General features: G+C 66.4%; 50 protein-coding genes and 2 pseudogenes (1 of these 52 only partly in view). 24 read left to right on the top strand and 28 right to left on the bottom strand.

All coding sequences use genetic code 11. The features are described from left to right. Together AC07FN_RS34355 and AC07FN_RS34350 are read left to right on the top strand one after the other, a co-directional pair. A protein-coding gene (locus AC07FN_RS34355) for a helix-turn-helix transcriptional regulator (protein ID WP_478399382.1) crosses the window boundary here: on the top strand, positions 1-226 show its 3' portion. The gene continues 392 nt to the left of window position 1, outside the view; only the last 226 of its 618 coding nucleotides appear in the window; its start codon lies off the left edge, out of view; its stop codon occupies positions 224-226. Next, entirely contained in the window at positions 226-546 is a 321-nt protein-coding gene (locus AC07FN_RS34350) for a hypothetical protein (RefSeq protein ID WP_478399372.1), read from the top strand. Before AC07FN_RS34355 ends, AC07FN_RS34350 begins: the two co-directional genes overlap by 1 nt. Here the strand turns inward: AC07FN_RS34350 and AC07FN_RS34345 are convergent. Beyond that, entirely contained in the window at positions 537-4,235 is a 3,699-nt protein-coding gene (locus tag AC07FN_RS34345; protein ID WP_478399381.1) for a BTAD domain-containing putative transcriptional regulator, read from the bottom strand. The two genes, AC07FN_RS34350 and AC07FN_RS34345, sit on opposite strands and share 10 nt — an antisense overlap. Positions 4,236-4,540: 305 nt before the next feature. On the opposite strand from AC07FN_RS34345, the gene AC07FN_RS34340 reads away from it, so the two are divergent. After that, positions 4,541-5,011: an SsgA family sporulation/cell division regulator gene (locus AC07FN_RS34340; RefSeq protein WP_478399380.1), complete on the top strand. Its 471-nt coding sequence runs from the start codon at positions 4,541-4,543 to the stop codon at positions 5,009-5,011. Between the two features lie 171 nt (positions 5,012-5,182). Here AC07FN_RS34340 and AC07FN_RS34335 read toward each other — a convergent pair whose 3' ends face one another. Beyond that, positions 5,183-5,527, bottom strand: coding sequence for a hypothetical protein (locus tag AC07FN_RS34335; RefSeq protein WP_478399371.1), 345 nt, complete (start codon positions 5,525-5,527; stop codon positions 5,183-5,185). A 765-nt stretch (positions 5,528-6,292) separates the two neighbouring features. Here AC07FN_RS34335 and AC07FN_RS34330 point away from each other — a divergent pair. Together AC07FN_RS34330 and AC07FN_RS34325 are read left to right on the top strand one after the other, a co-directional pair. Beyond that, a complete protein-coding gene (locus tag AC07FN_RS34330; protein WP_478399370.1) occupies positions 6,293-7,120 on the top strand; it encodes a class I SAM-dependent methyltransferase in 828 nt (275 codons plus the stop codon). Positions 7,121-7,257: 137 nt separating this feature from the next. After that, entirely contained in the window at positions 7,258-8,040 is a 783-nt protein-coding gene (locus tag AC07FN_RS34325; protein ID WP_478399369.1) for an SDR family NAD(P)-dependent oxidoreductase, read from the top strand. A gap of 847 nt (positions 8,041-8,887) precedes the next feature. Here the strand turns inward: AC07FN_RS34325 and AC07FN_RS34320 are convergent. Genes AC07FN_RS34320 through AC07FN_RS34310 form a run of 3 tightly spaced genes read right to left on the bottom strand, consistent with a single transcriptional unit; the run spans position 8,888 to position 10,455 of the window. Beyond that, positions 8,888-9,250 carry an ISL3 family transposase gene (locus AC07FN_RS34320; protein ID WP_478399368.1) on the bottom strand — a complete coding sequence of 121 codons (363 nt, stop codon included), beginning with the start codon at positions 9,248-9,250 and terminating at the stop codon, positions 8,888-8,890. 34 nt (positions 9,251-9,284) lie between these two features. Continuing rightward, positions 9,285-10,157: an ISL3 family transposase gene (locus AC07FN_RS34315; RefSeq protein ID WP_478399367.1), complete on the bottom strand. Its 873-nt coding sequence runs from the start codon at positions 10,155-10,157 to the stop codon at positions 9,285-9,287. Then, positions 10,063-10,455 (bottom strand): transposase family protein, encoded by a 393-nt coding sequence (locus AC07FN_RS34310; RefSeq protein ID WP_478399379.1) that lies wholly within the window; start codon positions 10,453-10,455, stop codon positions 10,063-10,065. The genes AC07FN_RS34315 and AC07FN_RS34310 overlap by 95 nt, the downstream gene beginning before the upstream one ends. Positions 10,456-10,893: 438 nt before the next feature. Here AC07FN_RS34310 and AC07FN_RS34305 point away from each other — a divergent pair, with 438 nt between their 5' ends. From AC07FN_RS34305 to AC07FN_RS34290, 4 genes are all read left to right on the top strand, one after another. After that, positions 10,894-12,360, top strand: coding sequence for an AMP-binding protein (locus AC07FN_RS34305; RefSeq protein ID WP_478399366.1), 1,467 nt, complete (start codon positions 10,894-10,896; stop codon positions 12,358-12,360). Between the two features lie 93 nt (positions 12,361-12,453). Next, the gene (locus tag AC07FN_RS34300) at positions 12,454-13,890 is read left to right on the top strand and encodes a protoporphyrinogen/coproporphyrinogen oxidase (RefSeq protein ID WP_478399365.1); all 1,437 of its coding nucleotides are present in this window, start codon (positions 12,454-12,456) and stop codon (positions 13,888-13,890) included. A 6-nt stretch (positions 13,891-13,896) separates the two neighbouring features. Then, positions 13,897-14,811, top strand: coding sequence for a thioesterase domain-containing protein (locus tag AC07FN_RS34295; protein WP_478399364.1), 915 nt, complete (start codon positions 13,897-13,899; stop codon positions 14,809-14,811). Positions 14,812-15,054: 243 nt separating this feature from the next. Beyond that, positions 15,055-16,215, top strand: coding sequence for a hypothetical protein (locus tag AC07FN_RS34290; protein WP_478399363.1), 1,161 nt, complete (start codon positions 15,055-15,057; stop codon positions 16,213-16,215). A gap of 219 nt (positions 16,216-16,434) precedes the next feature. Here AC07FN_RS34290 and AC07FN_RS34285 read toward each other — a convergent pair whose 3' ends face one another. Then, entirely contained in the window at positions 16,435-16,677 is a 243-nt protein-coding gene (locus tag AC07FN_RS34285; protein WP_478399362.1) for an HC3 family zinc finger protein, read from the bottom strand. Between the two features lie 640 nt (positions 16,678-17,317). Between AC07FN_RS34285 and AC07FN_RS34280 the strand changes: the two genes are divergently transcribed. Continuing rightward, entirely contained in the window at positions 17,318-18,667 is a 1,350-nt protein-coding gene (locus tag AC07FN_RS34280; RefSeq protein WP_478399378.1) for an amino acid permease, read from the top strand. 86 nt (positions 18,668-18,753) lie between these two features. Further along, positions 18,754-19,308 (top strand): cold-shock protein, encoded by a 555-nt coding sequence (locus AC07FN_RS34275; protein WP_478399361.1) that lies wholly within the window; start codon positions 18,754-18,756, stop codon positions 19,306-19,308. 141 nt (positions 19,309-19,449) lie between these two features. Here AC07FN_RS34275 and AC07FN_RS34270 read toward each other — a convergent pair whose 3' ends face one another. The 10 genes from AC07FN_RS34270 to AC07FN_RS34225 form a co-directional block, all read right to left on the bottom strand. Next, positions 19,450-20,307 carry a thioesterase II family protein gene (locus tag AC07FN_RS34270; RefSeq protein WP_478399360.1) on the bottom strand — a complete coding sequence of 286 codons (858 nt, stop codon included), beginning with the start codon at positions 20,305-20,307 and terminating at the stop codon, positions 19,450-19,452. Next, positions 20,307-20,750, bottom strand: a complete 444-nt coding sequence (locus AC07FN_RS34265) for an SDR family NAD(P)-dependent oxidoreductase (protein WP_478399359.1) — start codon at positions 20,748-20,750, stop codon at positions 20,307-20,309. Before AC07FN_RS34265 ends, AC07FN_RS34270 begins: the two co-directional genes overlap by 1 nt. Continuing rightward, positions 20,677-20,979, bottom strand: coding sequence for an SDR family NAD(P)-dependent oxidoreductase (locus AC07FN_RS34260; RefSeq protein WP_478399358.1), 303 nt, complete (start codon positions 20,977-20,979; stop codon positions 20,677-20,679). Before AC07FN_RS34260 ends, AC07FN_RS34265 begins: the two co-directional genes overlap by 74 nt. A gap of 76 nt (positions 20,980-21,055) precedes the next feature. Then, entirely contained in the window at positions 21,056-22,270 is a 1,215-nt protein-coding gene (locus AC07FN_RS34255; RefSeq protein ID WP_478399357.1) for an AMP-binding protein, read from the bottom strand. Then, positions 22,267-22,542 carry an acyl carrier protein gene (locus AC07FN_RS34250; RefSeq protein ID WP_478399356.1) on the bottom strand — a complete coding sequence of 92 codons (276 nt, stop codon included), beginning with the start codon at positions 22,540-22,542 and terminating at the stop codon, positions 22,267-22,269. The genes AC07FN_RS34255 and AC07FN_RS34250 overlap by 4 nt, the downstream gene beginning before the upstream one ends. A 1,342-nt stretch (positions 22,543-23,884) precedes the next feature. After that, complete coding sequence (panB, locus tag AC07FN_RS34245; protein WP_478399355.1) at positions 23,885-24,847, bottom strand: 3-methyl-2-oxobutanoate hydroxymethyltransferase; 963 nt, start codon at positions 24,845-24,847, stop codon at positions 23,885-23,887. Between the two features lie 43 nt (positions 24,848-24,890). Next, on the bottom strand, positions 24,891-25,637 hold the full coding sequence (locus AC07FN_RS34240) for a DUF2520 domain-containing protein (protein WP_478399354.1): 747 nt from the start codon (positions 25,635-25,637) through the stop codon (positions 24,891-24,893). Positions 25,638-26,082: 445 nt separating this feature from the next. Next, the gene (locus tag AC07FN_RS34235; protein ID WP_478399353.1) at positions 26,083-27,084 is read right to left on the bottom strand and encodes a zinc-dependent alcohol dehydrogenase; all 1,002 of its coding nucleotides are present in this window, start codon (positions 27,082-27,084) and stop codon (positions 26,083-26,085) included. After that, a complete protein-coding gene (locus AC07FN_RS34230; protein WP_177226983.1) occupies positions 27,081-27,956 on the bottom strand; it encodes an alpha/beta fold hydrolase in 876 nt (291 codons plus the stop codon). The genes AC07FN_RS34235 and AC07FN_RS34230 overlap by 4 nt, the downstream gene beginning before the upstream one ends. Positions 27,957-27,968: 12 nt before the next feature. Then, entirely contained in the window at positions 27,969-29,831 is a 1,863-nt protein-coding gene (locus AC07FN_RS34225; RefSeq protein WP_478399352.1) for an acyl-CoA dehydrogenase family protein, read from the bottom strand. Positions 29,832-30,212: 381 nt separating this feature from the next. Here AC07FN_RS34225 and AC07FN_RS34220 point away from each other — a divergent pair, with 381 nt between their 5' ends. The 6 genes from AC07FN_RS34220 to AC07FN_RS34195 all read left to right on the top strand — a co-directional run bounded on the left by AC07FN_RS34220 (position 30,213) and on the right by AC07FN_RS34195 (position 42,391). Then, positions 30,213-31,160, top strand: a complete 948-nt coding sequence (locus AC07FN_RS34220; RefSeq protein WP_478399351.1) for an SMP-30/gluconolactonase/LRE family protein — start codon at positions 30,213-30,215, stop codon at positions 31,158-31,160. Between the two features lie 172 nt (positions 31,161-31,332). Next, positions 31,333-31,953 carry an SGNH/GDSL hydrolase family protein gene (locus AC07FN_RS34215; protein WP_478399350.1) on the top strand — a complete coding sequence of 207 codons (621 nt, stop codon included), beginning with the start codon at positions 31,333-31,335 and terminating at the stop codon, positions 31,951-31,953. Positions 31,954-32,092: 139 nt separating this feature from the next. Beyond that, on the top strand, positions 32,093-36,148 hold the full coding sequence (locus tag AC07FN_RS34210) for a beta-ketoacyl synthase N-terminal-like domain-containing protein (RefSeq protein ID WP_478399349.1): 4,056 nt from the start codon (positions 32,093-32,095) through the stop codon (positions 36,146-36,148). A gap of 29 nt (positions 36,149-36,177) precedes the next feature. Next, positions 36,178-38,604, top strand: a complete 2,427-nt coding sequence (locus AC07FN_RS34205; protein ID WP_478399348.1) for an SDR family NAD(P)-dependent oxidoreductase — start codon at positions 36,178-36,180, stop codon at positions 38,602-38,604. Between the two features lie 62 nt (positions 38,605-38,666). Next, a complete protein-coding gene (locus tag AC07FN_RS34200; RefSeq protein WP_478399347.1) occupies positions 38,667-40,799 on the top strand; it encodes a beta-ketoacyl synthase in 2,133 nt (710 codons plus the stop codon). Next, the gene (locus tag AC07FN_RS34195; RefSeq protein WP_478399346.1) at positions 40,796-42,391 is read left to right on the top strand and encodes a PfaD family polyunsaturated fatty acid/polyketide biosynthesis protein; all 1,596 of its coding nucleotides are present in this window, start codon (positions 40,796-40,798) and stop codon (positions 42,389-42,391) included. Before AC07FN_RS34200 ends, AC07FN_RS34195 begins: the two co-directional genes overlap by 4 nt. Positions 42,392-42,647: 256 nt before the next feature. Here AC07FN_RS34195 and AC07FN_RS34190 read toward each other — a convergent pair whose 3' ends face one another. The 3 genes from AC07FN_RS34190 to AC07FN_RS34180 are packed head-to-tail and all read right to left on the bottom strand — an operon-like array spanning position 42,648 to position 43,940. Next, complete coding sequence (locus AC07FN_RS34190; RefSeq protein WP_478399345.1) at positions 42,648-42,860, bottom strand: hypothetical protein; 213 nt, start codon at positions 42,858-42,860, stop codon at positions 42,648-42,650. 2 nt (positions 42,861-42,862) lie between these two features. Further along, entirely contained in the window at positions 42,863-43,696 is an 834-nt protein-coding gene (locus AC07FN_RS34185; RefSeq protein WP_478399344.1) for a caspase family protein, read from the bottom strand. Next, complete coding sequence (locus AC07FN_RS34180; protein ID WP_478399343.1) at positions 43,674-43,940, bottom strand: effector-associated constant component EACC1; 267 nt, start codon at positions 43,938-43,940, stop codon at positions 43,674-43,676. Before AC07FN_RS34180 ends, AC07FN_RS34185 begins: the two co-directional genes overlap by 23 nt. 121 nt (positions 43,941-44,061) lie before the next feature. Between AC07FN_RS34180 and AC07FN_RS34175 the strand changes: the two genes are divergently transcribed. Together AC07FN_RS34175 and AC07FN_RS34170 are read left to right on the top strand one after the other, a co-directional pair. After that, positions 44,062-44,229 carry a hypothetical protein gene (locus AC07FN_RS34175; RefSeq protein WP_363823583.1) on the top strand — a complete coding sequence of 56 codons (168 nt, stop codon included), beginning with the start codon at positions 44,062-44,064 and terminating at the stop codon, positions 44,227-44,229. A 71-nt stretch (positions 44,230-44,300) separates the two neighbouring features. After that, positions 44,301-44,816 (top strand): GNAT family N-acetyltransferase, encoded by a 516-nt coding sequence (locus AC07FN_RS34170; protein WP_478399342.1) that lies wholly within the window; start codon positions 44,301-44,303, stop codon positions 44,814-44,816. A 9-nt stretch (positions 44,817-44,825) separates the two neighbouring features. Here the strand turns inward: AC07FN_RS34170 and AC07FN_RS34165 are convergent, their stop codons facing one another. Further along, positions 44,826-44,975, bottom strand: a complete 150-nt coding sequence (locus AC07FN_RS34165) for a hypothetical protein (protein WP_478399341.1) — start codon at positions 44,973-44,975, stop codon at positions 44,826-44,828. 646 nt (positions 44,976-45,621) lie between these two features. On the opposite strand from AC07FN_RS34165, the gene AC07FN_RS34160 reads away from it, so the two are divergent. Next, on the top strand, positions 45,622-46,305 hold the full coding sequence (locus tag AC07FN_RS34160) for an FAD binding domain-containing protein (protein ID WP_478399340.1): 684 nt from the start codon (positions 45,622-45,624) through the stop codon (positions 46,303-46,305). A 68-nt stretch (positions 46,306-46,373) separates the two neighbouring features. Here AC07FN_RS34160 and AC07FN_RS34155 read toward each other — a convergent pair whose 3' ends face one another. The 4 genes from AC07FN_RS34155 to AC07FN_RS34140 form a co-directional block, all read right to left on the bottom strand. Next, on the bottom strand, positions 46,374-47,645 hold the full coding sequence (locus AC07FN_RS34155) for an MFS transporter (protein ID WP_478399339.1): 1,272 nt from the start codon (positions 47,643-47,645) through the stop codon (positions 46,374-46,376). Positions 47,646-47,674: 29 nt separating this feature from the next. Then, positions 47,675-49,381: an alpha/beta fold hydrolase gene (locus AC07FN_RS34150; protein ID WP_478399338.1), complete on the bottom strand. Its 1,707-nt coding sequence runs from the start codon at positions 49,379-49,381 to the stop codon at positions 47,675-47,677. A 110-nt stretch (positions 49,382-49,491) separates the two neighbouring features. Then, positions 49,492-49,788, bottom strand: a complete 297-nt coding sequence (locus AC07FN_RS34145; protein WP_478399337.1) for a hypothetical protein — start codon at positions 49,786-49,788, stop codon at positions 49,492-49,494. 140 nt (positions 49,789-49,928) lie between these two features. After that, positions 49,929-50,498, bottom strand: coding sequence for a TetR/AcrR family transcriptional regulator (locus AC07FN_RS34140; protein WP_478399336.1), 570 nt, complete (start codon positions 50,496-50,498; stop codon positions 49,929-49,931). 383 nt (positions 50,499-50,881) lie between these two features. Between AC07FN_RS34140 and AC07FN_RS34135 the strand changes: the two genes are divergently transcribed. The 3 genes from AC07FN_RS34135 to AC07FN_RS34125 are packed head-to-tail and all read left to right on the top strand — an operon-like array spanning position 50,882 to position 54,172. Continuing rightward, positions 50,882-52,072: a glycoside hydrolase family 1 protein gene (locus AC07FN_RS34135; protein WP_478399335.1), complete on the top strand. Its 1,191-nt coding sequence runs from the start codon at positions 50,882-50,884 to the stop codon at positions 52,070-52,072. A gap of 2 nt (positions 52,073-52,074) precedes the next feature. Continuing rightward, positions 52,075-53,622: a family 20 glycosylhydrolase gene (locus tag AC07FN_RS34130; RefSeq protein ID WP_478399334.1), complete on the top strand. Its 1,548-nt coding sequence runs from the start codon at positions 52,075-52,077 to the stop codon at positions 53,620-53,622. Between the two features lie 22 nt (positions 53,623-53,644). Then, a complete protein-coding gene (locus tag AC07FN_RS34125) occupies positions 53,645-54,172 on the top strand; it encodes a hypothetical protein (RefSeq protein ID WP_478399333.1) in 528 nt (175 codons plus the stop codon). Positions 54,173-54,575: 403 nt separating this feature from the next. Here the strand turns inward: AC07FN_RS34125 and AC07FN_RS34120 are convergent, their stop codons facing one another. From AC07FN_RS34120 to AC07FN_RS34105, 4 genes and pseudogenes are all read right to left on the bottom strand, one after another. Beyond that, a complete protein-coding gene (locus AC07FN_RS34120) occupies positions 54,576-54,818 on the bottom strand; it encodes a hypothetical protein (protein ID WP_478399332.1) in 243 nt (80 codons plus the stop codon). Positions 54,819-54,864: 46 nt separating this feature from the next. Next, positions 54,865-55,101, bottom strand: a pseudogene (locus AC07FN_RS34115) (hypothetical protein); the annotation flags it as partial. Positions 55,102-55,118: 17 nt separating this feature from the next. Then, on the bottom strand, positions 55,119-55,589 hold the full coding sequence (locus tag AC07FN_RS34110; RefSeq protein WP_478399331.1) for a hypothetical protein: 471 nt from the start codon (positions 55,587-55,589) through the stop codon (positions 55,119-55,121). 48 nt (positions 55,590-55,637) lie between these two features. Beyond that, positions 55,638-56,373, bottom strand: a pseudogene (locus AC07FN_RS34105) (transposase); the annotation flags it as partial. Positions 56,374-56,409: 36 nt separating this feature from the next. Here AC07FN_RS34105 and AC07FN_RS34100 point away from each other — a divergent pair. Further along, entirely contained in the window at positions 56,410-56,781 is a 372-nt protein-coding gene (locus AC07FN_RS34100) for a hypothetical protein (protein WP_478399330.1), read from the top strand. Positions 56,782-56,988 lie beyond the last annotated feature (207 nt).

The following is a 56,988-nucleotide window of genomic DNA, read 5'->3' as shown; positions in this document are numbered from 1 at the left end:
GCGTGAGGTGCTGGCGCCGCGGGGTTTGAACGCGGCCGGGCTGACCAGCCGTGAGGTTGACGTGCTGCGGTTGATGGCCGATGGGCTGGACACCGTGGAGATCGCGGAGAAGCTGTGTTATTCGGAGCGGACGGTGAAGAACGTCATCTTCGGGGTGACCAATCGCCTGAACCTGCGTAACCGGCCGCACGCGGTGGCTTTTGCGATGAGAGCCGGAGCGATCTGATGGGTGTGCGGATCAGGGCAACGGCCGGTTGCGTCCCCGCCGCGGTAGGCCGCGAAAACCGCAGCCACGGCAACGCCATGACGCAGAAGAACTCGAGGTCCACTCGGGACACCCTTGCGGCGAGAACGACTCGCCGTGTGCTGCCCTGCAGTGACGAGCAAGGCCACGACCGCGAACTCACCCTCACATTCACCGGCCGCCAGCTGGTGCTGACCGCACCGGACGGCACCGCTGCGGTCCTCACTCCCTTGCAGAGCGAACGATTGCGGTCCGCGGTCCGCGATCTGCTGCTGGATGTCGACCCGGGCGATTACGCGTGATCGGCCTGCAGACTCTCCGGTTCGCGCCTGCGGACCTCGTCGACGATGGCCACTCGGGAATGCGCGTTGAGCTTTCCCAGGATGCGGGCGACGTGACTTTGCACCACGCGTCTCGGCAGGCCCAGTTCGGCCGCGATGTCCGGGTTGGAACGGCCCTCGGCCACGAGAACCGCGATCCGGACCTCATCGCGGGACAGCGCCTCCCAGCCCTCGGCGGGATGGACGACCGAGATGTCCGGACTCGGGCGGATCCCGAACCCGCGGAGTCGTGACTCGGCGCGGCGGATGTCCCAGCGGGCGGACAGCCCGGCGAAGTGCTGGATCGCCTCGTCGAGTGCGCACTGCGCGTCCTTGAGCAGATTCCGTTGCGCCAGAAGTAAAGCAGCATCCTCCAAAGCCCCGGCCAGTTCGACCACGCGCCCCACTTCCCGGTAGTGCCGCCCCGCCGCCATGACCGGTTCGGGGTCACCAGCGATGAGTCCCTCGCAACGGGCCGCTGCGGCGAATGCCCGGGCCGGCCGGGTTTCCTTGGCGGCTTCCTCCCGGCACACGGCCAACGCCTGGTTTGCCAGATCGAGGTCGCCGAGTTCGACCGCCAACCGGACCATGATCGGCAACCACTGGTGGCGCAGCATCAGCGGGGCGAATCCGGGATTCAGGATCGGGTCCATAATCGACAGTGACTTCTCCGGCTCGCCGCGTTGTTCGGCCGCCAACGCCCGGGCGATCAGCAAGAAGTCAACATTCTCGCGCTCCGCGCCGCTGGATGGCGCGTATTCCTCGGCCGCGTCCAGATGGCGGGCGGCTGTCTTGCCGTCTTCCCGCTGCCCGGCGATCAACGCACTGACGCCGTGCGAAAGCAGCGCCGCTGGGCCGGGCTCGCGCAACCCGTAGAAGGAGATCGCGGGGCCGTCCTCGGTCAAGGTCTGCAACTGGAGCATGGCGTCGTCCCAGCGGCCTACCCAGAAGTAGTGGACCGCCTCGGTAACTTGGAGGCCGCTGGACGGAAGGTGCTGGGCCGCGATCTGGCGGGCCTCGAGCATCGTCGTTTCCGCCTCGTCGAGGCGATCCAGGTTCTGCAGCGTGAACGTGCGGTTGTCGAGCAGGTCGAAGCGGAACTCGGAGAATTCGGGATCATCTCCGACCACTTCGAGCGCCTTGTCGACGTGCTCGAGCGCGCGTACGTGATCCCGCTGCACCGTCTCGACCAGCCACATGGTCTGCAATGCGTGCGCGATGGGGTAGGGTTCGCCGGTGGTTACTGCCTGCGCGTAGGCATTGTCGGCGCTTTTCTGAGTGGCGTCGAGATCGCTGAGGTCGCCGCGCTGGAAGTTCGCTGCCAGCGACCTGTGCCTACTGCGCCAGATCGCCGGTACTGCTGGATCGTCGGCCGCGTTGCCCAGCGTGTCGAGAGCAGCGGCCAACTCGCCCTTGCGGTACAGCGTCGCGACCAGCAGCTGTCGCATCTCCGCCGACCGGTACGGGTCGGTGGCGATCGCGAGGGCCTGGCGTGCTTTGTTTTCCGTGTCGCGTCCCGCCCGGAACATTACCTTCACGAGCGCGGCGAGCAGCACTTCCCGGTTCGGGTCACCGACCGGGCAGGTTTCCAGCGCGCGTGCGAAAAGGTCGATGGCGATCAGCGGGGCACGGTTGGACACCGCGACGTGATGCTCCGCCAGCCATTCCAGTACCCAGCGGTCGTTGGCGATCGATGCTGCGAGAAGATGCTCGGCGACCTGCTCGACCCGTGCGCCGACCTCAGACAATTTTTCCGCCGCCTGCCGGTGCAGTGCGCCCCGGGCGGCCTTCGGGATTCCGTCGTAGAGCGCCTGGCGCAGCAACGGGTGGCGGAATGCCATCTGGACTTCGGCATCGACCAGAACGTCGGCAGAGACGGCCTCTTCGAAGGCGTCCAGCAGCTCGAACGCTTGTCTACCCATGGCTGCGGCGACTTCGGTGCAGGAGAACTCCAAGCCGAGCAGTGCGCCCCAGCGAAGCACTTCCCGGGTTGGCGAGGAGAGGAACTCCAGTCGTTTGCCGATCGCGGCGACCAAAGACCGAGGGGCTTGCGAGATCGACGAGGCGGGAACGTCTGCGGTGCCATTGGTGATCGCTACTGCCTCAGAGCGTAGCAGTGTGCCGGTGATTTCCTGCACATAAAGCGGGTTGCCCGCCGCGCGCCCTGCAATTTCCCGCAGCACTGGCCCTGGTTTGGCCCCGACGATCTCGCGAAGCAGCTGGATGGTCTCCAGATCGGTCAGCGGTTCGAGGAGGAAGACTTCACCGTCGCGCGACTCGACGGCGCGGCGCAGCTGCCGCAGCTCAACCCTGTCGGGTGCCGGGCGTGTCGCGGCCACGAGCAGCAACGGCAACTGGCGCGTTGCCGCGCAAAGCCGGTGCCACACCAGCACGCTGGCTTCGTCCGCCCACTGCAGGTCGTCGATGACCAGGATCAGCGGCGAGATGGCACACAGCTCGTCGACGAGCTCCAGGAGCTGATCCACCGGCTCCGTGGAGCGCTCACCGTGCAGGGTGGCGGCCAGCTTCGCCCGTCGCGGGTCGGGTGCTTTCGTATCGATGCCAAGGCATTCCGCCATGACCTGCAGCGGGAACCGCTGACTCAGTTCGTCGGCGACCGCCCAGGCGAGTTGGCAGCCGAGACGGCCGGCCTCGGCGAGGGCGACCGTGAGCAGCTCCGACTTGCCGATACCGGGTTCGCCCTCGATCCACACCGAACGGCCGCGGCCGGCCAGCACTTCCGCGACCAGTTCCTGCAGGCGCGTGCTTTCAGCCAGGCGTCCGACGTAACGCCTCTTGTCGCTTTGCTGCAGTGCCCGGTTGACGTAGGCGGGAACGATCGAGAGCGGCGTGGCGTGGCGAACCAGCGATTTCCGCGCCGGTGTCGGGCTCAACTCAGGATCGTTGGCCAGGATCTGTTCATGCACTCGCCTCAGCTCAGGCCCAGGTTCGATGCCGAGCTCTTCGATCAACGCCCGGCGGGCCTCGCGGAAGATCTCTAACGCCTCCGCCGGTCTGCCACTGCGGTACAAGGCGGTCATCAGCAGCGCGCGCAGGGACTCACGCAACGGGAATTCGCGGACCAGGCCGGCAAGTTCGGCCGCCAGCTCGACGTGGCTGCCGTGCGCGAGCATTGCTGTCGAGCGGTGTTCGATGGTCATGAGCCGTAACTCAGCGAGTCGTTCGCGCTGCAGCTGGGCGAACGGTCCCGGAATACCAGCGAGAGCCTCCCCTTGCCACAAGCCCAATGCGGCGTCCAGGGACTCGACCGCGCCCTCGTGCTCGCCGGAGGCGAGCTGCTGCCGCCCCTGCTCGCGCAACCGATCGAACACCTTGACGTCCAGGTTCTCCGTCGGCAGCCGGAGCGTGTAACCGGCGGAATGCGAGATCAGGACGCCGTCGTTGGACCGGTGGGAGCGCTGCGGTTCCAGCCTGCGGCGCAGTCCCGAAATGTAGGTGTAGACGCTGCCTTCGGCGCTGGCCGGCGGGCGATCCCCCCAAAGGGCGTTGATGATTTCGTGCCGGGGTACGACGTGGTTGGCCTGCAGCGCCAGCACCGCGAACACGGCTCGTTGGCGTGGCGGACCAAGCGAGATCTCGTCCTGTCCGAGCCAAACACGCAGCGGTCCAAGCAACGTGACCTGAAGCGGTCCGTTCGCGCTTGCCGGCATCGCCACCCCTATTTCCACGGTCGCAAAAGATAGCGTCTCTCTACGCAATAGTGCACCTTCGGGAACCGCATCGTGCCCACGGTGGCTTATTGCCCGAAGGATTGCCTGTTTGTACACGCGTGGGGTTGCGATCGGGCTCCGGTTTCCGGTATCGGATCGCCTGGATCGATCAATCGGTCAAAACGGATTTTCTCCGCGGCGACGAAGGCGGCCTCTTGGTCTGGTTGAGTGCCTGCGGAACGGAGCGGCCCTGGTGTCGCCGGAGGCTGAAGATGTCGTGAAGAAGGCGTGAATCCGGGTTGGCCATGCTGCATTTCGGGTGGGAGTCAAGCTTGAAGGAGTGCAGCATGATGGCCAAGAACCACCGGACGATCATCCGCTTCGCCACTGTCTTCAGCCTGGCCACGCTGCCAGGGGTGAGCGCCCCGGTTCGGGTGGAACTGCGGTACGAAACCCGCGACCCGTATGCGGTGGTCATGATCTTCAACGCGGGACAGAGCAGCCAGGTTCGCTGGGAAGTCGCCCGCGACCTGCTCGCCGACGGGCTCGTCGCCGCCAGCGGGGAAGGTGACATGCGCATCGGCCCTTGTCCGGGCAAGCCCGAGCTCGTATTGATCACGTTGCGTTCACCGTCGGGAGAAGCCACCTTCGAAGCGCCGGCTGAGAAGCTGGCGCAATTCTTGGACGACACAATTGACATCGTCGAACCCGGCGACGAACACCAGTGGATGAGTGTCGACGAGGCGTTGAACCGGCTGCTCCCGAACGACCGGTAACCGACCGGTATTCACCCTCGCGCCGTGCGGTGTCGGCAAGGACCGACGCCGCACGGCGCATTCGTGTGCGTACCGCAGAGTGATTCGCGCACTTGTCGAGGGGGACAGGATTTCCTGCCCCCCTCGCGCGGAGATGCTTGGTGGCACGTGCATCGTGCACGGTTGGCCGGATCAAGCCAGGCCGAGGAATCGGGGGGCTTTGATCGTGACCGTCGGGGTATCGGTGACAGCTTGCGCCTCCAGGCGGCTGATGTGGGTGAGATCGCCGTCGTAGGTTTCGATGACTGTCCGAAGGATTTTGCGGTCTTCACGTGACACCATTCGCCGCTTGGCCGCGGCGATGGACGCCAGCGCTTCCGCCGCGGGCAACGCCTTTCCGCCTTCCAGGTAGCCGGCCACCTTGTTCGCCTGTTCGTCGTTCAGGGCCGAGCCCATGTGGAAGAGCACCTGGTCGAGGGCGTTGCTGAAGCTCTGCGAGGATTCGGGGGCGATGGTGCCCGGGTCCATGACAGACATGTCGTTCTCCCTTGCGTGCGTCAGGGGCAAATGCTCCGCGGCGTGCGATTACGAATTTGTGCGTAGACAGCGAACGGCCGGGCGACGCGCCGCCTGGACCGGGGAGGGTGGCGGAGCATCTCGTTCCCGAAACGGTCGATCCCTGTGCCCGCAGCACAAAGCTACCGGCCCCGGCCTAGCACTGGCCACGACTTGAGTTGTGCGTTGCCCGCACGACTCACCAAGATTGCACTCGTCCCCAGTGCCCGGCCGAGTTCCGCGGGCGCACGGGGTACTGCCCTGCGATGGCGTGCGGTACGCGCCAGTGCGTTCGCAGTCGCTTGGGCGGACAGAAATCGTGCGCGCGGTTGATCGCCGCGCATCCCAGCTGTGCGATCGGCCGGTTGCCAGGTATCCGGACCGGAATCCAGTAAGTTGATCATCTACGCCGTCATGGACGGCCCGTGCCGATCGGGTGCGCAACAGCGAGAAGCTGCTGGTCGCTCGGAGCTCAGGTATCAACGGTGCCATGACGTCGACTTCTGGTCACGCGCCCAACCCGACGGACACGGCTCGAGTCAAACGGGCAAACCAGCCTGCACTTTTTCCCTCGTTCGCCGAGTTCTGATGTACTACTGAGGACCGGAAAATCTAAGCTGCCGACTGTGTTTCTCGGCGAGCCTCCGCAACTGGCCAATTGCCGGAAAAGATGGGGTCGACCGAGTATTCGGAAGTCTGAGAAATTTAGATTCTCTTTAGTTGGTTGAATCGTGGAAAGGTTCTAGTGTGGTCTCGAGTGCGATTCCTTACGGGCAGGTTCTCTTCACGCACGGCCATGCCGCGGAGGCGGAACGGTTGACTGCGTTAGCGGCGGCGTTTGACTCTGACACCATCCACCGGCTCGAGAGGCTCGGTATCCGGCCCGACTGGAACTGTTTGGAGATCGGAGCTGGCGTCGGTACGATCTCCAACTGGCTGGCAGCCCAATGCCCTCGCGGGCGTGTCGTTGCCACCGATCTCGACACCAGCCTGATTTCAGACGAAGGGTCTCCCCCAAATTTGCAGATTATCGCGCATGATGTGACGGTCGATGATCTCCCCGAGGGCGCCTTCGATCTGATTTGCTCCAGGTTTGTGTTCGAGCACCTCGCTGACCGTGACGCCGTGCTCGCCAAGGTGGTCCGCTCGCTGGCCCCAGGTGGCTGGCTCCTCCTGGAGGACACCGGACCGTTCCCGTTCGACTCATCGCCGAATGAGTTGTACCGCAAGGTCAGTAAGGCGGTGCTGTCGATCGCCACCAAGCGAATGGGAAGCGACTACGAATGGTCGCGAGCGTTCCCGGCCCAGTTGCGCGCGAACGGGCTGGTCAACACTGGTGTCCATGCCTCGAGCCACGGGGTTGGAGCCACCCCGATGGGCCGTGCGTGGCGGCTGACTGCCGAGCACATCGCGGCCGACCTGAATACATACTTCGGGATTACCGCAGTCGAGCTTGCGGAGTTTGCCGACCAGGTCGAGAGCTCCTCGTTCGATGACCTGTGCATCGCGAGCGTCGCAGCCTGGGGGCAGCGACCTCCAGCGGCAGATCTGCCCAACCCGCGATTCCCTGCGTGAGGGAGACCAAGATGCCGACCCAGCTGATATCCGATCACGGGGGCGCTGCGGTCGCGTGAGTATCAGCTCGGTGCCGAATCAGTTCTCGCGGAATCATCCACCACGTTCTTATCTCGTCACATCTTGAGAGCAGGCAAATGGACCTTGAACTGAAGGATCGAGTGATACTCGTCACCGGGGCATCTGTCGGCATAGGACGGGCAACTGCCGAGCTACTCGCAGCGGAAGGAGCCACCGTAGTTGGCGTGAGCCGCAATCTGGGTCCTAGCGACCCAGATCGACAGATCGATCACGTCATCGCCGATGTGACTGACCCGCAAGCGGGTGATCGCATCGTCGAGACAGTGCTGGAACGCCACGGCCGCCTCGATGGACTGGTCAACAACGCGGGTGGGTTGGATCTCCGAAGTGGCTTCCTCGACATCACCGAGGAACAATGGCTCGACATGTTCGACTTGAACTTCCATGCCGCGCGGCGCATGAGCAAAGCCGCCCTGCCGGCACTCCTCGAATCTGGCGACAGTGCCATCGTCAATATCTCCAGCTCTTCCGCCCATTTAGGCACAATGCTGAATCCCGACTACGCGGCGGCCAAGCTGGCGCTGTTGTCCCTGTCAAAAACCTTGGCTGCCGAGTTCACCGGCGAGGGAGTCAGATCAAACGTGGTCACTCCTGGACTGACCAGGACGGCAATCTATGACCGTCCCGGCGGTTTCGGAGAGCAAGTGGCAAAGCTCCGCGGGATCGAATTTGCTGGCATCGTCGACTACATGGCCACTTCAGTTCGCCCGCAACTGACGAAACGAGTCAGTGAACCCGAGGACGTCGCTCGCGTGATTGCCTACCTTGTCTCCCCATTGGCAAGCCAAGTTACAGGCGCGGAATGGGTAGTCGATTCTGGCGTGCTTATGCAGGTCTGAGCAGGCTGCAAGGTCGTTACAACCCCACCACGGTGTGGGTCACCAACGCATTATCCTGTGCTGAGCTTGAAACCTGGAATCAGACTGCCGCTGCGCGACCGAAGCGCGCAGCGGCAGTCTGATTCGTCAGCGTGACTTACCGACAGGGTAGGACTTGGCGGATTTCCCCGAGCTGGGCATACCCAGGTCAGGGCACCCACAGTCCGGGGAGCCTCTGAGGTTCCGCTACCCGCACCGCCACGCATAACCTCATTGAGACTATTGGTCAGATCTGCGGCGTTGACGCCCATGCGTGGGCCGAAGAACCGTAGGTGATGACGTTTCCGCCTCGGCTCGGACGGAACTTGCCGCTCTGGACCCAGAACGTGGACGGGCTGTTGATGCCGTAAACGTTGATTGACTCGGCGGCGGTACTGGACCCAAGGCCAGTGAACTTCTGGCACTGATCACGGTGCACGATTTTCGTGGTCATACCGCCTCGCGCAGGAAACTCCACGTAGGACGCGTAGTCGCCCCGCGAGCACACGGTAAGCTGACCGGTGGCGGCTGAGGCGGGCGTCGTGGCAGCCAGCATGGTGGCCTATGCCAGGACACCGACAGCGATGGCGGAAGAACTTGCTCGCTTGACGGTGTTCACGAAGGACATATTTTCTCCGTTTCAGGTGTCTCTGCGTCGGATCACTATTGCTGCGGTCGCATGGAAATCGCGTTGCGAAGCTATGCCGGAGAGACTCGGCTCCGCAACGTCAGACATTCTCGGGGGCGCGCTGCACGGTCCGTGAGTACCTTGTGTCAACGGCGGCCGAATGTGGGCTCTGGCACGGTTTCCGTGAATCTGCCCCGGGCTTCAGTCGCTGAGCAAGATGCGTTTGCGGAGCAGGTCGGGCTTGGCCCGGCCGAACATCTGTCTTTTGATCATCTTGATGCGGTTGACGTGCCCTTCCACCGGGCCGCTGTTGTAGGGCAGGGTCAGCCCGGCGGTGAGAGCGTCTTGGTCGCGTCGCAGGCCGACGACGAAGGAGCGTAAAGCAGGTTGATCATCGGCGTTGACGGCGGCCATCCATCCCTCCAGCTCGTGACCGCGGAGGCCGCACATCATGGTGGCGAAGGCACGGACATGACCAGCCAGCGCAGAAAGTGGTGGGCTGGCAGTGAGAATCGCGTCGAGCCTGCGTTGGTCCTTCGTTTCCATGTTGTCCGGATCGCTCATGATCCAGCCCACGACCCGCCGCACCGAGGGTGGCTTACGAGGCGGTTTGGGAACGCGACCGGCCTTGCGGAACGGACGTAGGTCCCGCGCACGATCTTCTGGCCACGCCACCGCGGTAGCCGCGTGCCGTGATCTCGGCGAACAGGACAGCGGCATTGGTGCACCCGTCGTTGAAACGTTGCTGCAGGTAGGGCTTGAACTCCTCCAACAGGCTCGGTCGTCTGCCGGTGCCGTTACGGGTTAGCAGCTCCTCAACCGCATCGGCGCGGGCGAAGCGGCGCACGGTCCCTCGCGCAAGCCCGAGCCGGGCAGAGATTGCCCTGATGCCCACGCCGTCGGCGAGCAAGGCATGGATTGCGTCGTAGCGCTGCCGCGTCCGAGTCGCGATCCGATCCGTTCTGTCCTTTGGCTGGACAGGCACCACCGGCACCGTGGCGTGATCGTCTTGGTCGTGCTGCTGATCGGCATCAGGGCCAGGGCCAGTGTCCACCGCTGCACTCAGGCATTCCTGGTGTCGGGCGACCGTGCGCTCCACCGCGCCGGCAAGGTTGTTCCAAATGTGCCACCTGTCGGCTACCTGCAGCGCGTCCTGGGCGCCGTCGCGGGTGCCCTCGGCGTAGGCGCCGGCGCGGTCCCGGCAGACAATCTCCACACCGGGATGGGAGTGCAACCACGAGGTCAGTGTTTCGGCGGTGCGGTCGGTGAGCACGTCGACCGGGCGGCGGGACCCGACGTCGATCAGGATCGTGCCGTAGTAGTTTCCCCGGCGGAGGGCGAAATCGTCCACACCGAGCACCCGAGGAGTCGACTGTTCAGGGTCGGGCAGGGCGCGAATCATGCGCAATAACGTCATCCGGCTGACCGCGGCCGCCAGGGCGCTGGGCCAGCCGCGCGCCGGGGCGACCACCCAGCGACAGTGCGACCGCGCACAACACCCGCTCCAGCACCCTAGTGCGCCAACCATAGCGCGCCGCCAACTCAGGCACGGCTTCAGCGAAGGTCTTCTTGGCGCACTCAGTGTTATCGCAGAAAAACCGGCGGACTCGTAGGCGAATCAACACCTCCCGGCAGGAGATCGAGGTGTCGGACAACCGCCGTTGGTAGCGGCTGTGCACCCGATCGGACAGCGTTACGCAGCCAGGGCACGCAACGTGCCCGGCCAGCGTACTCGCCTCGATCCGCACCACCGGTCCCGCAGCATGCATACCGTCTACTCGTAACTGGGCAAGATGCGGAAACAGGGCTTCGAGCACTCCAAGATCAGCACACCGGGTACATGATCAACTACGTGGCGAGCGGACGGCGCCCGGGTCCATCACGGAAAGCGTGCCAGATCCAGGATTCACCCGCCCGCGACACCTTGGTTGCTGCCGGCTCCGTGTGCTATGGCGAATACAAGTAGCACTCGCCTGCGCGCATCTTGCCGCACGCCGTTGGGTGGATGGATGTGCAGGAAACGTGGGTCGATCAGGCAACTTCGAGGATGGCGCCCTTTCGTCCACCGTACCGAGGTTCCTAGGTTTTCGGCGTCCGGGTCGGATTCGGCCGGTCCGGCGCAAGGCCGTCCGCGCGGTGCTGTCTGGGCTGTTGGCTGCACAGATCAAGTGGTTCGCGTGCCGCGACCGCAGACAGGGAGGCTCGCTGTGCAATCGGACATTGAGCCGGATCCGCGCCCGGTCGCGAGCCCCGGTGCAGGCACGATTCTGTCGGCGTTCGCCGATCTTCATGAGCGCGACATGCACCGCGAGCTTTTCGTCTTCGTCGACGACGAGGGCCGCGATGTCGAGACGATGACAGTGCATCGTCTGGCCCAGGACGCGCACCGGGTCATGTCTCTGCTGGAAGAACGGGACGTCCAGCGTGGCGACCGGGCCCTGCTGGTCTACCTGCCTTCCCTGGACTTCGTCAGCGCGTTCCTTGGATGTCTTGCCTGCGGCGTGATCCCAGTTCCGGTCGCCGCGCCGAATCCGTTCAGGCTCGCGAACGACACCGGGGCTTTGGCGGCCATTGCCGTCAGCTCCGGTGCGCGTGTGGTGCTGACCCACGATGCCTACCAGGGGGCGATCGAGGCTGCGATAAGAGCGCGCCCGCTCCCGCCCGAGGCGCCCAAACTACCCGAGATTCCTTGGCTGGCCACCGATTCACGCGATGGTGGCGAGGTGGACGTGGTCGACCTGCGGCGTTGGTACGCCCCCGCAGATCCCGATGAGCCGGCATTCCTGCAGTACACGTCCGGCTCGACGGGCTTCCAGAAAGGCGTGATCGTCAGCCATCGCAACATCTACCACGAGTTGCTGTTCCTGGCCGCGGACCTGGGGCTCGGCGACGACACGGTCGCGGTCACCTGGGTACCGCACTTCCATGACCTCGGATTGATCAGCTTCCTGCTGAACACCATCGCGGGGAACTCCGGGCGGACCTACGTGATGTCGCCCCTGAGCTTTCTGCAGCGGCCCTCGGTGTGGTTCGACGTCATGTCCCGGGTACGCGCCACGCACACGTCGGCGCCGAACTTCGCCTACGACCTGATGGTCCGCAAGACGACCTTGGAGCAGCGCGCCGAATGGGACCTCAGCACCGTGCGAATTCTCGGCTCCTCAGGGGAAATGGTGCTGCCACAGACCATGGAGCGGTTCTGGAACGCCTTCATACTGCGCGGTCTGAAGCCCGCGGTGTTCCACCCCGGTTACGGCATGTCCGAGCACACATTCAGCCTGAGCGTGGGCAGCGGTGGACCGATGTGGGTGGACAAGCGGGAGCTGGAGAAGGGCCGCGTGCGGCCGGTGGAGGCCGGGTCCGCGCGGGATGCGGTCGGTCTTTATGGCAGCGGTTGGGTCACCAAGGAAGATGCCCGCGTCCGCATCGTCGATCCCGACACCCACAAGCCATGTGATCCAGGGCAGGTGGGGGAGATCTGGGTCGACTCGCCCACCAAAGCCCTCGGGTACTGGGGCTTGGCGGACGAGACCCGTGAGACTTTTCGCGCTCGCGTTTCCGACGGCGACCCCCGCGAGTATCTGCGGACGGGTGATCTCGGTTTCCTGCACAACGGGGAATTGTTCGTCACCGGTCGGCTCAAGGAGGGATCGCGTGCGACGAGGTGGTCGTAGGTGCTCCGGGCCCGGTGCTCAAGACGACCAGCGGCAAGGTGCGTCGCGCCGCGTGCCGCGCGCAGTACTTCCAGCGAGCAGGGGAGCAACCCGATGAGCAGTGATTCGCTGTTTCCGGGGCTGCGGATCTCCACCGGACCGGATGATCCGCGACTACACGACGTCGATGGCGACTTCACCGCATTGCTCCGGAAATTGAGGGGCACCTGTGATCAAGCATCTGCGTCAGGGGTGCGCCCGACCTCGACAGTCTGCGTCGTTGGTGCGGGTCCGAGCGGTCTGACCGTCGCGCACGAGCTGGAACACCTCGGGCACACCGTCGTGGTGTTGGAGCGCGAGCCGGTCGTCGGTGGCAAGTCCGTTTCGGTCGACGTCGACGGACGTCCCTACGATCTGGGCGCCCACATCTGCGCGCCGCGCTACGAGGAGTTGGCCGAACTGGCGGCCGAGTTCGGTGTCGATACCGTGGAAACCACAGCGGCCTACGAGTACGGACACCGACCGGTGTATTCGTCGCTCTCCGAGTGTGGCGTTCTTCCGGAGATCAGAGTTCTCGCGGTACTCGCGATTGCGGGAACAGACTTTTTCAGACATCGGGGCCGCTGGGCTGGCGCACTCTGCGGGGTCGTTGGCTCAACCGATATCGAAATGGGCGGTCGGCAACGATATCTTGGCCATGACGGATTCGTTCGGATCCGGTTACACGGCATCGGGATACGGCTATCCGCACGACGACGTTCCCGCACTGTATTTCGTCAAGCATGCCGAGATGACCGGCCTGGTGTCCGTCGGCCCGCGATCCACCGGGCATGCCGGAACCTTCACGATCTCCGGTGGCTCGGGCAGCTGTGGCAGCGCGTTGCCGGCAGTCTCGCCGATGTGCGCACCAGTACGCACGTCACATCGATCGAACGCACATCCAGCGGCGTCGTCGTGCACACCGACTCCGGTGCTGTGCTGGCGGATTCGCTCGTTCTGTCCGTTCCTCTCGACCGTGTCGTCGACGTGCTCGAGGCCACTGCCGATGAACGGGACATCGCGGCGAGGATTCGCACGATCGACTACTACACCGTGTTTTGCCGGATCTCGGGACTGCCCAGAGGCGGCATGTATCTCGTCCGTTCCAAGGGCGAGGCGCCGCCACCTGGCCACTGCATTGCCTATCACAACCGGTATTCCGACACCAACGTCTACACCTGCTACTCCTACGGTGCGCAAGGCATGGAGGCCGCAGACATCGTTCGGCAGTTGCGTGACGACGTGGCTGCGATGGGCGGCCAAGTCACGGAAGTGCTGATCACCCGCCGCTGGCCGTACATGCCGCACTTCGGCGCTGAAGATCTCGCGGACGGAATTCTCGATCGTCTTGAGCGCATGCAAGGAGACAGCCGGACCTATCACGTCGGGAGTCTCCTGGGCTTTGAGCTGATCGGGACCAATGTGGGCTATTCCCGGCAACTCGCGCAAAGCTACTTTGCAGCTCCGGTGGACGACAGCAGCCGCGGGGAGAACCGGCGCGATGCACAGTGATCGCAGGTGCGGTCTGAAGCCGAGCTGCTGGCGCGCCAACTGGTCACGCTGATGGACGATCAGCACGCCGACGCGCGAGAGGTGGAGCGGAAACCGATGCTGGCCGTTGCACTGAACCCGCCCCGGCCCTTCTTCTGCGTCGGCGGCGCGGTCGGAGCAGCGCATCAGTTGCAGCCGCTCGCTGATGATCTGGGCCCTGGATACCCGTTCTACGGTCTTCAGGCCCCGGGGTATGACGGCGGTGAGCCGGCTCTCGACCAGGTCGAGGAACTCGCCGACCGGTATCTCAAGGACATCTATGCGGTCCAGCCGCGTGGGCCCTACGTTGTGGGCGGCTATTCGTTCGGTGGTCTGGTCGCGTATGAGATCGGCTGCCGGTTGCGGCGTGACGGGGCAGAGGTTGCCGACGTGGTGGCGATCGACAGTTACCTTCCGCACGAGGGGCAGACCGCACCGGTTTGGGATGAGCGTTCCGCTCTGGAGGAGCTGGTGGCGGTGCAGCGGGCGATGTCCGGAGCCCAAGGGGATGCGCTGAAGGTGGATCCCGCACTGACGTTGGCCCAGTGCCGTGCGCTGGCCTGCGAGGAGCTGCGGATCATGGGCGCAGCCGCGGCAGATCGACTACTCGATCGGCTATTGCCGGTGTTCCAGGCAAATCTGGAAGCCAATATCGCCTATCGGCCTCCGCCCTCTGATCTGTCGATGACGTTGCTGCGCGAAGTCGAACCCTTTCCGCCAGTGTTCGGATCCGCGATACCGGTGGGCTCTCCCCGCAACGGCTGGGCGTCGGTGCAGATGGCGCGGCTGCGCGTGCACGAGGTGCCCGGCAACCACTTCACCATCATCGGCGGAGCCGACCTACCCGTGCTGGCCGCGACCTTGCGGACAGTGCTCGACGCGACGCTGCTGAAGAAGCGATGAAGATCCCGCTTTTACCACGTCCCAGAAATCGCCCTGAGCGTCGTCTCGGATTGACTGAAAATCCATATATAATTGTCTTTCTGCTCGCCATGTGCCACTTTTCCAATCGGGCCACGCATGTTTCGTAATACCTGTGTTGGTAGCCCACGTTCTTTCAGGGACGACACGCGATGGCATCCCGGCTCGGTGGTGATGTCAGACGCCTTTCGTTCTCCCCGAGTCCTTCTCGCCAGAAAGGTTCGCATGCTGCGACTCGATCCTTCTTCGCTGATGATGGGTGTTCCGGTGCCGTGGTGCGAGACCGCGGTGGGGAAGGTGCGATTGACCGATCGGTCCACCTTGCATTCCAGGGCGCCGGAATCCAAGTCGCTGAGGCGGGCGCGGCGTGGCTTGGAGCACCTGCTGAGCTTGCTTGGCGCGCAGGATGTGGCGCTGGGCGACGCAGCGGTGGAGGAGCGGTCACCGGCGGGCGGCAGCTGGTTCGTGGCTCTTGGCGAGGAGGATGACCGGCACTGGGTGCGTGCGGCCGGGCTGTCGCATTTGCGTGCGCGTCAGGTCGTGGTCGACGAGGTGGTGCTGTCCTCGAGACTGTGCCTGTGGGGGACCGGAGCGTTGTGTGCGGTGGGAGAGGCGGGAGCGGTGGAATTGACGCGGGCGCCGTCACCCGAGGAGGTACGCACTCTGCACACTCTGCGGGCCCAAGCGGAGCTCTCCGCCTATGAGACCACGACCTCAGCGGCACTGGCCGGACTCGCGGGCGCGTTGGCGCGGTGGGCGGCGATACGAGTGCCTCTCACAATGGACTGGGACATACCCCACCTGCACTACTTGGCTGCCTTGTTGGACGAGCGGGGTACGCCGATGCTGGCACCGGAATTGTGGTACTGCTGGCAGGATTTGGTGCGTCAGCGCAACGCCCAGGTTCACGAACTGGTGGTGCGGCGCTGTCTCGCCGAGGGCCTGCACGCCGTCGTCGTCGAGGGGCTCGCCGATATCGCAAACATTGCCCGCGGCCGGTTGCCAGGAACCACGCCCCAACAGGCACTGCGGTTCCTAGCCGACCTCGATCCGGTCTGGCGCCGCATCGCTCCGACCGAGCAGGTCACCAGTTACTCCGAGCTGGTCCGGCTGGCCTATGTGGTGCAAGTGCTGCGAGCCGGTTGCCCAGAGTTGCACGGACGATCTGGGCGATTGCTGATATGCGTGGAGGATCCGGCCGAGTCCCGGGTTCTTTCCGCGGCGCGGACAGTCGCCGGACGGGCTGGGCTGGATCTGCTGGCCGTGGGGCTGTATCCGCTTGGGACACTCCTGCCCAGCACGGGCGGCAGCCTGCATGCCTGCGGGGAGCCGAGGCAAGCGGCGCCGGGAAACATCGTTTCAGCACCGCCGACCAGCCACTCCTGAAACTCGCAGCGGCAGCGACCATCACGACGAGAACTGACCTTTTACCCAACCCGATCTGCCCCCGTTTCAACCCAAGGCAGACTCTGACGAGAGTCCCGCCACAGCTGCCCGATCGGCTACAGGTAGGCGGATCCTCGTAACACGGGATGTTACCCACGTCGAGGGTCCTTGGGAAATCGCCGCGCTGAGCGATCCCGGATGCCATCGTCGTGCGGCGTTTCACAGGCGGTGCAGGGTCCTCGCGAAAGTCGGCGCGCTGTTGATAATCTTGGCGGCGGACCAGCATTCCGGGCAGCTGTCCCAGAACCAATCGGTCTCACTCGGCCGGATCAGCGTGATCACCTCGCCGCAGAGCGCTACGACCTCGGTCCCGAGTTCACGCTGATGTTGCTCCTTGCGCATGGCGTGTCTGGCGCCGTTCACTGGCAGCCACCGAACGTCACTCACGTTGATCGCCTCCACTGGGCATTGCTCTTCTGCCAACGTCAGTCTGGGACGTGACGTGCGAGCCACCGATGTGGGAGTCGAGTGCGGATACGCGGCCTTTGCCGGCTCACGCCGTGTTCAGGTCAGACCTCGATGTCTTCCACCTGAAGGCTCGTGACCTCGAAGCTACGCAGTGAGCGCGCGCTCCGCGATACTTCAGGGCATACGTGCACTTTCGGGCTGGATAAGTTGACCCAGTTCACAGTTCGACGCTTCCACCCGTGCGGCTTCTGTGTGTCGTCTCCGTGCCCGGGTGCTTTGGTGGGCGCGCGGCGCACCAAGGATGCTGCGTGATGGTATACCAGGTTGCTCGCGCGAATCGCTCGTCCGCGGTGCCTCCGCGCCCCCATCAGGGTTGCCCGGAAGTCCCTTCCTTGCAGCGAATTCTTGACGGGTAACCACCCAGGGGCCGAGCATTGCTCTTCATTCGCCAAGAGCGGAACAAGCGTGAGGATCGGCCGCGCGTCATATTCGCGTGTGACGAAACGACACCGGAAACGAGTTGGATCGAGTGACTGACCGAACCGTGCGTGATGAAGGCCGACCAGAGCTGCGAGAGCATGTCGATGTCGGCGACATGGGATACAGCAAGTCCTTGAAAGCCAGGCACATCAACATGATCGCGATCGGGGGCGCGATCGGCACCGGGCTTTTCCTTGGCGCGGGCGGGCGACTGGCGCAGGCCGGTCCTGCATTGGCCATCGCGTATGCCGTCTGTGGTGTGTTCGCCTTCTTCGTGGTGCGGGCTCTGGGGGAGCTGATCCTGTACCGTCCGTCGTCCGGCGCATTCGTTTCCTATGCGCGGGAATTCATGGGCGAAAAGGGCGCTTTCGTCGCTGGGTGGATGTACTTCCTGAACTGGGCCACCACCGGTATTGCCGACATCACCGCGATTTCGCTGTACGCGCACTACTGGAGCCTGTTCACCCCGGTTCCGCAGTGGGCGCTGGCGCTGGCGGCGCTGGTGATCGTGCTTGCGCTGAACCTGGTCTCGGTGAAGCTCTTCGGCGAGATGGAGTTCTGGTTCGCGATCATCAAGGTCGGCGCGCTGGTCGTCTTCATGGCCATCGGAATCGGCCTGCTGGTCGTGGCGCATCCGATCGGCGGCACCGTCCCCGGGCCGCAGTTGATCTTCGACAATGGCGGTGTGCTGCCCAACGGCCTGCTGCCCTTGATCCTTGTAGTCCAGGGAATTGTCTTCGCCTATGCCGCCATCGAGCTGGTCGGCGTGGCTGCGGGGGAGACGAAGAACCCCGAGAAGATCATGCCCAAGGCGATCAACTCGATCATGTGGCGGATCGGCATCTTCTACGTCGGATCGGTCATCCTGCTTTCGATGTTGCTGCCGTGGAACGCGTACCAGAAGGGCGAAAGCCCGTTCGTCACGGTTCTGTCCCAGCTCGGAGTCCCCGCAGTCGGTGACGTGATGAACCTGGTTGTTCTCACCGCCGCGATGTCCAGCCTTAACTCGGGGCTCTACTCGACCGGTCGCATCCTGCGGTCGATGGCGGCCTCCGGTTCCGCCCCGAAGTTCACTGGCCTGATGAACCGCAGCCAGGTTCCTTACGGCGGAATCCTGCTCACCGGCGCGGTCTGCGTGCTCGGTGTGGGGCTGAACTATGTTGTCCCCGCCGCGGCCTTCGAGATCGTGCTGAACTTCGCCGCGATCGCGATCATCACCACCTGGGGCATGATCATGCTGTGCCACCTTCTCTTCGTGCGCAAGGCGAAGACCGGCGCGGTACTCCGACCGTCCTACCGCCTGCCCGGCTCGCCGGTCACTCAGCTCGTGACGATCGCGTTCCTGTTGTCCGTCGCGGTTCTGATGTGGTTCGACGTGCCGGCGGGGCGGGTGACGCTGCTGTGCGTCCCGGTGCTTGCGGCAGCCCTGGTGATCGGCTGGTTCTTCGTCCGCAAGCGGGTGGATACGGCACAGGTTCTGGGGGAAACCGGCGAGAAACAGTAGTCGGGTTCCGCTAGATTGCTGGCGGCTCCTTACCGCGCATAGGGGCACCGGCACGGGACGCGATCACGGGCAATTCAAGATTGCTCGTGATCGCGTTCTCGTTTTTTGTCAGCGGGATTGTGGTGGATGTCGCGCTGCGGCCTTTGTTTTCTGCGCCGGAGGGAGCTATACTTCGGATGTATTTGTTGGCGGTGCGGAAGCGTGCACTAGCGGTTTGCGAGGCTGAAGCGGTGGAAACGGGTAAGATCGTTAAGTACGACGAGACCAGAGGGTTTGGTTTTATCGCGCCGGATTCCGGCGGTGAGGACGTATTCCTGCATGCGTCCATTCTGGACGAGGAGCTCAAGCAGAAGCTCCGCGGCGGTATGCGGGTCGGGTTCGAGGCGATGCCCGGCACTCAGGGCACCAAGGCAGTGGCTGTGCACCCGCTCGGCGCGGCTTCGCAGGCGGCGGAGGTCGCGGACGAAACCCGCAGAGGTGACGATGATGAGCTGTGCGACGTCCTGCCGGTGGCCGAGTTCTCCCAGCAGATCACAGATGTGCTGATCGAGACCGCGCCCAGCCTGACGGGTGGGCAGATCCTCCAAGTGCGCAAGCGGCTCGTGGCATTCGCGCAGAGCAACGGCTGGGTGGAAGCCTGACGGCGCGTTGAGAAGTTCGGCATGCCCGGTCGGGACGCAAAGCGTCCCGACCGGGCATGCCGCGTTGAGCAAAGCGCCGCGACGGCTTGCCGGGGCACTTTCGGTGTTCCGGCAAGCCGTCACCTGCGATCCGGGGACGATTCAGTGCACGGGTTCGATGGTATGCGTGCGGTCGGCGGAGCTCGTCTCGCGCTGGAGGGGCACGGCTGTCCGAAGTTCCTCGGCTGTGTGGCCGATTCCAAGTTCGGATACAAGCCGGGCGACCAGGGCTTCTTGTTCGGTGAGGTAGAAATGCCCGCCGGTGAAGCCTCGGTAGGAATACGTGCCTACCGTTAACTCATTCCAGGCCGAAGCATCGTCCAAGGTCGTGAGCACGTCGCCGTCGGAATGCAACACGGTGACAGGGCAGCTGATTTGCGGCGACGGGTCGCATCGGTAGCGGTTCAGCATCTCGTAGTCCGCGCGCAGTGTCGGCGCCATCATGTTCTTCAGCACTCTGCTGCGGTAGATCGGCTTGGGGATACCGCCGATGCTGTAGGAGTGTTCCCACACTCCGTCGTCTGTGACGGGAAGCGGGTCGCGCCGGTGCAGCCGGTGGGGCGCGGTGATGTTCGATGCGACCAGTGCGTGCGGCGGAGCGTTTTCGACGTCGGCAAGCCTGCGGGCGACCTCGAAGGCCACCACCGAGCCCATGCTGTGCCCGAAGAGCACCAGCGGCACCGCCGGCAAGGCGAGGATGTGCGAGGCGATCTCGTCCGCGAGCGGGCAGATCTCCGCAGCGGCCGGCTCATCCCGCCTTCGCCCGCGCCCCGGGTATTCGACCGCATGGATTTGGACGCCGGGCACGGCGTTTGCCGGCCACTTGGCGAAGAAGTCCGCGTTGCCTCCCGCGTGCGGAAAGCACACCAGGTTCAGTTTGGGGGAGGGATGGGAGGTGAGGGGCCACAGCGGCGGTGTGGCCGTCTTCACCCTGGGCGCGGGGACGGGAATGTCCGGCATCAGATGCTGCCACCTCCGTCCGCGGTGATGACCTGCCCGTTGATGTTGGTGTGCTCGAGGAGCAGGGCGCGGATCAGAGGCAGGATGTCTTCAGGGGTCACCAGACGGCCGGTGGGGGTGCGGCGCGCGATGGAGGCGACCTGGTTGGCACCTAGCACCGCAGACATCTCCGAGTCGAAAAAGCCTGGGGAGACGCAGTTGACCAGCACGCGGTCCCGCCACTCACGGGCGAGCGAGCGGGTGGCCGATTCCAGTGCGCCCTTCGTGGCGGAGTACGCGGTCAGCCCCGGATAGCCGCGTTGGGCACAGACCGAACCGATCATGACGATGCGGCCCCGTCGCCCCGATGCCAGCAACGTGCGCAGGAAGTCACGCGTGAGCAGAAGTGGCGCTGTGAGATTGGTGGCGATCAGGGACTCGATGTGGTCCGGGCGGGTTTGCACGACGCATGGAGTCCTGGCCCACCGCCGCATTGTTGATCAACGCGTCGGGCGGCCCTAGACGCTCCGCCGTGCGCGCCAGGAACGCGCTGACCATCGACCGGTCGTTGATGTCGACGCTGTCGTGGTAGAAGCGGTCCCCGAACGCGTCTTGCAGTTCGAGCAGGCCAGGGGTGGGCTTCCTGGCGAAAGTGGCCACCTGAAGGTCGGCCTTGAGCAGATCGGCGGCCATGGCCAGGCCCAGGCCGCGGGAAGCCCCGGATATGACCACGGTGGTGGCTGCCGGTACCGGCGTGGTGGAGGAGATTTTAGAGGTCACTCTTCAAGCTCGCTTTCAACATCACTTCCTCGCGGAAGGTGATCAGTCGAGGGACGGCGTAGTCGGGAAGGCGCGAGGAGCACCACGAGGTCAGCTCGGCGGTGTCCACCTCGGTGGTTGCCACGACCTCTGCTGCGACGAGCTCACCGACGAGGGGGGCGCGGCGCGCCCTTACCTGGGCCCACGCGACGCTGGGATGATCGGTGAGGACCTGCCTGACCGTGGAAGCGGCGATCTTCGAACCGCCGATGTTGAGCTGGTCGTGGCCGATCCGCCCGGTGATGTGCACTCGACCGTCGCGGATTTCCGCGCGGTCGCCGGTGCGAACGAAGCCCTGAAGCTCAACGCCCTGGTATGGGCTCCTCACGAGGAGCTCACCGTCCTCCACTCGTAGCTGTGGTCGCTCCGAGGTGTGGCTTTCCAGCCAGGAGACTGGAAAACCGGCCTTGCCGTCATGTACCGCAAACGCTGCGCCGGTTTCGGTGGAGGCGTAGATCCAGCTCACCCTGGCTTCGGGAAAAGCGGTCGTGAGTTCGTTGAGCAGTCGCTGGTCAACAGGTTCTCCGCCGAGCGTGATCTGCTCCAACCGCAGCGCCGTAACCGCTGCGCGGTCGCGCAGCAACGAGTGGCGCCAGAACGTCGGTGTTGCCGAGACCGCGGTGACTCCCTCGGCGGCGGCGAGGACCGGCCAGCCGCCGAGACCGCCGGCTTCGACGGTCACCAAATCCTGGCCGGGCACGTTGAGGGACAGCGTGACGAGTTGCCACCACGCGTAGGTGCCGGGCGTGAAGGGCAGCAGCCAGCGACGGGGCGCCTGTGGTGTCGACACCGTTGTCAGGCCCCGCAGCGTGTGCGCCACCCGTTTCGGCCGCCCGGAACTACCGCTGGTGGATACCCACACCCGCCCGGGTGTCGCGGGCGTCGTTTCCGATGTTGGCGCCCGCCCCTCGGGCGTGCCGAGCAACGTGAAACCCGCGGTCTCCAACTCGGCCGCCAACTGATCGTCGTAGCGAGCGGCTGGAATGATCAGCAACTCGGTGTCCGGGCGCTGGTGATGTTCCCAGACAGCGGAAAGCGCATCCAATTGATCACGCGCCACGATCGCGCAGCGATGTGGTGGAAGACCCGCCTCGGGAAGGGCGTTCCACGAGCCGTGATATGACCCGGCTGCCAAGTGGCTTTCGTCAACCGACGGGGCGTTCATGGCGTCACCGGACGTAGTTCGGTGAGAAGGTCGAGTAGGTCGCTCACCGTTTGCAGGGGCCGGATAGCCGCGGCTTCGAGCGTGACCTCCCCGCCCACCCGGTCTTCGAGGCGTACGGTGAGCTCGGCCAAGTCCAGCGAGGTGAAGCCCAGATCGGACAGTGCGAGATCGTCACTCTCTGGCAGGGCCTTGTTCTGCGCGCGCAGAAGGTCTTCCAGCATCGATCGCGCCGCGCTTCGGGGCAAGAGGGCGCCGTCAATGGTCTTTTGCATGCGATTCTCCTGGGCGAGATTATCTTCTGTATAACCGTTTGCGATCGGACGAGCTATCTGAATGGAGGCAGGTCGCCCCAAAGCAATCGTCACTGATTTCGCTCTAGAGAGTCTCACCTTCGAGACCGCCCCGGGGGCACGAGCAACTCATACGGCATGGCAGGCAACGTAAGCTATCTCAGCAGCGTCCGGTTCGACCGTTACAACGACGTGAAATCTAGACCGCGCCGAGTAAATCGAGGTCTTGTTGCTCGCGTGTCCTTTCCGGAATCGGCCGCCGTTTCCAACGGCGTCTAATCGACGATCTATCGGGACCGCGCAGCGGTCGAACCGTGCGCACCACCAAGGGTTCATCCAGGTGCCCCATGGGGCAACGTCGAGCTGAACGAGACTGCCTGAATGTTCGCAGCCCAGTGCCCGTTTGCATCTCTCGCCCTGCTCCAGGTGGCGGTGTTGGCGCGTCTGAGTGGCCAGCGGTGCTTGGAGTACATGGAGGACTGTGAGGCAGTCATGCGCCCCCGAGGACTTCTGGGACTGTCAACCGGGGTTCGGCGAGGGCCAGGCGAACGACGAGGTTGAGTAGGGGCACCGCCGCACCCGGGGCTGACTTCGAAGTGACTGAGCCCGGGTCGCCGAGTCCACTGTTGTCGTTGCTACGGCGGTCTCGCCGCAACCGTCACAGGCGACCGCCAGCATGTGCGCTAGGCCCCGTGGTTCTGGGCTCATCCGGAAAGCACGCCAGCGCCAGCAATTCATTTGCCAGCAAAAGTGCAGAAACACGCACCGCGCGGGAGGGGGGAGATTCTTCCCGCACTGTACGCAAGCCGTCGTCGAGGCCGGATCCGCCCTCGCCGGCTGGTGTCGAGCCTCGCTGGAGGCACTCTCCTCGGTTACCTCCACCACTCGAAACCTGCTGGGGTCGCTGCCGGAGCCGCTACTCGGCCACTGGTCCGCTTCGCTGGCCTTCACCAGGGCATCCCCATCGAAGCCGCGTGAACATGGTTCACGCGGCTGATCGCCTCATCGATGCTTTCCAGTTCGACCCGGTAGCGCGGCAGGTCGTTTTCCTGTACCTCGTGCACTTCCTCCCGTCATGCGGTTCCGGTCATCGATCCCGGCCTCTTCGGTACCGAAGGCCCGTTCGCGTTCTGATTCGATGGTGACTCACTCATTCGCTTTCCTCGGATGGCGGCTATGGATTCCGCCAGCCTTCCTGCTGTGCCGACAAACGAAGATCAGTGCCAGCCAGGTGCGAGGGGCCGATTGCCGAGGAACCCGAATATGAGCGAGCCGGCCAAGGCCGCCAGGTGGTCCCGCTGAACACGCGGTGCCGGGCGCTGCGTTATTGCTGGCCGTTGGCCGCGTGGCTGACGGCCTCGACAGGGCGCCTGGAGCTCGAGTTCGCCTGCACTGGAACCGACAGCTCCGTGTCGGCGATGAACTGGTCCAGTTCCTCCTGCTTGATGCCGTAGCAATGCTCGGGCGCGGGGAAGGCACTGCGGCGGACTTCGTCGGCGTACTCGCTCACCGCATCGGTCATCGCGGACCGCATGTTGGCCCACCGCTTGGCGAACTTGGGCTGGAAGCCGTCGAAGATGCCCAGCAAGTCGTGGTAGACGAGCACTTGGCCGTCGGTGTCCGGACCCGCACCGATCCCGATCACCGGTATCTTCATGTGCGGCATGATGGCCTTGGTGACCTTGGCCGGAACCGCTTCGAAGACGATGGAGAAGCAACCAGCGGCTTGCAGACGTAGGGCATCGTCCAGCACCGACCGTGCTCGTTCGGCGGTGACGCCCTGGGCGCGGAACCCGCCCAGGGCCGTAGCGGTTTGCGGGGTCAGCCCGATGTGGCCCATGACCGGGATACCGGCGCGGACGATCGCCCTCGCCCGCTCCGCCGACTCGCCGCCGCCCTCGAGCTTGACGACGTCGCAGCCGCCTTCCTTGACGAATCGAATCGCGGTGCTCACTGCCTGCTCGTTGGACACCTCGTAGGAACCGAAAGGCAGGTCGCCGACCAGCAGCGGGGTTTTCAGACCTCTGCGAACTGCCGCGGTCAGCATGATCATCTCTTCGATCGAGACCGGAACCGTCGTGGGATAGCCGAGCACGGTCATGGCGGCCGAATCGCCGACGAGGACCATGTCGACGCCAGCGGAATCGACCACCTGGGCGCTCGGGTAGTCGTAGGCCGTGATCATTACGATCCGTTCACCGCGGCGGCGTAGGTCGGCCAGTGCGTTCACCGTGACGGGTTTGCGGCTGGCTCCGGACTTGCCTTCAGGCTGGGGGTACGTGGACATCGCTATACTCTCCTAGTCGTTTTCCCGGCACGCTGGCCCGGGCTCATTTCTGCGCTGTCCGATTGAATGCCAAGTCTCTGGTTGCCTCGACGAGCGCGTCGAACAGGAACAGCGATTGCGGGCAGCGCTGTCCAACCGCGAATCGCTGGAGCGCCACGGTTTTCTCGTCGCCGCGAGCGATGGGCCCCGTCAACGCACGCGAGGCGCCGAGTTTCTCCCAGTTCCGAAAAGCCGTTTCCACCAACGGAAGGAATGCCCCGCGATCCACTCCCGCGGTAGCGGCCATGTCCTCGGCCAGGCCCAGCACCGTGACGAGGAAATTCGCGGCGACCGATGCCGCAGCGTGGTAGGCGGCGCGGTCGCCCTCCGCGACCGCGATAGGTCGCATGCCCAGGCTCATGGCCAACTTTCGTGCCACTTCTGATCCCCGCTGGGTAGTACCGGCGATCGCTGCAGCGCAACCGTCGAAGCTGGCAGGCGCGGCTCGTGTGATCGTCATCAGTGGATGCAGGGAGAATCCCTCGTGCTCACCCAGAACTCCGAGGCCGGTGGCGCCCGAGCAGTGTCCGACCACGGTTCCCAGTCGCAACCGTGCCGCGACATCTGCGATAGCACCGTCCGGAACGCAAAGCAGGACCACGGGGGCATTCCCGACATCCGGATCACGCCCCAACGGGCCGACGATCTCCGTTCCCGCGTCGCGCAACGAACGTGCCAACGCGGTGCCCATCCGTCCCTGGCCGACGATTGCGACCGGGCCCTCCGGCAGATCTCGCGAGAGATGATCCATAGGTACCACCGAGTTCCTCATGATCTTTGCCCTCAGCGAGCTCGGCCCGCCAATGGAAAACTCCTGACGGTTACGCGTCACGTTGAGGTGACCGCGTCCATCAACTTCCCCATCAAGAACAATGCTGTTCCCTGACGGAACTTTGCCGAGATTGCCAGGTCTAGGAGTCCTCGTGCTTTAGGGGCCGACCGAGATTGAGACACTCCGGAATATGCCACTGCGCCTGACAATCTGTCAGCGCCTCTTGCCCGTTCGTACCGACGCGAGTGGCCAAAGAGGAAGGCAGCTATCGGACACGCCAGCCAACGGTGACAACGCCGCCTGAAGTGCTAAAACCGCAGCGAGCACGACGTCTCGCGCGATGGTCTGCTAAGGCCACGGGGGATGAGCGTCTTCAAGGGCTACGCCACTTGAGCCCAAGTCCCCCTGCCCGCTCTCGTCGACGTCACCCGCCGGGGGCGATCATGACCACCTGGTGGTCTCCGGGCCGTCCGGTGAGGGCGTCCATCATCGCCGAGACCGGTCCGGAGTCCAGGGGGACGACGTCGGTGATGATCTGCTCGACCGGGACACGGCCGCCTCCGAGAAGATCCAAGGCCGCCTCGAAGGCGCCTCTGTTCTGGGCGAAGCTGCCCACGATCCGGATCTCCTTGGTGATGAGGGCGACCGAGTCCAGTTCTGTGGGCCGCTCGTTCACTCCGAGTGCGACGACCGTTCCCCGTGTCCGCACGCGTCGGGCCGCGTCCGCGAGCGCGGTCACCGAGCCCACGCACTCGAACACCACGTCTGCGTCCGCGCCCGGCTCATCGACGTCCACGGCGGTGATCCCGGTCGCGGTCAGGCGTGCGCGCCGTACGGGGTGCGGTTCCACCACCCGCACGTCCTCGACTCCCCGTAGCCGCAGCACGTGTGCCAGCAGGAAGCCGACCGTGCCGCCTCCGAGGACCGTGACAGTATCCGCTGCCGAAATTCCGGAGCGGTCGGCCGCGTGGACAGCGCAGGACAGCGGTTCCGTCAGCGCCGCGTGCTCCAGCGAAACACCGTCCGGCACCGCGTACACCGTGTGCTCGGGGACGACGACGGCTTCGGCGTAGCCGCCTGGGCGTGTGCCCAGGCCGAGGGAACTCAGCCGCCAGGGCTGTACAGGGCACAGGTGGTTGTCGCCTAGCCGGCAGTCGTCGCAGTCCCCGCAGCCCGCTTTCGGCCACACCACCACGGCCTGCCCCGCCGTCAGCCGCTCCCCGCCCGGTGCGGCGACGTGCCCGGAGATTTCGTGTCCGAGAACCGCGCCGGCCGGGACGAGGTGCGGCATCGCCCGCAGGTGCAGGTCGGAACCGCAGATGGCGCAGAACGCTACGTCCACGCGTACCCAGCCGGGCTCCAGCTCGCGTTCCTCGACCTCCGCGAGGCGCAGCCCGCGCTCCTCGGTGATGACCAGTGTCCTCAATTTTCCTCCACAGTCTTCTCAGCGTCCAGGAAAGCCCGGATCCGGGCGACCAGGACGTCCGGCTGCTCCTCGGCCGGGAAATGCCCGCAGGAGGCGATTTGCGCCCCCTCAAGCCGGGTGGCGTAGTCCCGCCACAGGTCGAGTACGGGCAGTGACCCCACCAGCCCTTCGGCGCCCCACGCCACGTGCACGGGCATTGTCAGGCGGCGGCCCGCAGCCGCGTCGGCCTCGTCGGCTTCCAGATCCTCATGGCGAGCGGCGCGGTAGTCGTCGAAGCTCGCGCGCAGCGCCCCGGGCTGTGCGTACGCTTCCGCGTAGTGCCGCAGGTCCGCCTCAGTGAACGCCTCGCGCCGGAATGCTCCGGCGGCCAGCATGAACCGGACGTACTCCCCGCCTTTTCCTTCGGTGAGGAACTCGGGGAGGTCGGGGACGAGGTGGAAGAGCCAATGCCAGTACGCGGCCCCGACCCGTGCGTCCATGTGCCGCCACATTTCCAGCGTCGGTACGACGCTGAGCAGCATCAGGCGGCTGATCTCGTGCGGCCGCTCTAGTCCCCACCGGTGGGCCACGCGTGCGCCCCGGTCGTGCCCGACCACAACAGCCTGCGTGTATCCCAGCTCATGCATGAGTCCGCTCATGTCGGCGGACATGGTCCGCTTGTCGTAGCCGCCTCGGGGCCGGCTGGAAGCCCCGTATCCGCGCAGATCCGGCGCGACCACCGTATGGTCCCGCGCGAGGACGGGCAGAACGCGGCGCCAGGCGTAGCTGGTCTGCGGCCATCCGTGGAGGAACAGGATCAGCGGACCCTCTCCAGCGCGCCGTACATGGAACCGCAAACCGTCCACCGTCCGCGTCTCTTCCCGCACATGCATCGCCACGGCGGTTTACCTCCCGTCCGCTGGGACGGGAATTCCTGCGGTCCGCGGCGCTGGGAGGGGAACTTCTACGGCCCGCGCTGGGGACGTGAATTCCGTCAGGTAGCCGTCGTCGACCAGGGGGGCGGTGACGAGTTCGGGCAGGGGCGCGAGCAACTCGGCCAGGAGACCGATCTTCTCCCGGTCGGCCGACACAGGCCGCTGCGGTTCCCCCATCCGGTGTGCGGCGAAATCGGCTACCAGGTCGTCCATGATCTGCTGCGGCACCTGCGGGTCGGCGTCGTGCTCGCTCAAGATGAGGTCGAGCATGCGGGCGTGAACGAGCGCAACGGCCTCGTCATGGGTGAACGATCCGCCCGGACGGCTGCGCCACGCCTCGGTCAGTTCCTTTTCGACCCGCTCGGGCAGTGTCCCAGGCGGGCGTGAGGCGAACCGGTCCGAACGCAGAGCAGCGCGCGCCACTTGGTAGGCCATCACGGAGTTGTCGCCCGCGAAGGTCACGTTGACCTCGAAGTCGGTCCGCAGGGTGACGATCTGGTTGTGGCAGTGGAACCCCTGCGACCCGCACATCTCGCGGGACGCGGCCAGGACGTCCAGGACCAGCCAGGAGCCGCATTTTCCGGTCGCGGTGAGCAGGTGCATGTTTTTACGGCCGGGGTCGATGTGCCAGTCGCGTTCGACGCCCCTGACGACGGCGCGTTCCAGCAGGCGCAGCGCGAGGCAGCGCAGCTGGACCGGATACAGGCGGTCCAGGAACAGCGGCTCGTCCAGGAGGACCTTGCGGGTAGGCGTGCGGCGGGTTTCGCGGTGACCGGCGAACCGCCAGGTGAGGTGAGCTGCGAGTTCGGCGGCTCGCGCTCCGGCGCTGAGCGGGAAGATGCGTTCCTGGACGAAGGTCTCGATGGATTTCACGAAGCGGGCGCCGGCATCGGGAAGCGTGCTGGAAAAACGTCCGTCCGCGTCGATGCGCGAGTACCGCCCCATCAGCGCCTCGCGAGGGAGCCGGACCCCGGCGAAGCGGGCACCGCCGACCTGGTTGGCCTGGATACCTCCCTTCGGGTCGCACGACAGGATCGTGATACCCGGCAGGGGAGGACCGTTCTCCTCGTCCCGCAGCGGGACACGGAACCAGTGGTGGCCGACGTCTTCGCCGTCGATGACAAGGCGGGCCAGGACCATGCCGACGGTCGCGGCGTGTTTGATGTTTCCGATCCAGAACTTGCAGGCGGCGTCCGTGGGGGTGTCGAGCGTGAAACTCTGCTCCTCACGATTCCAGGAGACCGTCGTGCGGATCTCCCGCAGGTTGGTACCGCCGCCGATCTCCGTGCAGCAGAACGCGTAGACCTGGTGCATCCGCGTGATTTCGTCGTGGTACCGGGCGACCTGCTCAGGGGTGCCGTGGTTGAACAGCGCGCTCCCTGCGATGAGGTGATCGGTGATGGTCGAGGTAAGTGCGAAATCGAAGGCGCCCGTCAGGCCCATCACCTCGCACATGGACCGGAACGCGTGCTCCCGGGACTGGCCCATCCACATGTCGTTGTCGACGAGCCCCTCCCGGAAGATCGCCTTCATCCGGTCGATGGTCAGGTCCATGTACTCCCGCAAGGGCAGATCGTCACGCAGTCGCGGATCGAACAACTCCTGCCGCAGCAGGTCACGCATCGTCCGCCGGTAGGCGGAGGCGTCCTGCGCCACGTCCAGGGCAGTCAACCGCTCCGCCTCCGTGGCATGGGCATGGGTTAAGAGAGGTTGCCCATTAGGGACTGAAGTTGCGGCCATGTGATCGAAATCCTCTCGATTCGTGGGCATCGCGCATTTTTCAAAGGGGACTGTGCTAGTTGGGCAGGGCCCATCTAGCGGCCGTTCACCCACGGTGGCGGGAAAGCTGGGCCCAGCAAGACACACAGTTGGGCGGCCAAGAGGAAAAAATCGGCACGGAAAAACCTCAAGGGTTCCGTGATCATCCAGTAAGGTGCATGGTCGAACTCATTTCTGCGCTACCCGGCAGCCGCCAGGTCTCTTGGTGCTTCGGCCAGGGCGTCAAACGCCCCCAACAAGTGCGGGTACTTGTCACTTCGTCGCTCCCGCCTACAAGCGTCGTCGCGATCGGAGTAACGAAAACCTCCTACATATCTCAGCTTCTGTCACACCTAGTTGCCCGAACGGCACATCATCCGGTGTCCTAACGGGCACGCCACGCGACCTTGCTCCCAGACTTGCGCGAAAGTCAGTGGGCAAGTGGAAGGACGAGCAATGGAACTCTTCGCGCAAGGGCTCTTCGCCCCGGAATGCCCGGTGATCTTGGACAACGGTGACGTCTTGGTGGTGGAGATGCGGCGGGACCGCAGCGCCGTCACTCGTGTAGATGCGGAAACACGGGAACTGCACGCTATCGCCCTGACTGGAGGGTTCCCCAACGGACTGCTTCGTGATGCGCAAGGCAAGCTGTGGGTCGGCGAAGCGCACGAGCACGCGCTCATCCGCTACGACGCAGAGGGCAACGAGGAAGCACGCATCACGAATTGTGGGGACGAGCTTTTCCGCTGGCCCAACGACCACGTCATCGGCCGTGACGGTGCGATCTACATGACCGACTCCGGCGCGTGGGAGCACGAAGTGCTCGACCCCGTGAAGATGACCCTCAAGCCTGGTTGGTCTGACTATCCGTTCGATGGCCGGGTGTACCGGATTGATCGGGCGACGTTGGACGTGGCGCGGATCGACAACGGCATTCGGTTCGCCAACGGTATTGCCTTCGACCGCCACGACCGGCTCTACGTGGCCGAGACCATTGGTGGGAATATATACCGTTACGAGGTTTTCGGCACCAATCCGCGGCGCGAGTTGTTCGGCAATGTTTGGGACGGTGTGGCGCCCGACGGTTTCATTGGCCCGGACGGCATGAAATTCGGTGCAGATGGGCGCCTTTACTGCACCGTGATGGGTGCCGGGCACATCGTCGTCTTCGACGAGGCCGGCACGGTGGTGGAGCGCATCGAGACGAAGGGCAAGGCGCCGACGAACATCGCGTTCACCGAAGACGGACGGCACAAGATGTTCGTCACTGAGATCGCCAACGGCGCGATCGAGGTGCATGACGTCCCGTGCGATGGTTTGCCCATCTATCGGGACTCGGTCGTCATCCCAGCTCAAAGGGACATCTCGCCCTCTCGCCACCGGGCGGAGACCAGCTCCGTGTGATCGGTGCTGGTGGCCCCGGGGAGCGGTCCGGTGTCGATCAGCTCGTGACGGCGCCAGTTGTCGATCGTCTGGACGCTGGAGCGGATTCGCGAGCGCGGAGGTGCGCTGCTTCAAAGACAAAACCGCCAGCAGGCTCTAAGCGTTGTGTCCAGCCCAGGGAGAAGGAAGAGACATGCCGGCAATCCGATTGGCAGCGCTGGGCGACAGCTTCGTCGAGGGCCGTGGCGATCCCGGCCTCGATGGCCCGTTCCACGGCTGGGTGCCCCGGCTGGCCGACCAGCTCGGGATACCGCGCCGGGGCGTGCTGAACCTGGGGGTGTATCAGGCGACCACCCAGGACGTCGTCGACGGGCAGCTTCCGGCCGTGCTGGCGAGAAAGCCCCCGATGATCGTCGTGAACGTCGGGGTCAACGATCTCGTCAGCGACTATGATCCCGAGCGGTTCCGGCGTAACCTGGGGACGATCTATTCGAGTCTTCGCGGCATGGACACCACGGTGTTCACCGCGTCCTATCCCGACATCCCGAAGAACCTGGCTGTTCCCGACGCTTTCCGGAGCCTGCTGCGGGGCCGGTTCGCCGAGGCGAACTCTGTCCTGCGGGAGATCACCGTCGCGACCGGGACGCTCTGCCTGGACCTGACAGCGATGCCCGGTTGGGCTGAGGCGCGGGTGTGGGCGGCGGACGGAATACATCCCAACGCCGCGGGTCACCAGCTTTTTGCCGACCAGCTGACCGAATTCGCCGCCCGGGAGACGGGTCTGGTGCAGCCCGCCCTGCTCGTCGGTGGGTAACCGCGCGACCAGAGATCTGCCTGTCCCGCATTCCGCGACCGAGCCGACGAAGTCCCGGTGGCCCGAACCTAAACCTTGCCCGACGGCGGCACCTGTCTTCGTGCTGCCCACCCACCGAAACGGCTTTGTGAGGAAGAACGTGAGCGAGGGGACGAATCCGATGGACCGGGACTTGACCGACCGGCGGCTGGCGAACAATCCCATTGCCATCGTGGGCATGGCGGGTCTATTCCCGATGGCGCGCAACTACCGCGAGTTCTGGCAGAACATCGTCGACGGCACGGACTGCACCGAGGAGGTGCCGGAATCCCGTTGGCGCCTTGAGGACTACTACGACCCCGACCCGTCGGTGCCGGACAAGACCTATTCGCACCGCGGCGGTTTCGTCCCGGACGTGGATTTCAGCCCGCTGGAGTGGGGGCTGCCGCCCAACCAGCTTGATATCACCAGCACGATGCAGCTGCTGAGCCTCGGCGTCGCCCGTGACCTCCTCCGGGACAGCGGGGCGGTGGGCTCGGCGTGGTACGACGCGTCCACCACGGGCTGCGTCCTGGGCACGACCGGATCGGTGCCGCTGGTGCACCCGCTGGCCGCCCGGCTGTCCACCCCGGTGCTCAAGGAGGTCGTGCGCAGCTGCGGGCTGACCACCGAGGACGCGGAGCAGATCGCGGAGAAGTACGCCCAGGCATTCACCCGGTGGGAAGAGACCACCTTCCCGGGGCTGCTCGCCAACGTCGTCGCCGGGCGCGTCGCGAACCGCCTCGGTCTGGGCGGGATGAACTCCACTGTGGACGCCGCGTGCGCCGCTTCGCTGTCGGCGGTCCGGGTGGCCATCGCCGAACTGGTGGACGGCCGCGCGGACATGATGATCACCGGCGGGGTGGACACCGACAACTCCATCTTCGGGTTCATGTGCTTCAGCAAGACCCAGGCCCTGTCGCGCAGCAGCAAGATCAGCCCCTTCTCGGACGCCGCGGATGGGACGCTGCTCGGCGAAGGTGTGGGCATGCTCGCGCTGCGGCGGCTCTCCGACGCCGAGCGGGACGGGAACCGGATCTACGCGGTGATCCGCGGCCTCGGTTCCTCCAGCGACGGCCGGTCGAACAGCATCTACGCCCCGCTGGCGAAGGGGCAGCGGGTGGCGCTGGACCGCGCCTACGTGGACGCGGACTGCTCACCCGCCTCGGTCGAGCTTTTCGAGGCCCACGCCACCGGAACGCCGGTCGGCGACCGCACCGAGCTGACCGCACTGGGCGGCCTGCTGCGCGAGTCGTCGGAGGAGCAGCACTTCGCCGCGCTGGGAAGCGTCAAGTCCCAGATCGGCCACACCAAGGGCGCGGCGGGCACCGCGAGCCTGATGAAGCTCGCGCTGAGCCTCTACAACAAGACGCTGCCGCCCACCATCAATGTCGAGCGCACCAACCCGTCGGTCGACTTCTCCGGCGCGCCGTTCTACGTCAACGTCAAGACCCGCCCGTGGATCCGCGACCCGCACCGCCCGGTGCGTCGCGCCGCCGCCTCGGCGATGGGCTTCGGTGGCACCAACTTCCACTTCGTGCTGGAGGAACACACGCAGGACCGCTCGGAGATCGGGATGCTGCACCGCGCCGCGCGCGCATACCTCTGGCATGCCGAGACCCCGCACGAGCTGCTGGAACTGGTCCGGTCGGACGCTCCGTCGCAGGACGGTGGTCCGATTCCGGCGGCCCACGCCCGGATCGGTTTCGTCGCCGCGGACGAGGCGACCGCACAGGAACTGAGGGACCTGGCCGCCGAGCAACTCGCGGGCGCGCTTGACGCGGAGCACTGGACGCACCCGCGGGGTGTCTTCTACCGCATGCAAGCACAGCCGGACCTCAAGGTCGGTGCGCTGTTCGCGGGCCAGGGCAGCCAGTACCTCGATATGGGCCTGGAAGCCGCGCTGAACAACCCTGCGGTCGGCGCGGCCTTCGACGCCGCGAACGCCTCGTTCGACGGGGCGAGCACGCGGCTGGCGCAGGTCGTCTACCCGCCCACGCTGCTGGACGCCGAGCTCCGGCAGGAACAGGAAGCCGCGCTGCGCAAGACCGAGCACGCCCAGCCGGCGATCGGTGCGCTGTCGGCCGGCCAGTTCCGCTACCTGTCTTCGCTGGGCCTGGAGTGCTCCGGCTTCCTGGGGCACAGCTTCGGTGAGCTGACCGCCCTGTGGGCGTCGGGCGCGATCGCCGACGCCGATTTCTTCCGGCTCGCGCGGGCGCGCGGGGAGGCGATGGCTCCGCCCGCCGACGAACCGGGCGCCGACCCCGGCACGATGGCGGCGGTGCAGACCGGCCGGGAGCAGGTCACCGAGATGCTGGCGGACTTCCCGGACGTCGTGGTGTGCAACAACAACGCGCCGGACCAGGTGGTCGTGGGCGGCCCCACTGCCGACGTGGATGCCTTCGTCGTCGCGTGCGCCAAGCGGGAGCTGCCCGCCCGCCTGCTGCCGGTGGCGGCGGCCTTCCACACCTCGCACGTCGCACACGCGGTCGAGAAGTTCCGGCCGGTCGTCGCGTCCGTCCGGATCGGCGAGCCGAGCGCCCCGGTCTACGCCAACAGCCCGGCTGCGAAGTATGGCGCGGACCCGGACAGCAACGCCGAAACGCTGGTGCGTCAGCTGCTCGAGCCCGTCGAGTTCGCCGAAGCCGTGGAGTCGATGTACGTCGATGGCTGCACGGTGTTCGTCGAGTTCGGCCCGAAGCAGGTGCTGACCCAGCTGGTGCGGCGCACGCTCGCCGACGAGCCCGTCGTCACGATCCCCACCGACGGCGGGCCGCTGGGCGACAGCGACCTCTCGCTGAAGCAGGCGGCCGTGCGGCTGGCGGTGCTCGGTGTGCCGCTGAACGGCATCAACGGCCACCTCGCCGCCGACTTCGAAGAGGTCACGTCGACCGGGATGACCGTGCCGATTTCCGCCGCCGAACACGTGCCCGCTGAGCGCCGCGCCGCCTACGAGGCCGGTTTGGCCGACGGTTTCGAGGTTTCCGCACTCAGCCGGGCGGCCACCACGCCCGCAACCGAGATCCAGTCCATGTCCACTGTGGACGAGTTCGTGCGTGAGAGGGACCAGATGAACGAGCCGCAGGCCGCCGCACCCATCACCAACGGGCAGGCCCAGTCGACGCCCGCCTACCAGGCTCCCGCGGCCATTCCGGATGGCGACGACGCGGTGCGTCAGCACGTCGCGCTGCACACGCAGTACCTGGACGGGCAGCTTCAAGTCGCCGAGGCCCTGACCGGGCTGCTGCGCGACCACCGGCAGTGGGACCGCCCGGACTCGCGGCTGCCGGAGGTCGTGGAGAGCGTGAAGAACCAGAGCATCGCGATCTCGCAAGCACACGCCCGGGCCAATGAGGTGCTGGCGGAGCTCACCACCCTCGAACAGGGCGGGCAGCGCTCCTCCGAGGCCCGGGCGGCGGTGTTCGCCGAAGCCACCACCGTGCAGGCCCCCACCCAGCGGGCGCTGACCACCCGGCCGGCACCGGAACAGCTCCCGGCCGTTCCCGAGCCGCAGCCGGCCGCTCCGGCGCCCGCCACGCCCGGATCTCCTGCGGTGCAGGAAGAATTGAATCCTGAGCCGGTTGTAGAGGCAGCGGTTCCCGCCTCGGGTGGGGTCGATGTGGCTTCGGTGAGGTCGGCGTTGTTGGAGGTGGTGTCGGAGAAGACGGGTTACCCGGTGGAGATGGTGGATCCGGGGATGGATCTGGAGTCGGATCTGGGGGTGGATTCGATCAAGCGGGTGCAGATCTTGGGGGTGTTGCAGGAGCGGTTTCCTGGGTTGCCTGTGGTGGGTCCGGAGCAGCTGGGGGAGCTGCGGACGCTGGGTCAGATCTCCGGTTTCCTGGTGGCCGACGCGGCAGGTCCGGACGCTGCCCCGGTTGCTGGGACGGTTTCCGGTGGGGTCGATGTGGCGTTGGTGAGGTCGGCGTTGTTGGAGGTGGTGTCGGAGAAGACGGGTTATCCGGTGGAGATGGTGGATCCGGGGATGGATCTGGAGTCGGATCTGGGGGTGGATTCGATCAAGCGGGTGCAGATCTTGGGGGTGTTGCAGGAGCGGTTTCCTGGGTTGCCTGTGGTGGGTCCGGAGCAGCTGGGGGAGCTGCGGACGCTGGATCAGATCTCCGGTTTCCTGGTGGCCGACGCGGGTGATGCGGCCCCAAAAGCGCCGGCCCGCTGAGGGACGGGGCCGCGCCCGCCGAGGGACCGGTGCCCACACCTCGGCACAAGGTGGAGCTGGTTCCGCTTCCCGGACGTGATCTGCTCGGTGACGCCTACGCCGCCGAGCCCGTGGCCGTGGTGGTCGACCGCGGCGGCGACGACGCCGATGCGGTCGTCAGCGGGCTGCAGGCACGCGGCTGGACCGTGCGCCGCGTGGACCTCAGCGGTTCGCCGGCCGTGTTCGACGGCGAGACCACCGAACTGGAAAGTGTTCTGGCACAACACCTCCAGGGTCGCGTGGACCTGTGCGTGAGCCTGCTGGACTGCGACACGTGGGACGCCGGCGTCCGGCAGGTCGCGGAGACGATCCTGGTGGCCAAGCACGCGCACGCCGCGCTCACCGAAACCGCCGAAGCGGGGTCGAGGGCGGGCTTCGTCACGGTGACCCGGCTCGACGGCGGTCTCGGACTCCGGGGCAGGCGCCCCGCCGCGGAGACGCTGGCCGGTGGCGTCGGCGGTGTGGTCAAGACGCTGGCCCGCGAGGCAACCGGCGTGTTCTGCCGGGCACTCGACGTCGACCCGGACGTGGACCGCGACGACTTCGTCGCCGCGCTGCTCGGGGAAATCGCCGACGCGGCCACCGACACCGCCGAAGTCGGCGTCGACGTCGCCGGAGCCCGGTGGACGGTCGTGCCCGGCGAGTTCCGGTTCGCCGTCGCGCAGCGCGAGGAGATCGGCGGCGACGTCCCGGACATCGGCGTCGACGCCGGGGACACGCTGGTCGTCACCGGGGGAGCCAGGGGAGTCACGGCGCTGTGCGTCCGTGCGCTGGCGCAGCACACGGAGGCGGCGTTCGTCCTGCTGGGCCGCACGGCACTCGCCGACGAGCCGTCCTGGGCGCGAGGAGTCGCCGACTCCGAGCTCAAGGCCGCGGTGATCGAGGACATCAAGGCAGGCGGCGAGCGCCCCACACCTCGCGAGGTCGAGCGGCGCTACCGCGACCAGATCGCTCAGCGGGAAATCCGCGCGACGATCGAAGCGGTACGCCGGGCAGGAGCCGAGGCCGACTACATCGCGGTCGACGTCACCGACCCCTATGCCGTCAGCATCGCGCTGGCTCCGCTGCGGGACCGGATCACCGGCGTGGTGCACGGCGCCGGGGTGCTCGCCGACGCGTACCTGATGGACAAGACCGGCGATGAGATCCACCGCGTGTTCCAGACCAAGCTCACCGGCCTGCGCACGGTCCTCGACGTGCTCGACGCCGATTCGCTGCGGCACCTCGTGCTGTTCACGTCCGTCGCCGGTCTGCTCGGCAATGCGGGCCAGGCGGACTACGCGGCGGCGAACGAGGCGCTGTGCCGGCTCGCGGCGAGCTGGAAGCGGCAGCGCCCCGACTGCCACGTCACGGCGATCGACTGGGGCGCGTGGGATGGCGGGATGGTCACGCCCGGACTCCGCGACCACTTCCAGGCCCGCGGCGTGCGGCTGCTGGATCCCGAGGTCGGTGCCCAGGCGTTCGTCGAGCAATTCGGCAAGGAGCATGCCGACGACGTGTGCGTGCTGGTGGGCGAGAACAAGTCGCTGTCGGCCGGCGGCCCGGGCGCGGTGGCCTCGTTCACCGCGCATCGCGACATCGCGACGCTCGCCGCCGATCCGGTGCTCGACGCTCATGTCGTCGGCGAACACGCGGTGCTGCCCGCCACGTTCGGGCTCGGCTGGATGATCCACGTCGTGGAACGCGCGCACTCGGGACGGCGGGTCGTCGAGGTTCGTGATTTCCAGGTGTACAAGGGGATCCTGTTCGATGGCTCGCTGGCGGGCAGCCAGCACGTCGTCGTGGAGCCAGCCGGTCACGTGGACGGCAATGCTCTCGTGAAGGTGTCGGTGCGCACTGACACAGGCGCGGCGCTGCCGGTGCTGCACTACGCGGCGACGCTCATGCTCTCGACGGCGCTTGTGGACGCTCCGCCGGTGTTCGGCTGGACACCCGGACCTCTGGGCGAAGGCCCGGAGAACGGACTCGACATCTACCGCGACGCCATCCTTTTCCACGGTCCGGAGCTGCAAGGCTTGCGGCGAGTGCTCCACCACTCGGACGATCGGCTGGTGCTGGAGTGCCGGCTTCCTGACACCGTGGTCGGCTTCGGCGCCTACCGGGGAGAACTGCACAGCCCGGTGCTCTGCGACCTGCTTCTGCAGGGGCCGTCGGTGCACGGCAACCGGCTGCTCGGGCAGGCCAGTCTCCCGCTGGGATTCGGACGGGCGGAGTACTTCGCGGCCCTGCCCGGCGACGAACCGTTCGTGCTGGTCGTCGATGACGTGCGACAGGCCGCGGCCGCCATCACGGTTACCGCCACGGCCTGCGACCAGCAGGGACGTGTGCTGCAGCGGTGGCACGACGTCGAGATGGTGGCGACACCGGAGATGGGGGAAAAGTTCCGCGAGGGCACCCGGCGGTGGCTGGCGGAATGAGCACGCGCACAACGCCGAGTACACGCCGAAGCGCACTGGGGACACCCGGAGGAGAAGCAGCGATGAGCGACGAACTGGAGGGGCTGGGCTTCGACGGCGAGCCCTTCAACCCCTTCGCCGGGACCACCGGGGACCCGACCGGCGGGGCACCGGAGACCCTGCAGCGGACATCGCCGGCACGGCAGGCTCCGGTGACGCACCCGCTGGCAGCCAGCCGGACCGCGGGAGCCAGCCACATCGCCGCGGTGGCGCGGGAAATGCGCACTGCAGTCGCCAACGCGCACCGGAACGCGCTGCACGCGCAGATGTTGTTGCAGGCCAGGACGCTCAGCCAGTGCGGTGCGGCTCTCGCGGTACCCGCCACCGGGACGCAGCTCTTCGAGGTCGTCGACGGGCATATCCGCCCGATCAGCGTTCCGCGGTCGCTGCGGGCCGTGCCGTTCGTGACGACCGAAGCCCGGTTCAAACCGCTGGCCCGCAGCGAGAAGTCGCGGCTCGACCGGGACGATCTCGGCCGGCTGACCGAAGGAGACATGACCGGGGTCTTCGGCCCGGGCTACCTCCAACCCGGCTGCAACCCGTCGGTGAAGCTTGCGGCGGGCACGACCCTGCTGCTGGACGAAGTCACCCGGATCGAGCTGCGTGGCGGAAGCAGCGGACGCGGCCAGGTGGTCGCGTCGGCGGAGCCGCTCGACGGCACACCCGATTCGCTGATCGCGGCCGCCCGTCAGGTCGCCGAGATCTTCGCGCTGTACCTGGGTTTGCACCTCTGTCTCGCGGACGCGACCTTCACACCCGGCGACGGCAGTGGCGATCCGGCGCGCAGCGAGGTCGAACTCGCCCGGCCCGGTCCGCTGCGTTCCGCGGAGATCCGGCTCGACGTCACCGACGTCGATCTCGTTCCCCGGCCGCACCTCCGCGTCAACGTGGAAGTCCGCTCCGGCGGCGCGGTGGCCGGGCGGGTCCTCGGTCTTTCCCTGGCACTCGTGGAGAAACCCGGCGTCCCGATCGGGCCGGCTCGCGGTGGCATCCTCCCGGCGTTCCTCGGAAGGTACTCCGCCGCCGGTGAGCAGACGGTGATCAGCGAGTTCCACATCGCCCACTTCGCCCGCGGCAGCCACGGGATCGCCTTCGGCCCGGAGTTCGAGCACTACTCCGGCCGCAGGGCGACCCGGGTGCCCGACCGGGGACTGACGCTGGTGGACCGGCTGGTGTCCCTGGACGGCCAGCGCGGCAAGCTCGACGGCGCGAGTTATGAGACCGAGTACGACTCGCCCGCCGATTCCTGGTATTACGCCGACACCGCCAACGCTTCCATGCCGAACATGGTCTACATGGAGACTTCGCTGCAGTCGGCGTTGTCGATCGGGTACTTTCTCGGGCCGACATTGTCCCATCCGGAAGCGCCCGTCAGCCTCCGCAACCTCGGCGGAACCGCGACCGTGCTGCGCGAGGTCGACCTGCGGGACAAGACGATCCGACAGCAGTCCAAGCTGAAGTCGACCACGCTCAACAACGGTGCGTCGCTGCAGAGCTGCTCCTACACGATGCTGGTGGACGGCGAGCCGTTCTACGAAGGCGAGACCCTGTCCGGCTACTTCAGCGAAGCGGCCATGTCCAACCAGACCGGCCTCGACGCGGGCCGGAACGTGCCGACCTGGCTGGAGCAACAGCAACCGCGTCCGGTCACCCGCACGATCGACGTGGCCGCCCGCCGCGCCGACCCTTCGGCCCCGCTGTGCGCTCGCGACCACCTCGCGTTGCTGGATGACGTCCAGGTCGTCGACGAGGGCGGGAGCTACGGAAAGGGCTACCTCCGCGCGGTCCGCCGGATCGACCCGAACGACTGGTTCTTCGCCCGGCACTTCCCCCACGACCCGGTGATCCCCGGTTCGCTCGGCGTCGAGACGGTCATCCAGGCGATGCAGGAATGGTTGCTGGACGAGGGACTGGGCGAGGGAATGTCCGATCCGGGATTCATTCTCCCGGTAGGAGCGCCGTTCACCTGGAAGTACCGCGGCCAGTTCCTGCCCACCGACGGTGAATCGACCCTCGAAGTGCACATCAAGGACGTCCGCCGCGGGCCGGGCCGCGTGCGGGTGACCGGCGACGCCAGTGTGTGGAAGCCGGGCCTGCGGATCTACGAACTCACCGACATCGCGGTCGAACTGCGCGAGGAAGGAGCACAGCCATGATGGTGACGCCGACCGGCGCGGTACCTGAGGTCGGGCGCGACGAGGGCTCGGTCCACGCGCACCTGCTGAACCTCGACCGGCCGTTCTACCTGGTCCGGGACGCCCACGGGATCGCCGCCGCGGGCAGTGCCGAGCATGCGCCGGGTGCCCAGGTGCTCGCCGCCGTGCCCCCGCTGCCACCGTCGGCGTTGGGGGACAAGCGGTTCCGCACCGCCCACGGTGTCCGGCAGTCGTACATGGCGGGCTCGATGGCCAACGGCATCGCCTCGGCGAGGATGGTGATCGCCCTGGCCGAGCAGGGTTTCCTCGCCTCTTACGGTGCGGCCGGGGTCGTCGCACAGCGGGTCGACGAGGAACTCGCGCACATTCGCGCCCGCCTGCGGGACATTCCCTTCGCGTGCAACCTCATCCACAGCCCGAACGAGCCGGCGATGGAACGGTCGACGGTGGACCTCTGCCTCAAGCACGAGGTCCGCACCATCGAAGCGTCCGCGTTCCTCGACCTGACGCCGCAGATCGTGCGGTACCGGCTGGCGGGCCTGACCCGCGAGGCCGGCGGGAAGGTCGTCGCGCACAACAAGGTCATCGCCAAGGTCTCCCGCACCGAGGTCGCCGAGAAGTTCCTGCGCCCTGCACCGGAGGCCATGGTGCGGGAACTTCTCGCCTCGGGAGCGATCACGGCCGACCAGGCCGAGTGGTCGCGCCGGATCCCCGTGGCCGACGACGTCACCGCCGAAGCGGACTCCGGCGGGCACACCGACCGCCGGCCGTTGGTCGTGCTTCTCCCGGAGATCATCGCGGTGCGCGACCGCGTGCAGCGTGAGCTCGGCTACGGGCAGCAGGTTCGGGTCGGGGCGGCCGGGGGCATCGGCACCCCGGACGCGGCAGCCGCCGCGTTCGCCCTGGGCGCCGCCTACGTGGTGACCGGGTCGATCAACCAGGCCACGGTGGAGGCGGCGCAGTCGTGGGAAACCAAGCGGCTGCTGGCCGGGGCGGGCGTGACCGACTGCGACATGGCGCCCTCGGCCGACATGTTCGAGATGGGCGTCGAAGTGCAGGTCCTCAAGCGCGGCACGATGTTCGCCGCCAGGGCCAAGCGCCTCTACGACGTCTACCGGGCCTACGACGGGATCGAGTCGATTCCCGCCGCGGAGCGCGCGGGTATGGAGGCGCGGATCTTCCAGCGACCGCTGGACGACGTGTGGCAGGACTGCGTCAGGTTCTTCCAGGAGCGCGACCCCGAGCAGATCAGCCGGGCACACGGCAACCCGAAGCGCCGGATGGCACTGATCTTCCGGTGGTACCTGGGACTCTCCTCAGGCTGGAGCATCTCCGGCACCGAGGGGCGGATGGCCGACTACCAGGTCTGGTGCGGTCCCGCGATGGGTGCGTTCAACAACTGGGTCGAAGGAACCTACTTGGCCGCCGTCGAGAACCGCCACGCGGCGGAGCTGGCTACCCATGTCATGCGTGGTGCGGCGTTCACGAGCCGGGTGAACCAACTGCGCCTAGCCGGCGCCCGGCTGCCCGCCCGCGCCTGTTCGTACGTCCCCGCACCCCTGGATTCCGGCGCTGGGAGGAATCAGGAGTAAAGCCATTGCGGCCGCCTCTTCATCGTCCGCTGCGTACACGTCCTGGCTGGTGTGCCCGGGCTGCTCGGCCATGGTGTACCTGGCCGCCGTGTTCGGAACCAGCGAGAAAAGCGTGGCGGAAGGCTTTCCCGCATGTTCACGAGGTCGGGCTACCGCTCCCGCGTCGAGTTGGCCGCAGCGATGCTCACCGGCGACTTCCCGACCGGATCGGCCAACGGGTCGTGGTGAACCGGATTCGCCGCACCCCCACCCGGCCTCACCTGCCCGCGTGGTCCGCCTCCGTTCGACGACGCGACACCAGGCCCACCGGGACGTCGCAACGCTCGGTCTGCGCCTCGGTCATCTCGACCAGATGGCCGTGCCGCCCGCGCCAGCCGAGCCCGCTGGTTCGTTGTTCTCGGGAAGCGATCAGCCCGGGCACGGCTGGTACCGGTTCCGGCGGGACCGGCCCGCGGAGTGGATCGGCCACCGCTATCCGGCACGCCCAGAACGGGGCATACGTTCCTCCCACTCCCGCACCCGCTCCATTACCGGAACCGGCGGAACCAACGCGGAAGCCAACGCGAGTGCCAGCAAGTCGGCGGTGGCGGTCCCTCGGTGTTGCGGCGGGTTCAGGCCGCGGTGGTGTAAAGCCAGGCGCAGATTCCGGTAGATCGCGCCGAGTGACAGGAGTTCGGGCTCTTGAGGGTCGCCGTTGCGGAGGAGTTTGAGCAGTTCGCCGGTGAACGCGGTGTGCCTGGCTCCTTCGGGCGCGTTGGATACGGAGTTGGCCGGTGAAGTGGTCAGCGTGTAGGTCCCGTCGATCTCCACCTGTCCAGTGACAACTGATACCGGGTCCGACATCGCCTCAATAGCCCTGCCAGAGAAGCAGCTGTCGATGATGAGCACTCTGTTCCTGGCCGCAGAACTGGCTAGGACGTTGCGCAGCAGGCCGAACGGAAGTCCGGTCCATGCCAGCAGATCATGTTTGGTCTGTGGCAGGGAGAGGTACAATTCGCCTCGGTGGTCTAGAAGACCGTGTCCCGCGCGGTACACGAGGAGAACGTCTTCCGCCTGCCGGGCGACAGCCTCCAGGTTCGTGCCCAGTACAGCCACGCTAGCGGGATCAGGTAGCACGACGCAGTGCTGGGAGCTGAGTCCTGCGCCCCACGAGCTCGTCAGCACCTCGGCGAGGTCGGCGAGGTTGTTTTCCACGGCCGGAAGATCAGGCAGGCGCTCGTCGCTGAACCGGACCGCTCCGAAGAGCAGCGCACGTGATTTCGGGCCGTTGGGAAGGCGCACCTCAGGATCCTTCTGGCTGGCCATCCTGCTGCTTGAGCACCTCGCGAACGAGAGCCTCGGCGTCGACAACCCGTCTAGCGTCCAGGGTGACGGTCCGGTCGGAGTTGCTGACCTCGATCGTCACGTCGGAATGCCGTTGCTGGAGCCAAACCGACACCGAGCGCGCTAGTGCGGTGACCGCACCACCCGTGCTGAGGGCGACAACGAGAACCTCCGACAGCGCCCCCATCTCGCCCGGCGCAGGTGTCGGCTGCTCGAGGGAGATCACGGTCGGCACTCTGGAAACTCAAGCTGTCGTGCCTCCGCCGTCTCAGTCCAATGCGCTCGGCCCCAGAATCCACAGAACTGGCGTCCGCACTCTGCGCTGGCTGGCGCCAGATGCGGTTGCCGTGTCGGTCAAACTGCATCGCGGTGACCCGTTCAACGGCTTCGCGTCGGCGCCGGTAGGCGTAGAGAAAGATCCGGGACTTGTCGAAGGGCAGCATCTAGGTGACCGGCTGGCCATCGATCTCAACCCGCTCAGGGAGATTTTCGACTGGGACGAGTTCCGCCGCTGACAGTGGATTGTCCGGTCGAGTGCGAGCCTGTTGGCGCACGGCTGTCGGTCCTCGTCGCTACCGTCGCGGCCATGACCGAAAAACCGGAGGAGATCCGCACCGAACGGCTGCTGCTCAGGCGGGTCGATGCGGGAGACCTGCAGGCGGTAGTGGCGATCCTGTCCGATCCGGATACCAACCGCTTCAACCCGGTCGGGCCGCCGTCCCCGGCGGAGGCGGCCGAGATGCTGGCCCAGTGGCAGGAGCATTGGGCGCGGGACGGCATCGGATACTGGGCGGTGGTGCTGCCGGAGAACGGTGCGGTCATCGGCTTCGGCGGGCTGCGCCACCACGTCGTGGCCGAGGAAGCGATGCTCAACCTGTTCTACCGGTTCCGGCCCGAGCACTGGGGCCGGGGCTATGCCTCGGAGATGGCGCGGGCGGCCGTCGACTGGGCGGACCGGGCGGAAACAGGGCGCGCAGTGGTGATCCTGACCGATCTCGACAACAAGCCTTCCCAGCGCGTCGCGGAGAAGTTGGGTTTCGTGAACACGGGCGAGATCCAGCAGGACGACGGTCCGATGCTGGTTTGGAAGCGCGTCACCTGATCCTTGCGGTCAGCACGAGATGTCCGCTGCTTCCAGGTGGCGGCGCACCACGTCCCAGTGCGGGTCGATGATCTCGGGCGGTTGCGCACCGACGCCGATGTCCTTGAATCCGCTGGAGGTGGCGGCTCCCAACAGTGTCGTTTTCACCGTGACGATCACGGCGTCACATTCCCGCACTGAGGCAGCCTTCCCTTCCGCAGAGCCGGACCACGACTTCCCCCACCTGCGCGGCGCCACCCGCCTGCGGTTGACCGGACCGAGAAGCGTATGTCGGCCGAGTACCTGTGCATAACTTCGGACATCATGCGCGATCGCACCTTCCCCGAGGAGGGGCGATTGACCACGGGCGAGTCGACCGTCGGGCTGGCGCCCACTACGCCGCAGTGCCACGCCGCTCCTCTATTGGCCCGGCGTCCCTGCTCTCGTCCGCTGCTCCCTCCGGCAACGGCGCTCGCGGCGACCGAGCCGTCCGCAGGGCTGCCGCCGCAACCCGAAGGTCCTGACCCCGGCCAGCCTGGGGTTGCTTCTCACCGTGCTGCCGCAGGCGCGGGTGCCACTTTCTCGGGGGCTCGCACAACTTCGCCGCTGACCGCGAGTTCGCCGACCAAGTGCTGGCCATCGCGCAGAGAATCCCGGCCGTGACCCCCAGCCGGGACACGCCTTCCCCTGGACCTCAAGATCCAGTATCAGAGTGTCCACACCCACGGAGGAAGCCCAAGGCGTAGTCACAACGGGTCGTTCTTCGCCTCTTCGGCCTCCTGCCGCAGCAACCGGATCGACAGGAAGTCGCCCAGCGCGAGGTTGTGTGAAATCCCGGGTCGACGAGTTCGGCCGACTCCGCATCGGTGCCGTGGTTCGGCAGTCCGCCGCAGCAGCTTCGCGCGAGCTGCAGGAGGGCTGGCCGCTGCTGGCCGCCGCGATCGGGCACATCGGCCACCCGCAGATCCGCAACCGCGGGACGGTCTGCGGCAGTCTCGTGCACCACGACCCGGCCGCAGAGCTCCCGGCGACCGCGATCGTGCTGGACGCCGAGTTCGTGCTGGACGCCGAGTTCGTGCTGGACGGCGCGCGGGGACGTCGACGGGTTCGGGCCGCCGAGTTCTTCGTCGCGACTTTCCAGACCGCGGTCGAACCGGACGAACTGCTGGTGGAAGTGGTCTTCCCGCCCGCGTCCGGAAAGGGTTGGGCGTTCGCCGAACTGTGCCGGACCCATGGCGACTTCGCCACCGTCGGCGTCGCGGTGTCACTGGCCGCGCTTCTGTCCGAGGTGAGTGCCAAGATCATCCAGCAGTTCGCGGACAACCTCGCCGCCGAGCTCTCTGCCTCCGCCGCGACACCGGCACCGCAGACGACCACCGCTCGTGAACCGGAACCGCTCGACCTGGGCACGACCGCGCTACCGGCCCTGGCCCGCCGGGCAGCCGTGCCTGCCGCCACGCTCATCCTGATCATGGGCGCGGTCCTGCTCCGCCGGTTCCGCAAGCGGTGAGGTGATCTTCCCACGGCAGCACGTCCTCCGGTCAGCGCTGCACCCTGAATGCTGTGCCCCGGAGGTCATCAGCGCACACGGTCCTGCTTGACGAAGGTGATCGCCGCACCGCCTGCCACGGCCAGCACCGCACCGATCGGGAACAGCCAGGTGTAGCCGCCGGTCAGCGAGACCAGCGCGCTCGCCAGGAAGGGGCTTAACGCCTGCGGCAGACCCCAGGAGAGGTTGATGATCCCGAGGTCCTTGCCGTGGCCGGCTTCGGAGGGGAGCACCTCGGTCATCAGCGCCGAGTCGACCGACCCGAACAGCCCGTACCCGAGCCCGCCGATCAGCGCGCTGGCGATCATCCCCGGGACGCTCGGGACCAGCAGGGGCAGCACCAGACCGACGGCGAAGACGGCCGCGGAGATCTGGATGAAGATTTTGCGCTTGCCCACCCGGTCGGAAAGCGGCCCGCCCAACGCGGACAGCACCAGCACTGACAGGAACGACACGGTGCTGATCAGCGGCACGTACCGTACCGCCTGGTGGCCGAGGCCGATGTAGTCCTGGAGGATGTAGAGGCTGTAGCTGTGCGTCAGGAAGTAGCCGGTGACCAGCAGGAACCGGCTGGCGAAGACCCAGGCGAAGTCCGGGTGCCGACTGGGGTCGAGCCAGTAGCTGGTGACCAGTTCCCGCCACCCCAGCGGCGCACGGGGGAGACCCTTGCTGGACGGTTCGCGCGAGAGGACGACGAACGCCACCATGATGGTGAGCATGATCGCGGCGATGATCCAGTAGCCGGTGGAGATCCGATCGGCGTTCCAGGCGGCCAGCAGTTGCCCCAGCAGCGCTCCGAGGGTGACCCCGATGGAGGCCAGCGAGGCGAACAGACCGCGACGTGCTCGCGGCACGCGGTCCGGCAGCAGCGCGTTCATCGGCAGCTGCGCGGCGTTCACGGCGACCACGACCAGCAGGTAGGCCAACAGCAGCATGCCGATCGAGTCGGCCGTGCCCATCAAGGCCACGCCGACAGCCCCGCCGAGCGTGCCGCCCAGGATCCACGGGGAGCGGCGTCCCCAACGGGTCCGAGTGCCGTCCGAGAGGCGGCCCGCGATCGGCTGCACGAGAAGCGTGATCAGCGCGCCGATCCCGGTCAACAGCGCGAGGTTCTGCACCTTCTGCGCAGGGTCGATCCGCGCGAGCTGGAGCGCCATGAGGACGCTCGTGACCGCGCTCCACATCATCGGGAACGCTGCGTTCCCGGGAACCCAGGCCGATCCGAGCCGGAGCAGGGAGGTGCCGGTGGACTGGCTCGCGGTGGCGGTGGTGTCGGTCGGGGATCCGGAGGTTGCGTTCACGGCGAGGACTCCAATCCGTCGTGGGTCGGTCAGCTGACCACGGGGAGTTCGAGGACGTTGGGGGACTGCGGACCGCTGGTGACGATCACCGGCTTGATCCCGGAATTGCCGTAGTAGGAGTCATCCCTTGCAGTGACGGTGAAGCGGATGCGGTGGCCCGACTCGAAGCGGTGCGCGATGCCGGGCAACGCGATGGTGAACGGCAGCCTGGCGTCCGGTACGCGGACCGGCGCGATCAAGTCGTTGATCAGCGCTTGCGAACCATCTGGAGCGACGTCGTGGATCCCGACGAAGAGCACGAGATTGCCCGCCGGGTCGGTGTCGCTCTGCGTGCGCTCCGCTGCCGGTGAGGTGACCTGGAGGGTTGCGGTGGGGATCCCGACGACGTCGACGTCGCGGGGAAGCTGGTCAGAGGTGTAGGAGACGTGGTCGCGATGCAGGCCCGGCACGGCCCAGTTGCGGTACTCCTGGCTGCCGCGCAGCACCTCTTCGCGCGAGGTGACCAGTGCTCCGTCGCCGGAGAGGAAGTAGCTGCTGGTCGTCGAGGGCGTGGCGGTGCCGTAGCGCTGCTCGACCGGCATCCAGTTGCGGTAGTAGGCGAAGTCCGGACCGGTGTCGGTGTCCTGGTGGTGCAGGTACCGGTCGAACCAGGCGAGGATGCGCCGTCCCACGTAGGAGGTATCGAGGTTCCCGGCTTCGAAGTTGAGCTCGCCGTCATCGGGGGAGCTGGTGCCGCCGCTGTGACCGGCGGACTGCCAGATCATCTTCACCGGCGTGCCCTGGTCGCGCAGCGCGCGGTAGGTGGCGGTGGCTTCGTTGAGGTTGAACAGGTTGTCGTGCTCGCCCTGGATCAGCAGCGTGGGTGTGGTGACCCGGTCGAGGTAGGAGGTGGGGGAGACGGATTCGAGGTAGGCCAGAGCTTCCCGGGTTGGTCCGGGCGGGAAGCGGCCGGAGTCCATCAGCGCCTTGGCCGCGCATGCCTGCGCCGTGAAGTTGTGGCAGGCAGGATTCGGCAGCCCGGGTTCCGGCGTGAGGTCGAGCTGGCCGACGGCGAAGAACGCATTGGTCCACCGGTACTTGTAGACGCCCGGGGTCTCGGAGCGCAGTCCGCTGCGCGGGTCGGCGCCGTTGGGCGCGAGCGAGTAGGCGAGGTCGTGCCAGGTGTTCATCGGCACGATCGCGTCCAACCGCTGGTCCACCGATGCGGTGGCCAGTTGGACCGCACCGCCGTAGGAACCGCCGAACATGCCCACCCGGGGGTCGCCGGGCCCGTCGAGCACCACGTCGTGGATCCGCGTGCCGTCGTCGGCCGAGCGGGCCCCGGCCAGGAAGTCGACCAGCCTGCTGGCCGCTTCGCCATCGATCTGCGGATCGTTGAGCGAGATGGGGCAGCTTGACCTGCCGAACCCGAGACCGGAGTAGGTGAGCACGAGGTAACCGCGTTGCGCGAAAGCCGCTGCCGCGGCGGAAATCCCGTGGTCGTCCTTGCGGCCGCCGAAGCCGTTGGTCATCAAGATCGCGGGGACAGGGCGGCCCTGGTCAGCACCGGCCGGCTCGTGGAGATCGGCGTCGATCGTGCACCGAGTGCGGTGGTCGGGGCCCACCTCGACGGTGAACCGCAGCGAGGTGGTCGGGTGCCCGCTGCCGGTGGCTGCCGCGCGGGCAGGCGAGGCGACCAGCAGCGCTCCGGCGGCGAGCGCGAGCAATCGGCGGGACAGCTTCCTGTTAAAGGGCATGCGGAACTCCGGACGTGGTCGGTCGGCACGCGGGAAGTGCCGGAGTGCGAAGGATTTCGAACCGGACTGGTTCGCGAGGTGTCAGCGCGCGGCGCGTTCGGCCGCCTCGTTCAGCGCCGAGGTTCAGGGAGCCAGCGGGGATCGACGCCCGCGGCGAGGTTCCAGGACATCTCGGTGCGCACGTCGCCGACGGCGACGAGCCGCCCGCGGGATCGGCCGGTTGTGCGGAGCGGGACCTCGCCCGGAAGGAAGCCGTAGGCGAGGGCGTGGTGGTACTGGCACGCGGTTCCGGGGGGATGTAGGTCCACGACGAGTTGGGTGGCTCCGTTGTCGTCGCGATGCCCGCTGGCGAAGGCTTCCCGGACGTGCTCGAAACCAGGCTCGACGGCGCCGTGGATCCTGTCCATGTCAACTCTTTTCACCCTGGGTGTCGCCCGTGCACCGGCACGGACGACACCGCTGCGGCAAGCTGCACTGATCGCTGCGCAGAAACCATAAGGTGATCGGTTTTTGGTGTCAACGGATCCTTCGCCGAGCCCGCGGGGGCTCAGGTGCGGCGCAACAGGTGGAGGGCGTCTGACAGCGCCTGCTCCATGTCGATCGAGCGGTCGGTGAGCCACTGCAGCTGCACGCCGTCCACGACGGACAGGAGCAGAACGGCAACGCGCTCGGCGGGAATCGTCGAATCCATCTGCCCGGCGTCCATCGCCTTCTGGATCTGGCCGGTCACCGCCGTGCGGAAGCTCTCGTACCGGTGCGCGAAGAACTCGTGCGCGGGATGCGTGGTGTCGCTCGCCGCGGCGGCCATCGACACGAACAGCTCGATGAGCCCCGGGGTTTCCTTGGCCGCCCGCACGATCTGCAACGCGGCCTCGGCATGGTCGGTGTCCGGCAGGTTGGTCTGCTGGACGGTGTCGCGCATCCGGAGCACCTCGGTGAGCAGCGCTTCCTTGGAATCGAAGTAGTGCATGATTCCCGGCAGGCTCAACCCGCACCGCTCGGCGACCTTGCGCAAGGACGTCCCCCGGTAGCCCTCGGTGGCGAAGACGTCGAGCGCTGCTTGCAGGATCTCGACGCGCTTGGCCTCACCCTTCCGGTAAGAACCACGTTTCGGCATGTCAACACCCTAAGGAACCGGTGCGGAACGGAGCAGGGCGGTGTGCGTCGACGTCAGCATGCCGGGCTCGTTGGGGGAAGCGTGAACTCGTCGGACGGCATGTGTGCGCCCTCGTTTCCGCCAAGGCCCGGAACGGTTTTCGGGTGATCCCCGAAAACCATATATTGATCGGTTTTGGTGGTACGGTCTGCTCCGGCACAACCGGTGGAGGCAGCTTTGAGCGCACTCGTACCCGCCCCGATCGCCGACGAAGTGGCACCTGGCCGTTGCCGCGCACAGCACAGGTGGCGGCCGCTGTTCGTCTTCTTGCGGCGGGACTTCGTGTCGGGTCTTGCGACGGCGTGCCTGAAGTGACACCTCCCTCGACTACGGAAATGGGCGCTATGACGACCGACGCAGTTGGCTTCCCCGACCGCTTCCTCTGGGGCACTTCCACCTCGGCGCACCAGATCGAGGGCAACAACGTCCTCAGCGACTTCTGGGCCGCAGAGAATCGGGGCGAGTGGGGGCTCGAGGAGCGGTCAGGAGATGCCTGCGACAGTTACCACCGCTGGGAAGAGGACCTCGACATCGTGCGCGACCTCGGCCTGGACGCGTACCGCTTCAGCATCGAGTGGGCGCGCGTCATGCCGACGCCTGACCACGTGTCCCTGGCCGCGCTGGCTCATTACCGGCGCGTCATCGAGGGATGTGCCTCGCGCGGCATCACACCGGTCGTGACCCTGCACCACTTCACCAACCCCGGGTGGCTGCGCGACCTCGGGGGCTGGACCTCGGAGCACGCCATCGAGCACTTCGCCCGGTACGTGCGCGAGGTCGTCCCGATCCTCGACGGTGTGGAATGGTTGTGCACGATCAACGAGCCGAACATGGTCGCGCTCATGGCCGCCCGCAGGAAGGCACCGGCCGGCACGACGATGTCGCCGCCGGACGAGGGCGTCACCGCAGCGCTCGCCCGGGCGCACGAGACGGCCCGCGAGATCCTCCACGACCTCCCGGGGCTGAAGTCGGGGTGGACGATCGCGAATCTGAACGTTCAGGGCAGCAACGCCGACCCGGACCGGGTCGCGGCGATCTCCTATGCCGTCGAGGACCAGTACCTCGACATAGCACGCGACGACGACTTCATCGGCGTACAGGCCTACAGCCGACTGCGCGTCGGACCCGACGGCATCGACCTGCCCAGTGAGAAGGACCGTCGCACCAAGATCGGCTGGGAGTTCTACCCCCAGGCCCTCGAGTCGGCCGTGCGGCACACCGCCTCCCGCGTCCCCGGTGCGACCATCCTCGTCACCGAGAACGGGATCGCCACCGACAGCGACGACGAGCGCATCGAGTACACGGAGCAGGCCCTCGCCGGGCTGCAACGAGCGATCGCCGACGGCATCGACGTCCGCGGCTACCTCCACTGGTCGCTGCTGGACAACTACGAATGGGGGTCTTGGAACCCCACCTTCGGTCTTGTCGCGGTGGACCGCACCACGTTCATACGCACGGTCAAAGCCAGCGGAGACTGGTACGGCCGCCACGTCGCGGCGCTGCGCACCGGCATGAGCGCTGGGGTAGCGAGGTGAACATGTCGAAGCCTGATGCGAGCCTTCCGGTCGTTCCGTGGCCGCACGCTGTTCGCGCGGACGGAGACTGGCTGGCCTTCGATCCGGGGCGCGTCCACACCGTCAGCGCCGTCGGCCTCCAGCACGCACGGGAGTGGCTCGCGGTCGAGCTCGCCCAGCTCGAAGTCGAGCACGGTGCGCGGCCGGATGCCTCAGACCTCGTCATCGAGCTCGAACTCGGCCCGCCACCGGACAGCATCGCTCCAGCGGATGGGCTGGACCCGTCCGGGGTGCCGCACGACGAGCGCCACACCATCGATGTGCATGTGGACCGCGTGCGGATCATCGGGCCCAGCGCGAGAGCGGTGATGCGTGGCGTCGCCACCCTCCTGCAGCTCCTAGCGGCGCCAGGCGCGCGGCTTCCCGTGTGCCGGATCGAGGACGGTCCCCGCTTCGCCTGGCGTGGGCTGTCGTTGGACGTGGTGCGGCATCCGTTTGCGGTCCAGGAGATCGAGCGGGTCATCGACCTGATCGCCCGCTACAAGCTGAACGTCTTGCACCTTCACTTGACCGACTCCGAAGCCTGGCGGCTGGCCTCCACCCGGCACCCGCGCCTGGACAGCGTCGCAGGGGGAATGCCGATCACTGTTGACGACCTCGCCGGACTTGACGAACGCGCGGCGGCGCGCGGGGTCACGATCGTGCGCGAGGTCGATCTTCCCGGCCACTCCGCGGCGGCCGTGCGTGCGTATCCGGAGCTCGCGGCGGATACGAGAGCCGCCCGACTGGGTTATCTCGATCCCGCTGTTCCCTCGGCCCGCGACTTCATCGAAGCCGAAGCGACCGAGGTCGCCGAATGCTCACCGGCCGCGTTCGTGCACTTGGGCGGCGACGAGCCGTTCGGGATGCCGACGCCCGCCTACGTCGAGGCTGTCTGTTTGGCGGTGGGCGCCGCGCATGCAGCGGGCAAGCGCGTCGTCGCCTGGCAGGAAGCGGTGCGTGCCGGTGCGCTGACAGAAGCCGACATCATGCAGTTCTGGATCGGCTCGGAGACCGTGATCGACGCCGATGCCAAGAAGGCAGATCTACCGCCCGAAGCCCACCGCTTCGTGGACGAGATGGTCGAACTGTTCGCACAGGCGCCTGCCGATCTCCCCCTCGCAGCCAGCTCGGAGGTGCCGGTGCTGATCTCGTCGAGCGACGTGCTGTACCTGGACCGCCGGTACGCCGAGCCCGCAGCCACCCCCGAGGGAGAGCGCCGGCGCGAACACCTCGGGTTTTCCGACTACCCGGCCAAGACGCTGTGCGAGATGCATGAGTGGATGCCGGAGGACCTCCTCGCCGGTCACGACGTCCAGATCGCGGGCGTGGAGGCCGCGCTGTGGGCCGAGACGATCGAAAGCTTCGACGATCTCGCCTTCCTGCTGCTGCCACGTCTGGGCTCCGCAGCCGAGCGCTCCTGGCAGGCGGATCCGACCGGCTGGGAGGAGTTCGCGGTGAGGATCGCGCCGCATCGCGCGGTCTGGGAGCGCACCGGATGGGGTGCCGCGTTCGAGCCGGGCGGACAGTGAGGTGGGCGAGAAGGAAGGTCGGGTGAGTTCCGAAGCCGCCGACCTGTGGGAGATTCGTCCCGCTCGGGTCGATGATGAGGCCGAGGTCGCGCGACTGTACGAGGTTTGCCTTCGCACCGGTGCCAACGGAGGCGACGCGACTTCGATGTTCCAGGATCCGCGGATCCTCGGGGATGCGTTCGTCGGGCCGTATCTGAGATTCGAGCCCGGCTTGGCCTGGGTGGTGGCAAAGCCTGGGAGGCTCCCGGCCGGCTTCGTTCTCGGCGCCGCGGACACAGAACGATTCGAGTCCACTCTCGAGAACGAGTGGTGGCCCGCATTGCGCGCCGGTCGGCTGTCTCGAGCCGCGGAGTCCGAGACGGGTGGTCGAGCGTGGGGAGACGCGCGAGTGTGGCAGGTCATCGAGCACCCTCCCGCGACGCCACGCGAGGTCACCCAGGCGTATCCCGCCCATCTGCACATCGACCTGCTGCCTGAGGCGCAAGGGGGCGGGAACGGCGGCCGACTCATCAAAGCCCTGCTCGCTGCGCTGCGCGATAGGGGGTGGTAGGGGTGCACTTCGGAGTCGGCACCGGGAACACCAACGCGATTGGCTTCTACCGGCACCTGGGATTCCACCTGATTGCCGATGAGGGTGACTTCCTCAGACTCGGCTTGCGGCTGATCGAATGAAGCAGCGGGTGGCCCCCGGTCTCCGCAACGAGGCAGTTGGCCGAGGGTAAGGGGTTCAGCGGGCGGCGACGCCAACGAGGATGTCCGCCGTCGCTTCCGTGAGTCGGTCCAGCACGCGCGCGAAGACCTCGCCCGCCTCCTGTTCGACCTCGATCCAGACGTCGATGAGGAGCGCACGAACCGAACGGGCGCGGTGTGTTACGCCATCCTCAGCGGACTCATGCTCCAGTGGCTGGTCGACCCCGAGGGCCTGCCCGGTCCGGGAACAGTGGGCGAAGACCTCACCACTGGTATCCAGAACATCTGAGAACCCCTCCCCGGCGAAGGTAGAAGTTCCGCAATTCGGTGAAGGCGTTGAGCAAGACCGGGTCGTGGCGCTCCGCAGGGCGTTGGCCGCCGTCGTCTTCGTAGAGCGTGCGTCGACGATCCGGCTGGCGGGTAGGCCCCCACCTGTCTCCCATGGAGTCCAGCTCGGTGACGTCCAGGCAAATACCAAGCGCTTGGCGTTGCTGGTCGTCGATCACGGAAGGATGCGACGTACGTCGCCAGGGCTGTAGCAAGGGGTCCCCGTCAGTCTGGGCCACTGCCGGAAGGCTTGCGGGAGCGAAACCAGTCGCAGCCATTAGTTCGCGATACTGCTCGGCCGGTAGGAAGGACAGCATTGACGAACACGGCACCGGCTCGGGCGAGAGCGACGAGGTGGGGTGCGTTGACCGCGCGCCAGTGGGCTTGGGTGGACTCGATCAGCTTGAACGCCATCGCCAGCCCGGCGGCGCGTGAGCCCAGTCCCTTGGTGACCTTCGTGCGGTGGGCGCATCCGATGGTTATTCGGAGGCCCGGGGAGTGTGCGCAAGGTTCTCCCGGATCTTTTCGCACACGAGGTCGAGAAAAGCACCGTTGGCGGGGGCCGAGTACGACATCGTCGGATCCGGGTAGATGACAACGTCCACTTGTTCTGCGGCGGAGGAGATCACAGACAGCCCGGACGACCTGCGCGCAACGTTGATCTTCACCGTGGCTGGGGCAACTCTGGCACCAGGGCTGGGAAAGGTTTGCTTCCGCACCGGTTGGCCGAGGCCAACTTTCCACAGCGAAACCGCGTCTTGGTCAACGCTGAGGATGAATCCAGCCAAGCTCTGCATGCCCAGCGTTGGACGACACAGAAACGCGAGACCGTTCTGACGCAGCACTACCAAGGCCCTGCGTTGGTTGCGGACCACGAGCCGTCCGTAAATCACCAGCGCGAGCAACAGCAGAAGCGCCAGTGCCACGACCAGGAGCAGGAAGACATACATTGACCGACTGTAACCTTGCCCCTGGCTGGCTATTGTCAAGACCTGTGATTAAGTTTGTTCAGGCGGCTGATAATGGGACTGGTCGTCGGGGCGTTCGACCGGCAGGCCGTTGACGAACCGGGCGCCGGCTCGGACCAGGGCGACGAGGTGGGGCGCGTTCGCCGCGTGCCAGCGGGCCTGGGCCGCTTCAATCAGCTTGAATGCCATCGCCAGACCGGCTGCGCGGGAACCGGGCCCCTTGGCGACCTTCGTCCGGTGTCGCACTGTCGCGAACGTCGACTCGATGGGATTTGCCGTGCGGAGATGGATCCAGTGCTGGGCGGGGTAGTCGCAGAACGCAAGCAGGACATCGACGTCGTCGGTGATCTTCGCGACGGATTTGGGGAACTCTCCGCCAGAGCCTTCTTTGCGCCGGGATGGGCGGATTCGCTAGCGCGGCAAAGACATTGGCAATTTTGTGGAACCAGCACCGCTGCTCTCGTGTCTCGCGGAACACCTCGCGCAACGCGCTCCAGAACCGCAGCGCGCCATCGCCGGCGACCAGTACGGGGGCGCCCATTCCACGCCGCTTGCAGTCACGCAGCAGGTCCGCCCACGACTCGGTGGACTCGCGGTAGCCGTCGGTCAGGGCGACCAACTCCTTGCGCCCGTCGGCGCGCACCCCGATCACCACCAGCAGGCACAGCTTGTGCTCCTCCAGACCGATGTTGACGTGGACACCTTCTGCCCACAGGCAAATTTAGTCCACATCGGACTGATCACGCTCGCAGAACGCACGCTGTTCGGCCTTCCGGTTTAGTGCCAGGCATGATGATCGGCTGTGCTATTGCGACTGGCCTACCTGGGTGTGACGAACGCGTTCGCGATGTTGCGCCTGCTGCTCATGAGCGACCGGGGCCTCGCCTTGCGCCACCAGATCACGGTGCTGGAGGGGCAACTCGGTAAGAACGGGTGCGGTTTCTCCCAAGCGATCGAGCGTTTCTGTCTGCGCTGCTGCACCGGCTGCCACGGAACGTGCTGCGCAGGTTGCGCTTGCTGGTGCGTCCGGACACGGTGCTGCGCTGGCACCGCGAGCTGGTCGCACGTCGCCATGCGGCCGTTTCCCCGCCGAAGCTCCCTGGCCGGCCACGACTGTCCGCTCTGGCGCTGGCAGCTCGAGGTTGCTGAGGAGACGATTGCCGGCCGCGGGTGATCGTGGCCGAGTATTTCGATGTGGGCTGTTCGCGCCGGTGGTCCTGGTCGAAGCGGCGGTCCGCGGCAGCGCTGCTGGCCGTGGCGCAGAGCCCGGATCGTGGTTTTGCGAACTAAGAGTTCCTAACAGAGGGTTTTGGTGTGTCGGTAGCAGATGATGCATGTGGCCAGGCCGAGGAACGCTTCGTGGATGTCGTCGCGGCGTTCC

This window comes from Saccharopolyspora sp. NPDC045941, assembly GCF_056431445.1.
The sequence above is the reverse complement of the archived record's forward strand: the minus strand, read 5'-3'. Positions and strand labels throughout refer to the sequence as shown.

What these genes read in the sequence shown, in the direction of transcription:
- AC07FN_RS34145 (WP_478399337.1), bottom strand. Translation starts at nt 49,788, where the DNA reads ATGGACAGGATCCACGGCGCCGTCGAGCCTGGTTTCGAGCACGTCCGG.
- AC07FN_RS34325 (WP_478399369.1), top strand. Translation starts at nt 7,258, where the DNA reads ATGGACCTTGAACTGAAGGATCGAGTGATACTCGTCACCGGGGCATCT.
- AC07FN_RS34140 (WP_478399336.1), bottom strand. Translation starts at nt 50,498, where the DNA reads ATGCCGAAACGTGGTTCTTACCGGAAGGGTGAGGCCAAGCGCGTCGAG.
- AC07FN_RS34260 (WP_478399358.1), bottom strand. Translation starts at nt 20,979, where the DNA reads ATGGCCGCCGATCTGCTCAAGGCCGACCTTCAGGTGGCCACTTTCGCC.
- AC07FN_RS34170 (WP_478399342.1), top strand. Translation starts at nt 44,301, where the DNA reads ATGACCGAAAAACCGGAGGAGATCCGCACCGAACGGCTGCTGCTCAGG.
- AC07FN_RS34240 (WP_478399354.1), bottom strand. Translation starts at nt 25,637, where the DNA reads ATGGATCATCTCTCGCGAGATCTGCCGGAGGGCCCGGTCGCAATCGTC.
- AC07FN_RS34200 (WP_478399347.1), top strand. Translation starts at nt 38,667, where the DNA reads ATGAGCGACGAACTGGAGGGGCTGGGCTTCGACGGCGAGCCCTTCAAC.
- AC07FN_RS34150 (WP_478399338.1), bottom strand. Translation starts at nt 49,381, where the DNA reads ATGCCCTTTAACAGGAAGCTGTCCCGCCGATTGCTCGCGCTCGCCGCC.
- AC07FN_RS34135 (WP_478399335.1), top strand. Translation starts at nt 50,882, where the DNA reads ATGACGACCGACGCAGTTGGCTTCCCCGACCGCTTCCTCTGGGGCACT.
- AC07FN_RS34130 (WP_478399334.1), top strand. Translation starts at nt 52,075, where the DNA reads ATGTCGAAGCCTGATGCGAGCCTTCCGGTCGTTCCGTGGCCGCACGCT.
- AC07FN_RS34250 (WP_478399356.1), bottom strand. Translation starts at nt 22,542, where the DNA reads ATGCAAAAGACCATTGACGGCGCCCTCTTGCCCCGAAGCGCGGCGCGA.
- AC07FN_RS34215 (WP_478399350.1), top strand. Translation starts at nt 31,333, where the DNA reads ATGCCGGCAATCCGATTGGCAGCGCTGGGCGACAGCTTCGTCGAGGGC.
- AC07FN_RS34290 (WP_478399363.1), top strand. Translation starts at nt 15,055, where the DNA reads ATGCTGCGACTCGATCCTTCTTCGCTGATGATGGGTGTTCCGGTGCCG.
- AC07FN_RS34270 (WP_478399360.1), bottom strand. Translation starts at nt 20,307, where the DNA reads ATGCCGGACATTCCCGTCCCCGCGCCCAGGGTGAAGACGGCCACACCG.
- AC07FN_RS34310 (WP_478399379.1), bottom strand. Translation starts at nt 10,455, where the DNA reads ATGCATGCTGCGGGACCGGTGGTGCGGATCGAGGCGAGTACGCTGGCC.
- AC07FN_RS34230 (WP_177226983.1), bottom strand. Translation starts at nt 27,956, where the DNA reads ATGCATGTGCGGGAAGAGACGCGGACGGTGGACGGTTTGCGGTTCCAT.
- AC07FN_RS34345 (WP_478399381.1), bottom strand. Translation starts at nt 4,235, where the DNA reads ATGCCGGCAAGCGCGAACGGACCGCTTCAGGTCACGTTGCTTGGACCG.
- AC07FN_RS34110 (WP_478399331.1), bottom strand. Translation starts at nt 55,589, where the DNA reads ATGTATGTCTTCCTGCTCCTGGTCGTGGCACTGGCGCTTCTGCTGTTG.
- AC07FN_RS34195 (WP_478399346.1), top strand. Translation starts at nt 40,796, where the DNA reads ATGATGGTGACGCCGACCGGCGCGGTACCTGAGGTCGGGCGCGACGAG.
- AC07FN_RS34320 (WP_478399368.1), bottom strand. Translation starts at nt 9,250, where the DNA reads ATGAGCGATCCGGACAACATGGAAACGAAGGACCAACGCAGGCTCGAC.
- AC07FN_RS34335 (WP_478399371.1), bottom strand. Translation starts at nt 5,527, where the DNA reads ATGTCTGTCATGGACCCGGGCACCATCGCCCCCGAATCCTCGCAGAGC.
- panB (WP_478399355.1), bottom strand. Translation starts at nt 24,847, where the DNA reads ATGTCCACGTACCCCCAGCCTGAAGGCAAGTCCGGAGCCAGCCGCAAA.
- AC07FN_RS34350 (WP_478399372.1), top strand. Translation starts at nt 226, where the DNA reads ATGGGTGTGCGGATCAGGGCAACGGCCGGTTGCGTCCCCGCCGCGGTA.
- AC07FN_RS34280 (WP_478399378.1), top strand. Translation starts at nt 17,318, where the DNA reads ATGATCGCGATCGGGGGCGCGATCGGCACCGGGCTTTTCCTTGGCGCG.
- AC07FN_RS34300 (WP_478399365.1), top strand. Translation starts at nt 12,454, where the DNA reads ATGAGCAGTGATTCGCTGTTTCCGGGGCTGCGGATCTCCACCGGACCG.
- AC07FN_RS34220 (WP_478399351.1), top strand. Translation starts at nt 30,213, where the DNA reads ATGGAACTCTTCGCGCAAGGGCTCTTCGCCCCGGAATGCCCGGTGATC.
- AC07FN_RS34340 (WP_478399380.1), top strand. Translation starts at nt 4,541, where the DNA reads ATGCTGCATTTCGGGTGGGAGTCAAGCTTGAAGGAGTGCAGCATGATG.
- AC07FN_RS34255 (WP_478399357.1), bottom strand. Translation starts at nt 22,270, where the DNA reads ATGAACGCCCCGTCGGTTGACGAAAGCCACTTGGCAGCCGGGTCATAT.
- AC07FN_RS34185 (WP_478399344.1), bottom strand. Translation starts at nt 43,696, where the DNA reads ATGGCCAGCCAGAAGGATCCTGAGGTGCGCCTTCCCAACGGCCCGAAA.